Genomic DNA, 44,138 nt, shown 5'->3' with positions numbered 1-44,138 from the left:
GGATGTAGGTAAGGGGCGTGAGCAGGACGCGGAAGCTTTGCTCGGTTTTTACTTAGCCCACTAGGTTACAAATCTCGCGCCGCGATTAAATAGCCCCTAGTTTGAACAAATTTTAATCCGCAAAGTTCAACAGACCCTAATAATATGAGTAATTTATTGAAACGTCATCACATTGGTCGTTTGTGGGTAGTACCCATCTGCCATAACAATGTACGGTAGTAAATTACTTAACCATTTTTGCTGCACGCTTTCGCTATAGTTTAAGTAAAGCTTACCTTCGTGAATGTAAAATGCTTCTGGGTCTATACCTACAGCGTTACCTTCATCAGCCATTGCATAAGCACACCAACCACCGTATTGCGGTGCATAACGCTTTGGGTTTTCTGCAAATGCCGTTTTGTTTTCTTCACTCGAAAAATACCAGTCGGTACCTAAATAACTAAACGTATATTTGTCATTGCCTTTAATGGCTTTATTTTGGGTAAAATAAGCAACACTGTCGTACCCTTTAATAGCCGTGTTATTAAACCAACCCGTATTTACAGCATCATCCTTTGCGTTTGCCGCACCGCTTATTAACAGTGTGCTAAGCATTATTAAAGCAACTATGTACTTAATCATATTTTACCCTTTTATTTACTCAAAGTTTTATGCCAATTAAATATGGCAGGCTTAGTGAGTAAGAAAGGCAAAGCGCAAAAATGATTTCAGTTAATGCTTAATTATTTAACGTTTAGTAATTAAGTAAGTAGTAAAACTTACTCTACTCTTAGCCAATATTGGTTTCGGTAAAAAAAGCCAATGTAACCGCGCACTTCGAGCTTTTTACCTTCATCTTGTGGGGTTAATTGTAAGGTGTAGGTTTTACCATTTGTTGGGTCGAGTATTTCACCGTCTCCCCAGATGCCATCATCTTGTGCTTTTACATCAGTGATTATAGTCATTCCTAAAATAGGCTGATCTTTTAGCTCATCATCACACTTACTGCATATATCATTTTGTTTTGCAGGGTTAAGAATGGTTTCAACTTTGCCGCTTAATACACCGTTGGTTTGGGTAATACGTACATACGACTTAGCTTGGTTTGTATCCTCATCAATCGTTTTCCAAAGGCCTACTGGCGTAATAGCAGCAAGCACACTTTGGCTTGCAAAAATGGTGGCTGCTAACGTGCTAAGTAATGCTATTTTATTTAACTTTTTCATTGTGTTGTCTTTAAATCAAGTGACTAATGACTTAATCATAACAGGTGATTTATAAACACACTATTAAAGCGCTGTACTTAAAATAATAAACCTGAACTCTGGATAATAAATCTATCTCGAGCAGCTATTTTCAGCGCTAACTGCGTTAAATTTACTTGCAATAGGCCAGCTATTGACGCGTAAATTCGCCTTGTTTTCACTGAAAATCTCTGGCTAGAGAAAATAAATTTAAATATCATCATGATTCAATATGTTAGTAAATCTCTTAACCAGAGTTCAGATTAAAAAGCAAAAAGCCTAAACTAATAACCATTAGCTTAGGCTTAGGTTCAAATATAGGCTTTTTATTTATTTTTTAAAAACTACGAATTACTACACTTGAATTATTAAACTCAAATTTATTAACTTTTCCGCATTGCGCCATATGATTAGTGCTTGTATAAGGTGTATTGTTTTGAGCAATAGCAGTCTCCCATCCTTGGCCATTTTTAATGAATGCTTTTAGCTCAAACCACCCATTAACCGCTTTACTGCAATCCATATCCACATCAAGCATCCAATAGTGTTCGCCCCATATATTTAATGGTGTTACACCAAAACCATCGGTGTTTAGCGTTTTTTCAGCGCCCCAACCTGCAGGCCAAACATTCGTTGTCCAGTCGGTCGCAGAACCTTCTGCTTCGCTACTTTGCCCATTTTCTATACCATACCAATCAAGGTAGTTATCATTTGCTTTCCAAGGGCTTGTTGTCACGTTTTTTAAATTATTATGACGAATAGGCATTGCACACTCAAAATTACTTGTTTGGCAATTTCGGCCCAGATTTGCGTTTGCATAAGCGTGGTCAATTCCACCGCGCAAAAACATATCTTGTCCACTTTGTGTTTGTGCATTAATAAAAATAACCGTTCGCTGCCAGTCACTTTCAGTGCTTGAGGCAGAACTTGTATTTAACTTGGCATTTTTATGAATTGCCATCGCATCCCAAGCGCCAATATTAAGATTAATAGTACCGTCGGAATTAACCGTTATAACCTCACCACTACAACTTTTAGCATCAGCTGACAACTCGCCTTTTAACACATTACAGTATTGCCCTGGCGCCATATCGGTTTGCACAGTTGCTCTAAGTGTTGAGTCTTCTTTATTAATAGCCATATGACCCGAGCTACCTCGGCCAAATGAAATTTGATTATTTGTGTTATCCCACCAGTTTGTTACTGCCCAATTGTCGGCGGTGTTATTTCTAAAATCGACCCCGCCTGCAATATATGACCAGCGATGTTCACACCTCCAATTACTAGCAAAACACTCTAAGTTACCATTATTATGTACAGGTACATTTGGCCCACCAGCATCTGTATCACCATGAAAATCATAACTCGACATTACTTTTGGATAACCGTACGGATAAGCCAACATAAATACATTGGCTAAGTCATATAAGCGGCCATCTTCAAAGGTAATAACATTACCAGCGCCGCCATGCCCGCGCTGATTGTCGTGATTATCTACAAAGACTACCGCAGAAGAGTTTGGCATAAAGCCCCACCCTTCGCCAAAATTACTCAGCCATGCAAGCGAGCCGTTCCTAAAAGTGTTACCAAGCTCAGTGCTATATTTAAATTCAGTTACTAAACCTGTGCTTAAATATTCAGAGGCACCAACAGCCTCCCCACCTTGATCAATCACTTCTTGAAAAACCACTGGCGAGCCATTTACTTTGGCCATTAAACTTTGGATATCGCTTGCTGCAACATGTTTAGAAGCATCAAACCGAAAGCCTTTTACGCCAATAGCTTGTAAGTCGTTAATATATGCTGCAATGGTATTTTGCACATAGTTTGAAGCGGTATCTAAATCGGCAAGTCCAACGAGTTCACAATTTTGTACTCGGTAGCGATCGTTGCCATAGTCAGAACTATTAATGGTACAACTTTCATGAAAATCTTGTGGGCTATAAATAGGAAAGCTTTTATTACCAAAGCTATTTCCCGCTGTGCCAGTGCCACTTCCTGCTGCCATATGATTAATAAGCGTATCAACGTAAATATCAACCCCAGCTGCACTACAGCGATTTACCATATCGATAAACTGCGCACGGTTTCCGCCACGACTTTGCAATTCATAACTTACTGGCTGATAACGTGTCCACCATTGGCTTCCTGTAATGTGCTCATTAGGCGGCGAGACCTGTACTGCAGCGTAGCCTTTTGGTCCTAGGTATTGCTCACATTCTTGCGCTACATCTTGCCAATTCCATTCAAACAAATGCACAAATGTGGTGGGCGTAGCTGTGGCAATACTAGGTAAGAGCAACCCTAGGCTTAAACCTGCGGTGGTAATTATTTTATTGAGTTTCATAGTGTGTGATCCAACTGTTGAGCGAGCAAAACAACTACTCGACATTGTTTACAAGTGGTTAACACTAGATTGGGAATTGATTAAATAAAAACTGAATACGTATGCATAATAGGTAAATTATCCTTTATTACTAGATAACCTACATAACTTGGCAATTTACATTTTCAAATAAAATGCTTTGCACAGGGCTATATAATCAGCGGTGTAGGTATTATCTAAGTTTCTAATGCACAGAATTGATGTTTCTATATCGCTTTTTACGTAGCTAAATGCCATTAAACTGCGGCTAATATCTTTATTAGGCGTGGCTTTTACTTGGCAATAAGTATTTAAATAAAGCCCATTTTGAGTAGCAAGCTCAATAAATAATGCACCTTCAACGCTTGGGAGTATTAAGCTAAAGCGAGAGCGGCTATGGCTTAAGCGTTTAAAGGCATTAATTAACTCTTCAAAACTTAAGCCGTCGGTATGGCGCGCGGTATTACGCGCAGCATTATCGCCTTTTAAACTGTGATTAAAATACGGTGGATTAGAGATAACAACATCAAACTTAACTTCGCTACTAAAGCTTTGAATAGTTTGGTGCTTAATACTTATTGTTGGCCACGGACTATTAGCTACATTTTGCAATGCTTGGGTATAGGCGCTTTCGTCAATTTCTACCGCAGTTATATCAAGCTCATTACTGCGCTGCTTACACATTAATGCTAGTAAGCCGGTGCCTGTGCCTATATCAAGTAATGACTTTGCACCGCTTAAATAAGCCCATGCGCCAAGCAAAATGCCATCGGTAGAAACTTTCATTGCACAGTGGTCGTGTTCAACTTTAAATTGTTTAAATACAAAACCAGACATTTTTTCACCTTTTCATTCACCAAGCGCAGCATAGCGCGTATAATCAGGGTAATTGTCCCTTATTTTAGACACTCTATGCAATTTTCTGAATTTGATCTTGATAACAAGCTACTCGATGCCATTAATAAAATGGGCTACGAGACGCCAACCAGCATTCAACAACAAGCTATTCCTGAAGCACTACAGGGGCGCGATATTTTAGCATCTGCGCCTACTGGTACAGGTAAAACAGCGGCATTTTTAATTCCGGCTATTCAGTACTTACTGGATTTCCCACGTCGTGATCCTGGTTTTGCGCGCGTCCTCGTTATGACCCCGACTCGTGAGTTGGCTTATCAAATTCATGAACAATGTGAACTGCTAGCTAAACGCACACACCTAAAAATTGGTGTAGTAACAGGCGGTATTAACTACGGCACGCATAAAGAAATTTTTGAAAAAAATAACGATATTTTAATCGCCACACCAGGTCGATTAATGGAATACCTAGAAACCGAAAACTTTCATGCTGAACACGTAGAAATGCTTATTATCGATGAAGCAGATCGCATGTTAGATATGGGTTTCAAAAAAGAAATGAGCCGTATTTGTGACGAAGCTAAAAATCGTCGCCAATGTTTTTTATTCTCAGCAACACTCGAAGGTGACAGCGTAGAAAGGTTTGCTGAAAAAACATTAAACGACCCTGCTCTATTAGAAGCTGAATCGTCACGTAAAGAAAAAGCTAAAATTCACCAGTGGGTACATTTAGCCGATGACTATCATCACAAACTAGAGCTTTTAGTAAATACCTTAAATGGTCCAGATGTGACTAAAGCAATTGTGTTTGTTAAAACCCGTGAGCGTTTAGAAACACTGATTGGCGAGCTAACCAATAATGGCGTTAAAGCAGCTTGGTTACGCGGCGAAATGCCACAAGACAAACGTATGAAAGCCATGGAAAACTTCCACAGTGGCAAAACACGTATCTTAATTGCTACCGACGTAGCTGCACGTGGTATTGACGTATCTGACATTAGCCACGTTATTAACTTTGATATGCCGCGCACTGCCGACGTATACGTACACCGTATTGGTCGTACTGGCCGTGCTGGTAAAAAAGGGATTGCAATATCTTTAGTTGAAGCACACGACATTGGTATTTTGTATAAAGTAGAGCGCTACGTTGAACAAAAACTAAAACGCCGTGTAATTAAAGGTGTTGAGCCACAGCATAAAGAAGCTAAGCCGCCGGCTAAAAAGCGTAAAGATCCAGTAAAAATGAAAGCCAAGAAAAAGGCCAAGGTTAAAAAGAAAAAGTAACCTAACATATTTTTATTCTAAGCCGACTTTTGTCGGCTTTTTTAATGCAAGCCTTACAGGCTCTGGTGTTTGTACCTGTTACATATGTAACCCAAGCATGTAACTCATACTCATTTAAATGTAATTTTTGCCCACCTTAATTCCCACTTAATAAAATCACCTTATATTTCATAGCGTTAATATTGGCACTGAAATTGTAACTACAAAGATAACCTAGCCGATGGAATTTCCATTTTGTGGCTGCACTATTCACCGTAATGTAAGGATTAAGTTATGAACCGCTTCAAGTTAACTATCGCTTTAGTATCATTTTGTTGTTTATTTTTATTAGCTTGCGCTACAAAGGTAAGTGCAGCAACCAACATGGCCGTAGTAAGCAGTGTAGCCACTCAACCTAACCTACAACAAACTATCACCAACACCCTACGAACTAACCCTAACCTGGCGTTAAGTGATATTCGTGTGCAGGTAAAAAATGGTGAAGTAGATTTATACGGTGAAGCACAAACTGGTTTTCAGCGCGCACTAGCTCAAAAATTTCTAGAAAATATAGATGGGGTTAAAATCATTCGTAACAAAATTAGCGTTATTTAATACGCACCACAAAACCTATTTGTATAACTAATTCATAAGCGCGGCTTGTTACTCCAACACAAGCTGCGCTTTTTTATATTCTGTTTTAAGGCAAATTTTGCAGCTGTGAAGAAGATAAAATAAAGCCTAAGCAATACGATTATTCCTCCCCCTAAAACGATAGCTCACACTTATACTTAAGAAGATAGATTTAGAATTGACGCTAGCGTGTTTGTCTTTGCTCTTTTAACCCTTAAGTTAACCCAATTGATACTGAAAAAGCTTACACAGATTCTTTAGCCGACCTAACGGGCTTAAAAAGGATGATTTATTTAGTTATTGAAATAGATGAGAGCGTTTTTTCAGAGTGTGCGGCAAGGCAGTAAAAAAATCGTTGGGTAAACACTAATCTTACTTGTTAATACTCCCATGGCCAAACGCAACTAATCTGAATTGATATTCAATAAACACAAAACTAGGTATTTAAACTTTTAGCTAATAATCCATTTATAAAAAAGCGCAATTTTACTCTGTAAAATTGCGCTGTTGGTAAGTAACTATTTCCCAATGCTTTTGCCTAATGAGTTTTAACTAAATTACTCACTTTGGCTAGAGTCAGCACCGTCGCTACTGTCTTTATTGGATGACTGCTGGCTTATTTTATCGCTTATCATGGCATCGAGTTTCTCACCGCCTTTAATACCAAAATCTAAAGTACGAATTGGGAAAGGAATACTAATATCAGCTTCGTCTAATGCTTGCTTAACGGCAACAACACCTTTGTGGCGTACCGTCATAAAGTCAGGCTCGCCTGGGTATTTAATCCAAAACCACACCAGTAAGTTAATGCTGCTGTCGCCAAAACCTTCAGCGTATACAGCGGTTTCGTCTTTACGTATTACAAAGTCAAATTCGTTAATTTTATCGACTATAACGTCTTTTGCTTTTTCTATGTCGTCGCCATACGAAATACCTACGGGTACTTCTATACGTCTTATACCTAGCGTGGTGTAATTTTTTAGTACATTTCTAAATAAGACTTTGTTTGGTACAAGTATTAGTTGCCCGTAAAAGCTCTCTATTAGCGTGTTACGTAGGTTTATAGAATGCACCGAACCAAACACATCATCGGTTTCTATTACATCACCTGTTTTAAATGGCTTACGTACACCCATTGCTATACCTGCAATTAGGTTTTCGGTCATGTCTTGAAACGCAAAACCAATGGCTAAACCCACAATACCCGCACCAGCAAGTAGCGAAGTAACAGTGCCTTTTAAGCCAACAAAATCGAGCGCTATAAATAAACCTATGCACAACACAATAACTTTAAATATTGACGCCATTAAGTCGGCAATTTGCGTTGAATCGAGAGAGCGGCGCAACACGTTTTTCATCAGCTTGCCAGCAAAGCGCGCCAATATTGAAAATACTATGGCAATTACAATTGCCACTATAAAATTAGGGATATGGCTGATAACAACATCAAACCACCCTCCGAGCTTTTCCTCTATTAGTTTTTCGGCTTCGCCAACTGACGGAATACTGATCATTTTGTTTGCACCTATTTAATTAATAATCTCATTAATATTAGATATAGTTGCAAATATAACGCCAGTATCAAAAAAGCCATGCAATGCATGGCTTTTCAATTGTTTATTTAAGCTTATGACCTAATTTTGTTCGTCACGCATAAATACCGGCTCAAGCTCTTTAACTGTTGCCTCAGGGCTAAAGTAATAACCCGCCACAGTAAACTCTTTAAGTTGGCTTAATTGCGTTACTTTATTTTCGATAATGTAGCGCGCCATCATGCCGCGTGCTTTTTTAGCGTAAAAGCTAATTACCTTGTATTGACCGTTTTTACAGTCTTTAAAGTGTGGGGTAATAATTTGTGCATTTAATGCTTTTTTATCTACCGCTTTAAAGTATTCGTTTGAAGCAAGGTTAACTAAGTATTGCGCGTCTTGTGCTTTTAATACGTCGTTTAGTTTGTTCGCTATTACGCAGCCCCAAAACTCGTATAAGTTTTTGCCACGCGAGTTTTCAAGCTTGGTGCCCATTTCAAGACGGTAAGCTTGCATTAAATCAAGTGGTTTTAATAAGCCGTATAAGCCAGAAAGGATACGTAAATGGTTTTGTGCGTAATCAAGCTCGCTAGCTTTAAGCGTGCTTGCATCTAAACCGCCGTATACATCGCCATTAAAGGCAAGCACTGCTTGTTTAGCATTACTTTGTGTAAACGGCTGTGCCCACTCACTAAAGCGTGCTGCGTTAAGCCCAGATAGCTTATCGCTAATTTTCATTAAACTGCCAATTTGCGCTGGTGTTAGTTCACGGCATACTTTCATGAGCTCTTCGCTGTGCTCTAGTAATTCAGGCTGAGTGAACTTGTCTGTTGCGGGTGGCGTTTCGTAATCAAGATTTTTTGCAGGTGAAATAACAGTGATCATAGTTAGCTATTGACTTGTAATTTATTTAGTGTCAATTTCAACATTAAATGAAACGAAAAGCACGTTTTGTTTAAATAAATCCTCTCTTAATAACCCATGCATTGCCGTTTTTCTATTGATAAGGACATAAGACCTATCAAGCATTGTCACACTGTTGCAGTATGGATTGTATATATTAAGAGTGATTAGATTTTTCTTTTAACTTGCTTGGAATGAGGAAAGCAAATGACTTCAGCTCTACAAAGGCTAAAACAACATTCATCTATCGTAGCCGACACTGGTGATATTGAAGCTATTAAAAAGCATCAACCAGAAGATGCAACTACAAACCCGTCGCTTTTATTAAAAGCGAGCGAGATTGAAGCATATAAGCCTTACCTAGATAAAGCTTGGAGCTATGCAAAAGAAACCGAGCAAGAGCCAGCTAAACAACTTGAACTAGCATGTGATTACTTTGCCGTGTTACTTGGTAAAGAAATTAGTGAGATTGTTCCTGGTTATATTTCTACTGAAGTAGATGCACGCCTTTCGTTTAATACGCAAGCGACTATTGATAAAGCACATACCCTACTTAGCCTTTACGAAAAAGAAGGTGTAAGCAAAGATAAAATTTTAATCAAAGTAGCGTCTACGTGGGAAGGCATTAAAGCCGCTGAGCAGCTAGAAAAAGAAGGTACTAAATGTAACCTTACTTTATTATTTAGCGATGCCCAAGCTCGCGCATGTGCCGATGCAAACGTATTTCTAATTTCGCCATTTGTTGGTCGTATTTTAGATTGGCATGTTGCTAACGGTATGGAAAAACCAACCGATCCGCTACAAGATCCAGGTGTTCAGTCTGTACGCAGCATTTTTGAATTTTACAAACGCCATGACTACAAAACAGTTGTGATGGGTGCAAGTTTCCGTAATACAGGCGAAATTATTGCACTTACAGGTTGTGACAAGCTAACTATTAGCCCTAATCTTTTAGAAGATTTAGGTAACCTTGAAGGCGCACAGGAATACTTGCTAGAAACAGATATTCCTAAAGAGCCAAAACCAGAACCACTTACAGAAGCGCAGTTCCGTTGGTTACATAACCAAGATGCTATGGCTACTGAAAAACTGGCTGAAGGTATTCGCTCTTTTGCTGATGCACAAGAACAACTAGAAGCGCGTTTTAAAGCAATGTAATTTGCTATAATCGTGTTTTAGAAAACGTCGCAATAGCGGCGTTTTTTTATGCCTAAAATTGGCTACTTCTCTATTTAACCTTCATATAATCTTCGTATAATCTTCGTATAAACCTTCATCAATTAATCACACTTATGTAACATAACTGTCACTTTTTTATTCTATTTTAACTAGGCCTGTGGTATAGGTATTCTTGAGGTCAATAAAATCAATAGGAGAAGTTCATGGATAGCCTAAACGATATATTAGAGATATTAGAAGGACCAGATACAACAAGAAAAACCTCTCAGAAAAATAAAAAAAGAAAATGGCGTGAAATAGAAGCAATAAAAGACAAACAGCGCCTACGTAAAGAACTACAAGAACTAGACTACTTTACAGACAGTATTGCAATTGATGAGCTCGATTTTTAATTCAATACGCCCCAACTAAACAAAAAGGCTTCCACTATATGGAAGCCTTTTTAATGCGCTGAAGATAGCTGCATGAGATAAATTTATTATTAAGAGCTCAGGTTATTTACACCTGCCAGTTAATCGGTTTTTCATCTTGGGCTTGTAATAGCTCATTCGTTTGTGAGAAATGCTGACAACCAAAAAAGCCTCTATGCGCCGAAAGCGGCGATGGGTGCGGCCCTTTTAAAACATGATGACGTGCGCTATCTATGCCTTTACCTTTTTTTTGTGCATGTGCACCCCATAAAATAAATACCACACCTTCGCAGTGCTTATTAATATGGGCAATTACATTATCGGTGAATTGCTCCCATCCTAAATGCTTATGTGAATGCGCTTGCCCTTGCTCCACGGTCAATACTGTATTGAGTAAAAACACGCCCTGATCTGCCCAGCTTTGCAGGTAACCATGCTCAGGAATAATAAACCCGCTGATATCGACAGCTAACTCTTTGTACATATTTTTAAGCGACGGTGGCAGCTTTTTTACATCAGGCAATACCGAAAAACACAAGCCATGCGCTTGCCCTTCCCCGTGGTATGGGTCTTGTCCTAAAATTACAACGCGGATGTCATTAAGTGCGGTGGCATCAAAAGCACTAAATACTTGAGCTTCAGGCGGGTAAACAGCAACACCTTCATTGCGACGATTAGCCACATACTCTAACGTTTGCTGCATGTAAGGTTGCTGTAATTCACTTTCTAAAAATGTAGCCCAATTGCTCATTGTGTACTCTTAATCTGTTTACGTGATGCGTCTATTTTAACACACATATCCGCGAGTCCATCTAGCATGCGCGGAGTAAAACGATGTAATAAATCGGCATTTACGCTAATAAATTGATCATTTTTAACTGCTGGTACTTCTGGCCACTTTTGCCAATTAACAACCGGCTGTGGTGTTTTTGATTTTTCATCAGGGATAATAATAACTTGCGGCTTAGTAACAATAACATTTTCGATACTAATTTGCGGATAATCTGTAACGCTATCGGCAAATACATTACTTACATGGCATGTTTCAATCAGCTGATTTATCCATGTGTTTTTACTTACTGTCATCATGGGCTCAGCCCATAACTGATAAAATCCGGTAATATCTTTTTTATCTTGCTGGCTTTTAACAATCGCGTTTAGCTTTTGTGTAAATGCATTTGCCGCTTGTTGGCTTTGCTCAATATTCCCTGTAAATTCACCAAAAGTAAGTAACTCGTGGGCTACACCCGCGATTGTGGTGGGATTACTCAAATACACTTTTATACCTAAACGCTCTATTTGGGCTAAATCTTCGCTTTGATTTCCGCTTTTCCACGCAATAACTAAGTCGGGTTTAAGCGCCAATACTTTTTCAAGCGAGATACCGTAATAACCCCCTATGCGCTCAATACTTTGGGCTTCACTTGGGTAGTCGGCGTAATCAACTGTGCCCACAATATTATCGCCCGCCCCTATGGCAAATAGGTTTTCGACAATGTGCGGTGCAAGCGCGATTATTCGCAGTTTTTTAGAATCATTAGCCAGCTCTGCAAGTGCACTGCCCGATACACAAAAAAGCAGCACCCCAATAAAAAACGCTTTAAACATTAGTAATCAAACCCTTCGAGCGCTTTTATGCCTGAGTCGAATGCATGTTTTACATTACGCACTTCACTTACTGTGTCGGCAAGGTCGGTTAAAGTACGATGTGCTGCACGCCCTGTAATAATAACTGACTGCATGGGTGGGCGGTTATTAAGGGCTGTTACTACTTCATCTAAATCAACGTAGCCGTAAGTCACCATATACGTAAGCTCATCAAGTAATACTAAATCAATACTGCTATCAGCAAGCATACGTTTTGACTCTTGCCATGTTGCCTGCGCGGCTGCAGTATCGGCTTCTTTATTTTGTGTATCCCAAGTAAAACCGGTGTTCATTACAACAAACTCAACACCTGCACCTTGTAATAAATTACGCTCGCCACATTCCCACGTACCTTTAATATATTGGCAAACGGCTGCTTTTTTACCATGTCCAACGCAGCGTGCTACAACGCCAAAGCCTGAGGTTGATTTACCTTTACCATTACCGGTAATTACCTGAAAAATACCTTTTACATCTTGTGCGGCGGCAACACGTGCATCCACTTGTTCTTTTACTTTTTGTTGGCGCTGCTTATGCTTATCGTTGTTTTGTTCAGTCATTATTGTGCCCTTCATAAATCGAGATAATTTGCTGTATGTTTAAATGCGTTTCGCACATGGTTGCTAATCGTTCTAACTGCTGCTCGCGGTGAGCGGCAATACTAATTGGGTTAATTGAGGCGCTTGGTTTTACCCATTTTAAAATTTGCGATGTAGCATCGGCTTCATCAAATAAGCCATGTAAATAAGTGCCCGCAATGGCGTTATCATCGCTAATAAAGCCATCAAACGTAAAGCCATGTGGGTGGCTTTCATCAAAGGTTAAAAATGGCTTATTAAGCGCTGCACCTTGGCTAATCCCTACATGTATTTCGTAACCACTACAGGGTGTTGATTGGTTATTTAAAAGCAGTGTAGCGGTTATTTTAGTTAATACTTTTTGTGTTGTTAGCGTGGTTTCAAAATCGCACAGAGCAAGCCCATTTACTTGCTTTAATGATGACTCAATACCCTCGGGATCGTTGAGCGTATTGCCCAGCATTTGCATGCCGCCACAAATACCAAGTACTTTACCACCATAGCGTAAGTGGCGCTTAATTTGAGTGTCCCAGCCTTCATTTTTCAAAAAACTTAAATCACCCAGCACATTTTTACTGCCTGGGAGAATTATCAGATCAACGTCTGGGATCGTTTGCGTATGGCGCACATAATTTATATTAATGTTTGGGTGCAAACGCAGTGCATCAAAATCGGTGTGGTTACTAATGTGGGGTACAAGCAGCACTGCAATATTAATTGTGGCGTTAGTTACGTTATTATCAATTGCGACGGCGTCTTCAGCATCAAGCGCAAGGTCGTGTAAATAAGGTAATACGCCAAGTACGGGTTTGTTTGTGTATTCTTCAAGCCAATCAAGCCCGCCTTGCAGCAAACCTATATCGCCTCTAAAGCGGTTTATAACAAAACCCTTTACGCGCGCTTGTTCTGACTCGCTTAACAACGCAAGCGTACCTACCAAGTGTGCAAATACGCCGCCTTTATCAATATCAGCAATTATAATTACTGGGCAATCTACCTCTTCGGCGTAGCCCATGTTAGCAATATCGTTTTCACGCAGATTTATTTCAGCAGGGCTCCCAGCCCCTTCAACAAGGAGTAATTCAAAGCGTTTAGCTAAGCGGTTATGTGAAGTAATTACTGCATCCATCGCCACTTTTTTATAGTCGTGATATTTGCCCGCTTCCATATTACTAACGGCTTTTCCGTGAATAATCACTTGTGCGCCCGTGTCGCTATTAGGCTTAAGTAATATAGGGTTAAAGTCTATTTCTGGCTCTACTTTAGCTGCTATTGCTTGCAAAGCTTGCGCACGACCAATTTCGCCGCCATCTTTTGTTACTGCGCTATTAAGTGCCATATTTTGTGGTTTAAAAGGCGCAACCTTTACCCCTCGCTTAGCAAACACCCTGCAAAGGGCAGCAACTAAAGTGCTTTTACCAGCATCTGATGTAGTGCCTTGCACCATTAAGGTTTTCATGGAATTACACCCTTCGCTTTCTAAAAAACAATAAACTCAAAAAGAACACGCTACCAATAGCTGCAGTAATAACACCTACGGGCAGTTCTTGGTTTTTCAGCAATGAGCGCGAAAGTACATCAACCCACACCATAAATGTACCGCCCACCAAGCTGGTTACCAGTAAGCCAGCGATGGTGCCTTGGGATATAAAAAAGCGCACAATATGCGGCACCATTAATCCTACAAACCCAATACCACCACACATAGCCACCAGCACAGCGGTAATTAATGAGCTCAACACCAGCATAAGTATTCTAAAGCGCTGAACCCTAACACCTAATGTAATTGCGCTTTCATCGCCAAGTAACATAGCATTTAGCTGCCTTCTAAAGCTCAGCATTACAAACGTACACAATGTGATTACCAATAAAGGCAAACTAAGCGTAGCCCACTGTGCACGAGCAAAGCTGCCCAGTGTCCAAAATAAAATAGCGGCTACCGCCTGAGGATCGCTCCAATAAAGTAACAAGCTGGTAAATGCACTAAATAAAAACGACAGCGCAACACCAGCTAATAGCATTGATTCTACCTGTGCACTTTGCTGCCTACCTGCAATAAGTATTAATAAACTCATGGCAAGTAAGCTACCTAATAACGCTGCTGCCGATAACATAAAACCTGCGCTAATACCTGCTAATGCCATAAGTAACACCACGCCAAATGAGGCACCCGACGATATACCAAATAAGTAAGGATCGGCTAAAGGGTTACGCGTTACCGTTTGTAAAATAAGCCCCGCAATTGCTAAGCCAGAGCCGGCTAAAAAGGCGAGTAATGTGCGTGGCATTCTTAGTTCAAAAATAATACGCGAATTAAAAGACGCATCATTTGAGAGTAAAAAGCTATTAAATACATCTTGAAGTGAGGTCTCTGCTGCGCCAAAACTAAGTGCTGCAAATAAGCTAAATAAAGCAGCTGCAGCACTGATAAATAGCGCAAGTGATTGGCGAGTATTAACTGCGCTCATATTATTCGTAACCATAAAAGTAAGTGATATGAGGGATGCTATTTCCCGACTCCGATATTTGCGGGTGGTTATTTACTTGAGCGCAGACACCAAAAACGTCGCCTAGCATGTTTTCGGTTAATACCTCACTTGGCGTGCCTGTATGTGTAATTTCACCATTTTTAATAATCACTAGTTCATCGCACATTGCAGAAGCTAAGTTTAAATCGTGAAACGATGCAAACACCGTTACACCCAACGATTTAGCAAGCTCCATTACCTGTATTTGGTATTTAACATCTAAATGGCTAGTTGGTTCGTCCATTATTAACAACTGAGGTTGCTGAACTATGGCACGGGCTATCAAGGCACGTTGCTTTTCACCACCCGAAAGTGACTCAAAGCTTTGATCGATATGATCTGCCAACCCTACAGTGTTGATAGCTTGGGTAATTTTTTGTTTATCAATGTTAGTTACTGAGCTAAATAGCGATTTATGAGGCGTTAGCCCAAGTGCAATAACATCAAATACGCTTAAGTTAAATTGCGACGGGGTTTCTTGTAAAACAACCGCTACTTTTTTTGCGTACTCATCGCTTTTTAGCTGCCAAATATCGGTGTTGTTAAACTCTACAACGCCATCACTGGGTTTATTAAAACGATATAAACAACGCAATAAGCTCGATTTACCTGCGCCATTAGGTCCAATTAAACCAACAAATTTACCTGTGGTTATTTTAAGGTTTATTTTTTTGAGGATCGTTTTATTGCCAATACCCCACGATACGTTTTTAACGTTTAGTAATGGTATATTTAATGGCGTTTGAGTGTGCAATAGTCAGTCCTAGACGGGATTAAACTCACTAAAATGCGATAAAAATACTAATGCACTACAAGAAAAAATGAGTAAACCCGCTCGTTAAAAGAATTTATACCAATTGCACTAAATTAGTGATTTATTATAGCGACAAAGAAATAGCTTAATAACAAAGCGGAAATTATGACATATACTTGTTTTATATGAATAATTTTTAACGAAGTTAGTAAGTTATTTAATTCGCTAGAAAGATCATGTTTTTAATAAAATTGGTATTATACCATTTGTATCTGACTTAAAGCTTTGCGCTAATTACAGTTGCGGGAACAGTCGAGGACTCGCACCTCATTCCAAATGAAGCTCTATTATGGGCGGCTAAGTAAATAATTTAAAGCAAAAAAAAACCGCACTCAAAAGAGCGCGGTTAAAAAGGGAGTGTTTTAACTAATTTAGCGAATAGTTAAAACTTGTATTCCATACCTAAGCCTACGTAGTCTTGGTCAACGTTGTTGTCCATGTCGAAGCTTGAGTAAAAGCCAAATACTTTAATGTTTTTATTTAATTTGTGATCAAGACCAACTGATATTGCTGACTTATCGTCGCTGTCGTCAAAGTCCATGTCTTGGTATTGCAATTTAAATGTGTTGTTACCCATGCTGTAAGCTGCATTTAATAGATAACCATCCGCTTCTGCGCTGCCGTCAACTTTTTCTTGTGTTTGGTACATTGCACCTAACTTAAAGTTTTCAACTTTACCTTGGATTGACGCGCGTACTACATCGTAGCCATTTACTTCACTATCGGCTGCGATAGAGGCATATACTGCGCTCTTTTTAAGTGCCACGTCACCGTAAGTAACCGCCATTGAGTAACCGTTATCAGCGTCTACATCATCTTCAGCTACAAAAGTAGCAAGTACTTTAAAACCTTCGTATGAGTTTGATGAATAACTAACAGTATTCCCTAAACGGTTTTCACCTTTAAATACATTTTTAATATCGCCTTCAAGGTCGTTAAACAAGTCTAACTTACCTTGAGATTGTTTAAGCGCAGTATCGTTACGACCAATAACCACTTGGCCAAACGCACCTTTTAAACCAACGTATTGGTTACGCGCAGAAATATTGTCGTCGTTATCGCCTTTTGAATCAGCATCAGACACATCAACTTGAAACTCAAACTTATATACCGCTTCTAAACTATCATTTATTTTTTCAGAACCTTTAACACCAAGACGAGATGCATTACTTTTTATCTCAGTAAAAGATCCTTCGCCGTCATCAGATGATTGCACTGTTACATTCGCTTTACCGTAAATGTCTACATCGGCAAGTGCATTAAAAGATAAACCACTTAATAGTGCTAAGCATAAGCTCGATTTTACAAATTTCATGTTATTTCCTTGGATAATCACAAAAGACTAATTTTTTAAAACTGCTGCATTTTGTCACCGCTAAATGACAGTAATATTACAATGGAAATATTAATGTCTTTTTTTATTAATAAAAATGCATTAAATTTGAAATCAAAATAACATGAAAGCCTAATAAACGGCCGAACTTACTTACTTTTCTTTAATGACAAGCTTGGGGTCATTTGCGATAGTAAATTAACTAAGGTTTCTATTAACTCTTTTTGCTCGTTGTCTCTGTGATACGCTATAAACACGTCTCGCGAGGTATTTTCTACATCTTTAACATGAAACAGTTCACCTTTTTCTAAATGCCCTTCTACCAATACTTGAGGTATAAATGCACTGCCGCCACATTGCAGTATTAAATCAAGTGCAATACGTCCTGTGCTGGTTCTAAAATAAGGCGGTGTTTTACCGGTAAACTGACGCGCATGCCAAAGTGAGAAAGTAGTTCCCCAATCAACATATACATACTGATTATCAAAAAAGTTTTCGTTCGTTGCAGTGTCGTATCCGCTTACGGGAATGATTGGCAACTCACAGATTCGCTCTACCACTAGCTCGTCTACTTTTGGTGGATCAAACAATATTGCCAAATCAAGCGTGCGTTCTAATAACAGCCGAGTGCTTTCTTGTTGTGCTTTAACTTCTGCGACTAATGACACGCCCGGCATCGCTGATACAATATTTGTTATACCAAACTGTAAAAAAGCATCCCAAATATTGGGCGTTCCTGCTAAGCTAATTTGCTTATGCATATTATCGGCAAGCGCAACATCCACTTTGGCGCGTTGCATGCCCGTAATAATCATTTGTGCATGGGGTAATAAACGCTCGCCAGGTGCTGTAAGTTGAATGTTATTACGCTGGCGAATAAACAAATTAACACCAAGTCCTTGCTCTAATTGGCGAATTCTAAAGCTCACTGCAGACTGCGTAATATAAAGGTTTTCGGCCGCTTTACCAAAGTGACGCGTACGCACTACCTCAACAAATGTTTTTAATAAATCGATATCCAATTTTTTATCCTCACGATAAAAATAATTTGTTTAATAAATTGCCAAACTTGCATCATACTCCAGCTAATTACTAAGGTATGAGGATAAAGCTATGAGCAATAACATTTCATTACTACGCCAAGCATTTGTTAGCCAACGTCAATTTTATGATGATCAAAACTTTCCACGAGGCTTTAGCCGCAGCGGAAACTTCACCTTATTAGAAGCCAGCATACTTGAACAACACGGAGTTGTTTTAAAAGGCTTATACAGTAAAACAATTGAGCCGCAAAACGAACACCAAGAACAGTTTGTAGCAGTCGTAACTGGCTCACAAGAACCTACCAACCCAATCGAACGAGCTTGGGTAAAATACTTAAAACTAACGACCTGCAAAACTAAGTTTCATACTTTATTTGGCCGTTCAAAAATGTCGAGCCCGGCGCCGATTAGCCAAGAGTATTATTCAGAAGCGGATAATCTGTAAGTATTTAAGTTATTTGCTTTTTTGCGTTTTAACAGTTACAACTTGTATAAGCAAATATTTTTGCAAAATATATATAGGGTTGTTCCGTGACGCGAAAAATACTAATAGTTGAAGATACACCTGCCATGGCGCGAGTGCAAAAGCACATCGCGCTTAAGGCTGGTTATGAAGTTGATATAGCTGAGTCATTAGCGCAAACAAAAGAGCTTATAAGTAAAAATAGCTATTTTTGCGCTGTAGTTGACTTCATATTACCTGATGCCCCATTAGGTGAGGCAATACCTTGTACTATTAATGCAGACATTCCAACTATTGTAATGACGGGCAATATTGATAAAAAAACTCGCGACACTGTAGAAAAATACCCAATCATCGATTACATCATTAAAGAAAATAAACAAGCTTATCAGTACCTCGAAAAACAGTTACAGCGCCTGCCTCGCAACGAAAATGTAAAAGTACTCGTTGTTGACGACTCTAAATCGACCCGACGATACATTTGTAGTTTATTAGTGCGCCATAAGTATCAAATTATTGAAGCACAAGACGGACAAGAAGCGTTAAACCTGCTTGAAGCTTCACCTGATATTTCAGTTATTATTACTGATAATGAAATGCCCAATATGAATGGCGATGAACTATGTAGCGAGATTCGCCGCTTATACAGCAATGATGAAAAAGCTATTATTGGTATTTCGGGTTCTGACTCTGTAGGGCTTTCTAGTTTATTTTTAAAAAATGGCGCAAACGATTATTTGCACAAACCTTTTAATAGCGAAGAGTTTTACTGCAGGCTTAGTCAAAACGTCGATATGTTAGACCTTATAGCCACCATAAGGCGACAAGCCAACACGGATTATTTAACTAATTTACCAAATCGTCGTTACTTTTTTGAAGAAGCTGAAAAATCATTAAAGCAAATAAAACATACTAAAGGTGACGGTGCTTTAGCTATGCTTGATATTGATCACTTTAAATCAATTAACGATACATACGGACACGATGTTGGCGACGAAGTATTAAAAGGGCTCTCTATTTGCTTCAGTAAATACTTTAAAAAGCACTTAGTAGCGCGCTTAGGTGGTGAAGAGTTTGCAGTTTATTTTATAGATGCAGATAAACAAGAAGCCCTTAAACGCCTTGAAGGCTTTAGGTATTTTATAGAAATGAATAGCCAAGAGTTTAGTAAAGCTAAAATAAAATTCACCATTTCTATTGGCTTTGCAAACGGGCCTGTTTATCAAATTGATGAACTTTTAAAACAGGCCGACTTAAAGCTTTACGACGCTAAAGAATCTGGTCGTAATAAAGTAGTTAGTTAACCATTTTATTAGTTAATTATACTTCTGCGGCTGTAATAGCCGCTTTTTTACGTTTGCGTGATTGATGGTAAGAGTCCCAACTAAAAATAGCCAGTGCACTCCAAATACATGCAAATGTTACTACACGCTCTGCATCAAACACTTCACCATAAAACACCACAGCTAGTATAAACATTAAGCTTGGCCCAATGTATTGAAAAAAGCCAAGTGTAGTATATTGCAAACGCTTAGCTGCACCGGTAAAACACAGCAGGGGTAATGTAGTTACAATACCTGCACTAATCAGTAGTACATTAGTATGCCAATCATTAGCTGGCAGGCTTGATGTTGCTGTAGGCACCATTAACCACCAATAAATAAGTGCGACAGGCAGTAATATAAGTGCTTCGAGTAAAATGCCAGGCAAGGCTTCAACCGGTAACTTTTTACGTAATAAACCATAAAGTGCAAATGATATAGCCAGTGAAAAGGCAACTACCGGAAACGAGCCAAAACTAATTAGCTGCAGCACTACACCGCTAAAGGCAAGGGCTACTGCTACGCCTTGGAACTTACGCAGGCGTTCGCCTAAAAAAAGCATACCCAGTAATACATTTAAAAGAGGATTTATGTAATAGCCCAAGCTTGCATCAAGCATGTGGTTATTATTTATAGCCCATATAAATAAACCCCAATTAAACCCAAGCAGTGCAGAGGTTATAACAAGCATAAGCAAAAGCTTAGGTTGAACGATAATGCGTTTAATTTTACCCCAATACCGTAAAACACTTACTACCAATACTAAAAACACAACCGACCAAATAACCCGATGCATTAAAATTTCAAAAGCAGAAACATGCTGAATCAACTTAAAGTATATTGGCGCAAGGCCCCACATTAAAAAAGCAAGACAAGCAAAAATAGCACCTTTACGCTGCTCAGTATCAATCGACATAATACACACTTAGTGATTTAAAAGGCCGCTAGTTTACTTGCCATACGCGTTTTATCCAACTAAATACGTGCCGGTTCCAAAAGCAATTTGAACAGACTGTTCGTTATGTAATTCCATTCTGCATACACATACTTTATTACCTGAACGAATAAGTGTTGCGCTGGCAGTAAAGCTCTCTCCTTTACCAGGGCGCAAATAATCAGTACGTAAGTCGATAGTCCCAAGCGTGGCTAATTTTGTTTGCACGCTTGTAATATCTAAATCGGTAAGTTTATCAATTACACTTGCTGCAGCGAGCATACCGCCTACATTATCAAGTACGGCTGAAATAACACCACCATGGAGTATTTTTTGCGCAGGATTACCAATGAGTACATCCTGCCAAGGGAACGTAATTTTGGCCTGTTCAGGGCTTAACGACTCAACCGATATTTTTAAAAACTGGTTAAACGGCATGCCATTTACAAATAACGCGCCCACTTGTTCAATTAACATTTCTTTATTCATTATTATTCTCTATGTCAAAACAGGTAAGATGAGTAAAACATACATAGTGTAAAACTACGAGACTCCACTTAAATAATTTATCAAGTAACTCAGCTAAAGACATCTCACTAAAAAACCACTAAAATACCCGCCAATGAATACATCAACTCCACCTTCTAGCACCCTTGTGCGTAAACCCGAAACTGTCCTCAAACAAGTGTTTGGCTACAGTGAATTTCGCGACGGTCAAAAAGCAGTTATTGATGCCGCTATTAACGGTCAAGACTCGCTTGTATTGCTTCCTACTGGCGGCGGAAAATCGGTGTGCTACCAAATCCCTGCTTTAGTACTCGAAGGCGTAACCATTGTTATATCTCCGCTTATATCGCTAATGCAAGATCAGGTAACGCAACTGCAAGCTCTTGGGGTAAAAGCCGCTTACGTTAATAACAGCTTAGCACGAGAAGAACAGCAATTGGTGTATCAACAGCTTCATCAGGGGCAAATTAAGCTCTTATATGTGGCGCCTGAAAAAGTATTACAACACGAATTTTTAGAGCGTTTATCGCATTTAAATGTGAGTTTATTTGCTATTGACGAAGCGCACTGTGTGTCGCATTGGGGTCATGACTTTAGACCTCATTACTTTCGCTTAAACGAATTAAAGCAACGTTTTGCACATGTCCCAATGATGGCATTAACCGCCACCGCCGATAAAGCCACACGGTTTGATATAGTTGAGCAATTAAAACTACAACAGCCTTATATTCATACTGGCAGCTTTGATCGCCCCAATATTCGTTACACCATAGAAGAAAAATTTAAACCTATGGTGCAATTGCTTCGCTACCTAAAGGAGCAAAAAAGCCAAAGCGGTATTATTTATTGCACCAGCCGTAAACGCGTAGACGACATTGCTGAAAAGCTTGCAGATGCAGGACTAAACGCTGCCGCTTATCATGCTGGTATGAGTAACGAGCAACGACAATTTGTACAAACCGGGTTTGCCCGTGACGATATACAGATAGTGGTCGCAACCGTTGCTTTTGGTATGGGCATAAACAAGCCTAATGTGCGTTTTGTACTGCATTACGATATTCCAAAAAGTATAGAGTCGTACTATCAAGAAACTGGTCGAGCTGGGCGAGATGGACTTGCCGCAGAAGCTATAATGTATTTTGACCCAGCTGATATAGGTCGCGTAAGGCGCTTTTTTGAAGACATAGACGACGAACAACGCCGCCGCGTAGAAGAACAACGCTTTAACGCAATGGCAAGCTTTGCCGAAGCGCAAACATGTCGTCGTCAAATATTACTTAACTACTTTAGTGAATATCAACGCGAACCTTGTGGCAACTGCGATATTTGCTTAAATCCGCCAAAAAGCTTTGATGGTACGTTAGTCGCTCAGCAAGCACTTTCGTGTGTGTACAGAGCGGGACAACGTTTTGGACTTGGTTATATTGTTGAGTTACTTCGCGGTGCAAACACGAGCCGCATCCGCGATAATAATCATCATGAATTAAGTACCTACGGCATAGGTAAAGATAAAAGCAGTGAGTTTTGGCTCAGTATTTTACGCCAACTTATTCATCAAGGCTTACTTAGCCAAGATATAACACAAGGTGCGTCACTTAGATTAACAGAAGCCGCGCGTGTAATTTTAAAAGGTGAATACGCACTGCAATTAGCCGAGCCACGCCTGCAAGCCAAACACGTTTATCAAGATAAGTTAGCGCAATTTAATTACGACAAAAAACTCTTTGCTCGCCTGCGCGCACTTCGTAAAGAACTTGCTGATGCCGACGATGTGCCACCTTATGTAGTATTTAATGATAAAACGTTAGCCGAAATGGCGCAGCTTATGCCAACAAACGACAGTGAATTTTTAAAGGTCTCAGGTGTTGGTTTTACTAAGTTAAATAAGTACGGCGGCGAATTTTTAACGGCAATTCGACATTACCTAGCTACTAATTAAGAGCATTATGACCCAAATAGAATATGACCATACACACAAATGTATTTTGATTAATCCCATTGAGCTACCAAACGATGAAGACTTTGAGCTGTGGAGTACATTATTTTTACACTCAGACGAAGTAACACTCAACGAATATTCTGCAGGCGCCGATCGCCATCAAGTTCGCTTTACCTATAATCATCAAACCTTTAATTTAAACTATGAGCATTACAGCCAAAGCATCTGGATTAATGCCGAAGGTCATGAAGCTGAACACTTACTCGCCGCTTTAGCATTTTATTTAAGCTAGCTTTTAATGCTTAGCGCATAGGTCGCTGCAAACCAGCTGGCTATTAACAAAAGTGAATATGGGTAACAATTAATTAATTTCAAAATCCATACCTTTTACTTACATTATAATAACAATGATGTAAGCTGATATTACGATAGTCATTTGCTACGTAGCAGTAAGAGGTTTAATGGTGAGCAAGAAATGGATAGCACAATGTTGTATTAGTTTAACGGTTTTAAGCTTTTATGTGCCTAATACGTTCGCACAACAATCTTCAATGAAAACTGATAACTGCCTTGTAGAACAGACAGATTTAAGCACAAATAAAAACCTACGCCGAGAAGTTCAAGACAAAACAACCCTCACGCACAGTAATAGTAACGCTAAAATAGCCTCAATAAAGCTCAAGCAACTTAATGTATTTAATACTGAGCTTGAAGAGGAAAATATTGCCCTATTCCGTTTTGCTAATCGCGCTCACATTCAAACAGAGCCCGATGTCATTAATAACCTTTTATTATTCTCCCCAGGTGACAAGTACGACGCTAAAAAGCTCGCAGAATCAGAGCGTTTACTTCGCAAAGAAAGCTACTTATATGATGCACAAATTAGTGCTACCGAAAACTGCGACGGCGACGTTAATGTAGAAGTGGTTACCCGTGATTTATGGACACTTTTACCTGAAGTGAACTTTAGTCGGAGCGGTGGAGAAAACAAATCGAGTATAGGTTTTAGAGAATCTAACCTGCTTGGGTGGGGTAAGCGCCTTTCTTTTTCGCGTACCACTGACAGCGATCGCAGCGGTTACTTATTTGTTTACGACGATCCTAATATTTTATCTACTCGCTACCGAGGCCGTTTAGAGTACGCCGATAACAGCGACGGCAAGCGCCATTTGCTTGAGCTAACCTATCCATTTTACGCAATTGACACCCCCTTTAGTTACGGTATTTTAAGCTATTCTGAGCAGCGCGAAGAGTCACTATATAAACGCGGCGAAGAGTTTAGCGAATTTGATCAAACTACCGATTTAAACCGTGTATTTATAGGACACTCTAAAGCGCTTAATAATAATTGGACCCAGCGTCTAACGTTAGGCTATACCGACGAGCAGCATACCTTTGAAGCTATAGACACTACATTTGCACCACTTGCCGATGACAGAAGTTTAAGTTACCCCTTTATAAGCGGCCATTGGTTTGAAGATAACTACATAAAGGTACGCAATTTTGACAGTATATCTCGCACTGAGGATTTAAATTTAGGTTGGAATATTAAAAGCTTAATTGGCTATTCAGATGAGTCATTAAGTAATGACGACAGCCGCGCGGTGTATTCTTTTAACTTTAAAAAAGCCCACTTTACTAACGATAATACTTTATGGCGTTTTAGTGCTGATATTGATGGCTATTGGAATAAAGAACAGAAAAAACTCGAAAACTTTATGGCCACCAGCCAAGTACAATATTATTTAAATACCAGTGAAGACCAATCTTGGTATGTTAAAGCCCGCGTGCAATACGCCAAAAACCTGACTGCTGATCAACAGCTTACTTTAGGTGGCGAAACAGGCCTGCGTGGTTACCCTATGGATTATCAACATGGCGACCGCAGCTTTTTAGTTAATTTAGAAAAGCGCTATTACTGGGAGTACGATTTACTGCAACTATTTAAAGTGGGTGGCGCAGCTTTTGTAGATGTAGGCAGAGCATGGTTTAACGATGAAGATAACGGTGAAAATGCACATGTATTGAAAAATGTAGGCGTTGGTCTGCGTTTGGCACCGAGTCGCGCAAACTCAGGAACCATGATCCACATTGATATTGCCGCCCCTGTTGATAGCTACGACGATGTAGACTCAGTCCAGTGGCTAGTAAGCGTTAAAAACACTTTTTAAATAATACAAACACGTTAAACTAATACCAATTGCATTAAATTGTTATGAAAGTTCAGGACCTAATGTGGAAATAATAGAAGTTTTAGAATTGTTTGCATCACAATATAAGTTAGTTGTAACTATAATCGCTATTTTGGTTTTCCCTCTTCTATTAAAAATAACCAAAAAACTACTCGAAAAAGCGATTAAAGGCAAAGTAGATTTACACCGAAAATACCGTGCAGAGCTTTTACTAAAAATTATACTCGCCTTTGTAGTACTGTGTTTGGTTTTAGTATTTTGGGGTATAGAGCTGCGTGGTTTATTGGTTTTAGGCTCTTCTTTATTTGCCATGTTAGGGGTAGCGCTTTTTGCCGCTTGGTCATTATTGAGTAATCTCACCGCATTTTTACTGATGTTTATTCAAAACGATTGCCGCGTTGGTTATTGGGTACGAATTATTGATGGTGCGAATCATGTTGAAGGGCGCATTGTTGAAATGGGCTTAATGAATGTAGTACTTGAACATATTGATGGGCACCGTGTAATTTACCCTAACAATTTATTTGTGACCCGTCCTGTCATGGTTTTAAATAAAGAACCAAAGCCAACTAAAACCCCTGTTATAAAGCGTATTATTGGTCCTAAAAAAACATAGTTTAAAAAGCATCGTTGATAAAGCAATGTCCACAAAAAAGCCGCAGTAAGTAATTACCTACTGCGGCTTTTTAATGCTTAGCTAAACAGAATTTAGTTTAGCTATTAGTTATTTAGTTCAGCTGTTTTAAGCTCGTCATCTAAATCATTTATCTCATCAATAAAGTTCTCTAGTTGCTGCTCTACTAAACTATTGTCGTTTGCAAAGTAAGCAAGGTGGAATACCGCATCACCTTCATTTACCAATGGCATCGTTTGCTGACCAATAACAATACCGCCTTTAGGCGCTAAAAGCTCAAGCTCAGAATCCCCTAGAGGGCTACTTATATATGCAAGCACTTGCCCTTTAGTTACATGCTCCCCTAGTGATACTTGTGCACGCACAATGCCATCAACCTCTGCACGTATCCAACTAGTCGAACCTGCAATAATAGGATCTGGTAACTTTTTAGGGCGCTTGCCACGGATCATTTTTAAATGGCGCATAACATAATCAACGCCCTGCACACCTGCCGCAATAGCGATAGGATCAAAGCGTAGCGCTTCGCCTGCTTCATAAGTAATAACAGGTATACCTAAATTTGCGGCTTCACTGCGTAATGAACCATTACGAAGGGATGCATTTATAACCGCCGGCGTACCAAATGCTTTAGCCATTTCAGCGGTTGCTTCATCTTCTAAATTAGCGCGAATTTGCGGCAAATTAGTACGATGAATAGCGCCAGTATGCAAATCAATAATGTGAGTACAATGTACTGCCACTTGATTAAAAAACATATAAGCCATACGCCCAGCTAATGAACCACGTTCAGAACCTGGGAAGCTGCGATTCATATCGCGTCTATCTGGTAAATAACGCGATTTGTGAATAAAGCCAAACACATTCACAATAGGCACAGCGATTATTGTTCCGCGCAATTGGCTTGGATCTATTTTAGCAAGTAACTGACGCACAACTTCTACACCATTTAGCTCATCACCATGAATAGCCGCACACACCATAAGCACAGGGCCTTCCATTACACCATTAACCACTTCAATAGGAATATTAAGTGGTGAATGGGTGTAAAGCTTAGCTGCTTCTAAGGCAAGCGTTTTACGCTCGCCTACGCCTACATTTTCTCCTAATAAGGAAAAAGGACGGTTAATTTTAACCTTTGCCACGTGTTGCTGTTCCTTTACTTGAGGCATTTTTTTCGATGAAATCAATTACCATACCTGCAATATCTTTACCTGTTGCTATTTCAATGCCCTCTAAACCCGGTGATGAGTTAACTTCCATCACAAGTGGCCCACGAGATGAGCGAAGTAAATCAACTCCCGCTACATTTAAGCCCATTGATTTAGCCGCTGCTACTGCCGTTTTACGTTCCTCTGGAGTAATGCGAACTAATGTAGCGCTACCACCACGGTGAAGGTTAGAGCGGAACTCACCTTCTTGTGCTTGGCGCTTCATTGCTGCGATTACTTTGTCGCCTAGTACAAAACAACGTATGTCTGCACCACCCGCTTCTTTAATATATTCTTGAACCATAATATTGGCTTTTAAGCCCATAAACGCTTCAATAACACTTTCAGCTGCTTTGCGTGTTTCAGCAAGTACAACACCAATGCCTTGTGTGCCTTCAAGTAATTTAATTACAACAGGTGCACCGCCTACCATTTCTAGTAAGTCTTTTACGTCATCGGGTTTGCTGGCAAAACCTGTTACTGGCATACCAACGCCTTTGCGCGAAAGTAACTGAAGTGAACGTAATTTATCGCGCGAACGAGAAATAGCGACTGATTCGTTTACAGGATAAACACCCATCATTTCAAACTGACGAAGTACCGAACAGCCATAAAATGTAACCGATGCACCAATACGCGGGACAATTGCGTCAAATTCTTTTAAGTTTTCACCGCGATAGTGAATTTCTGGTTGCTCAGAGTTGATATTCATATAACAACGCAATGCATCAATCACTTTAACTTCGTGGCCGCGTGCTTCTGCTGCCTCAATTAAGCGACGTGTTGAATATAGCTTTCTGTTACGAGATAAAATACCGATTTTCATAGTTAAACCTTACGACCTAATAGTTGAGATAAAGCCGGGTCAACGACTATACGATTTTCCATGGCTGTACGCCCTAATAACATTCTAAACTTCATTGTTGCACGGCTTGTTAAAGTAAGCTCGATAGGCCAGCTATGCTCGCCTGCATGTAATGTAGTTTCTATAAAGTAGCGTAGCTCTTTTTGCCCACTTGAGCTGGTTACGTACTTCATTTTTTTAACTTTTGCATTGCAAGTGACTTGCGTTTGCTCATCATCTTGCAGTGGTTGGGCCGTAAATTTAACCCATTTTTCTGAGTCAACTTCGTATTCTTCAATGTTAATTGCATGAATACATGAAGTGCGAGCGCCAGTATCAATTTTTGCTTTTATCTCGTTAATACCAAGCTCAGGTAAACTTAACCACTCACGCCAACCAACTGTGATCTTTGCTGTCATAAATGTGCCCTTAATAAAAAAGTGACTTATACGCTACAGACCAAAAAACACCAACGAAATAAATTTATCTAGTCGATTAGTAAATTAAATTGATCTTTTTAAGCAACTGGTCACACAATGCACGCCTTGCTAAGCCGTACTTTAATGCCACTTTGCTCAACACAGAGGCTCTGCATATATTTTGCTATTTAAGCTTAACTTATTAAAAGTAAAGGTAAGCCTGTAAGCAACTAAGTAGATACACTATAGTTAACAGTATTAAAAATACACTATTATGAGAACTAATTATGATTAATGGTTTACTACATGCACTTGTACTTGATGGACAAGGCGGCGCTCGTCCTATTGGAAGCACTAATGAGCTAAATAGCTGGCAACCAAGCCAAGGTAAACTTTGGGTGCACATGGATTATAGCCAAAGTGAGGCAGTTGAATGGCTCAAGGCACAGCCTCATTTAAACGATTACGAACTAGAGTCTTTAATTGCTGACGAAACACGCCCACGTATTACGGCTACAACTAACGGGCACATGTTATTTTTACGTGGTGTAAATTTAAATCCAGCACAAAGCCCTGAAGACATGGTATCAATTCGTTTATTTATTAGCGAAGACATTCTTATTACTACCCGTAAGCGCCGTTTATTATCGGTGCAAGATACGCTCGCCTGTTTAAATGAAAATAAAGGCCCATGCAATATTTCTGAATTAGTGTGCTCTATTACACAAAAATTAACCTCACGTATGCAAAGCGTTATTGACTCACTAGATGAAACACTCGACGAGTTTGAAGAAGAAATAGATGAACCAAGTAAAAAGTTTGACAACCAAGGCTTATCACAATTGCGACGCCAAACTATTGCCTTAAAACGTTATTTAAAACCGCAAAAAGAAGCCCTTAGCTCAATGGTAAATAACCACTACCTATGGTTATTAGATGACGATAAAGCAAAACTTAATGAAACCACTAACTTATTAATTCGTTATCTTGAAGAGCTAGATAGTTCGATTGAGCGTGCGCAAATTATTCAGCAAACAATCACTAACCAAGTTTCTGAGCAGTTAAACCAGCGAATGTATGTTATGTCTGTAGTGGCAGCACTTTTTTTACCACTGGGCTTTTTAACGGGGCTTTTAGGTGTAAACGTAGGAGGTATTCCTGGTACAGAGAGCCCTTATGCGTTTAGTGCTTTTGTCATATTTTTAATTGTGCTCACTGGCGGTATTGGTGTGTATTTTAAAAATAAAAAATGGCTGTAAATTAAAACGCATATTTAATATGGCCACTCAATTGAGTGGCCATAATTAAGTGGCTACTTAGTTTGTTTGACGGGTATAAGTAACATTAGTCATTGTTACTTTTGATTGGGTAATGCCTAAATCTTCAAAGCAATTTTTGAATGAATTAGAGTTACCTGCTTCACCGCATTTATCTAGAGTATTTGGATCTTGAGACTGTAAGTAGTTACCAAACTTAAAGTAAGATTCAGAATCATCTTCTACAGGAATACCAAACGAATTACCTAGTGCACTTACATCTACATCGCCGTAATTATTTACCACTCGCAAGTTAAATGACTCACCGCTTGTAATAGTACCTAGCGCAAATTTTTCTTCATTGCCACTGGTATTACGCAAACGAACATAGACATCAAAAATGCCATTACCCGCTACGCTGTCGTTAAAACCTGATTCATCAGTATCTGAAACATACACTTTAGAAATAGTCCCAGTATCGCTGGCGTGGTGCTGTGAAATAATTGTTTTACCGCCATCAGACATTTCAACTTTTACAGTTGCTTCAAATACTTCGTAAGACTGTGTCATGGCAACACGCAAGCTTTCTTTTACCTTGTACTCATGACGCCAGCCATTCCCGTTAGGCGTAATATGCTGTGCCTCCAAAGGTACAAACACTAACGTACTATCGTTTACTAACGGGTTAGGGCTATCCCCTTCTAAATCAAAAACACTACCACTTGTAATGCTGCTTGGAATCGTTGTACCGTCTCCAGATCCTGCACCATCATCAGTGCCACCGCCATTATTACTGCCCTCAACTAATGTAAAATTATCAAAGCGTACATCACTTGAGCTATTGTAATGCTTAGCAAATACTTGCAGTGAATTGGTATTCGCTGAAGTAAACGTTTTAGTTACCTTAGTCCAAGACGATACATCAAAGGTTTTGTTTTTAAATAAACCGTTTAAGTCGTTAACCCCAATCTGCCCTTTACCAAGTACATAAGCACTTAACGTATATTCAGTGTTTGGCTGAATATTTACTAATTGATAAACACGTGCAGGACTACCCTGAATTTTTAACGATTTAGATCCGCTATATGCATCAGATGAAATAGCCGCTGGCTCAGTTTCGTTCCAACTACTAAAACCGCTTTCAAAGCCAGGGTTATTAATAGTTGCAGCGTGAGATAACGCTGAGGTTGCAGTAATTGCAGTGCAAATAAACAATTTCTTGTGGTTAATCATTATCTTTATTCCTTTAAACCTGAACATAAAAACAACCTAACTACTTAGGTTAGTGAAATTCACTAACACTTAGATCTTACCGCTATACAGGTTTTTAATTGTGTATGAATAGTAATGGTAATTTAAATGGCAAATAAAACTTACCAATTAACATTACCAAAAGTATACCCGAAGGCGGGGTAAAGGTTATATTTATTGTTACCAATATGTCAACACAGTGTGGTACAGCAAATAAGTATTACTTACATCTTTATTACCACTTAAAAACAAATTTAATTTTCAATTTAATCAACACATTAGATTTTATTAAGTAACGAATTAATTTTTAAAAATAAATTTTAATTTCAGACATAAGTACTAAAAAATAAATAACACTGCTTACCAATAATTATGGACAATATTAATTTAGTATGAATAAAAAATAAAAATAGAGATAAATTAAAGACTAATTTCAAATTGGTAATAACCAGATTTAAATTGGTAATGTGCATTTTTGATTTATATAGAGGCTAATGAGTGTATTTAAAGCTTAAACAGGGAGTAAAACTAAAAAAAGGCGAGCATTGTTAAATGCTCGCCTTTACTATTTTTCTAATGCTGGGTAATTAATTACTCTTGAAAGTAAGTGCCCCAACCGTCGTATTCAACATCGCACTCAACGGCTAGTTGCGCTAGCTTATCAACGTCTTCCATAATAACGTCTACGTCTAGCTCAGCTTCAACTACAATGTCAAAGCTCCAAATTTTACTGCCATCTTCAAGCTCAAGCTCTGCTGGCTCTTCAACATCGTAGCCTAATTTAAAAGCAGCCAATGCAGCTTGCTCTAGTTTAGGGAAGTCTTCACACACAAAATGGTGTTCTACTTCATAAAGTATTTCAGGATCTGATCCATCTTCTAGTAGTGAACTTACGATGTCTTCACTTATTTCACGCCAGTTTTCCATTATTTTTCTCTCACTTGAGCATCTAATTCAGTTATTTTAGCAGCCATAATGCTATGCACGCTTTTAGCATGCTCACGCGCGCTAATTTCTTTATCAAGCGGTATAGGCGCTAACATTTCGATGTAAATTGTACCATTATCCCAACGATTTAGCTTAATGGTTTTATGTGTTGTATTCATACATACCGGAATTATGGGTACATCTGCGCTCATTGCGGTGTGAAAAGCACCTGTTTTGAACGGTAGCAACCCTCTTCCATAGCTTCGTGTGCCTTCTGGAAACATCCATACAGATAAGCCATTATTTTTAATTTTTTCGGCTGCTTTGGAGATAGTTCCCGCTGCTTTGGAGCGATTCGATCTGTCTATTAATATATTACCCGACAACCAATAAAGCTGACCGAAAAATGGGATCCACTTTAAGCTCTTTTTCCCCAAACTTACGCAGTTTTTAGGCACCATTGCAGGCACTGTAAATAAGTCGTAGCTATTTTGATGATTAGCAACATAAACTGCAGGGCCTGCATCAATTGCATCTTTATGACGTGTTAAAACTAATTTAACGCCAATCATTTTAGCCATTGAGCCAAACCAGCCCGCTATAATATGTACATTATTGGGATGAAATGGTCTTACAATCGAAAGTAATAAACCAAAAATACAACTGAATAATATAAACATCAGCATAATAAAAACGCGTATAACAGCTAGCAAATGAGTTTCTCCAAAGATCAATTATGATTATTATAGCGTTATTTTGTGACACAGACGAGTCAATAGCGCACAAGTGTACGCTGAAATATGCAAGCTCTTTACTTTAAAACAAAAACGGCCTGCAAATGCAGACCGTTTTTATTTATACAAAAAAGTAATTGGTTACTCTTCGTTAATGGCTTCTATTGGTACATCATCTTGTGGGGTTAGCTCAACAACGGCTTCGTCAACACGCTGTAAGCCGCGCGGTAGTTTATTACCCCTACGCCCTCGCTCACCATGATAATGCTCTAAATCAGATGGTTTAAGCGTTAGTTTACGCTTACCAGCATGAAGCGTAACACTGCTTCCTTGTGGCACAACAGCAAGCACTTTTACAAACTCTTCACGGGCTTGTACTTTAGCTCCAGGAATAGAAATAATCTTATTCCCTTTACCTTTGCTAAGTTTTGGTAAGTCACGTAGCGGGAATAAAAGCATGCGGCCTTCGTTAGAAATAGCCATACAGTAATCACTAGCAACATCGTTCACCCTAATAGGAGAAAGTAATATTCCACCCTTAGGGACACTTACCAGCGCTTTACCATTTTTATTTTTACTCACTAAGTCTTTAAAGTCGGTAATAAAGCCGTAACCTGCATCTGACGCCATAAGCAATACTTGCTCGTCTTCACTCATTACCACGTGCTCAAAATTAGCACCTGGTGTTAAGTTAAAACGACCTGTCATTGGCTCCCCTTGGCTACGCGCCGAAGGTAGACTGTGCGCATCAGTTGCAAACGCCCGCCCTGCTGAATCTAAAAATACCGCAGGTTGATTACTCTTACCACGAGCAGAGGCTCTAAAGCCGTCACCTGAGCGATAATTTAAGCCTTGTACATCTAAGTCATGACCTTTACCAACGCGTGCCCAGCCTTTGTCTGATAGCACAACAGTAACTGACTCTGACGGAATTAAATCTTTTTCGTTAAGTGCTTTCGCTTCTGAGCGCTCAATCACTGGCGAGCGACGATCGTCACCGTACATTTCAGCGGCTTCTTGAATTTCTTTTTTAAGCAGTGTCGACATACGACGTTCTGAGCCCAAAATTTGCGCTAATTTATCACGCTCTTTGGCTAGTTCATCTTGCTCACCGCGAATTTTAAACTCTTCAAGTTTTGCTAAATGACGAAGTTTTAATTCTAAAATAGCTTCTGCTTGCGTATCAGTTAAATCAAAGCGATCCATTAATACAGGCTTTGGTTTGTCTTCGCTGCGGATGATTTCAATCACTTCATCGATATTTAAAAAGGCTGCTAATAAACCTTCTAAAATATGCAAACGTGCTAATACTTTATCTAAACGATACTGCAAACGACGACGCACTGTTTCGCGTCTAAATGTTAGCCACTCACTTAAAATACAGCGCAAGTCTTTAACTTGCGGGCGACCATCTAGGCCTAGCATGTTTAAGTTTACGCGGTAATTTTTTTCAAGATCGGTGGTTGCAAATAAGTGCGCCATTAATGGCTCAGCTTTAATGCGGTTTGAGCGCGGAATAATTACAATACGCGTTGGATTTTCGTGATCTGACTCGTCACGTAAATCAGCAATCATAGGTAATTTTTTAGCGTTCATTTGCGCTGCAATTTGCTCAAGTACTTTACCACCTGAACATTGATGCGGCAGCGCTGTAATAACAATATCGCCATGCTCTTCGGTGTAAACCGCACGCATTTTGATAGACCCACGACCGGTTTTATATATTTTATGAATATCGGCTTTTGGGGTAATTATTTCAGCATCTGTTGGGTAATCTGGTGCATGTACAAGCTCAAGTAATTCTTCAAGCTCTGTTTTTGGTTTATCAAGTAATAAACAACATGCGCTAGCCACTTCACGTACGTTATGTGGCGGAATATCTGTTGCCATACCTACGGCGATACCCGTTATACCATTGAGTAAAATATGCGGTAAACGAGAAGGCAATACTACAGGTTCATCCATGGTGCCATCAAAGTTTGGTGTCCAATCGACGGTGCCTTGGCCAAGCTCTTTAAGCAGAACTTCAGAAAACTTAGATAAACGCGCTTCGGTATAACGCATTGCTGCAAACGATTTAGGGTCATCTGCCGCACCCCAGTTTCCTTGTCCATCTACCAAAGGATAGCGATAAGAAAACGGCTGCGCCATTAATACCATAGCTTCGTAACAGGCACTGTCGCCGTGTGGATGGTACTTACCAAGTACGTCACCCACTGTACGGGCTGATTTTTTGTACTTAGCGTTAGCTGACAAGCCCAGTTCGCTCATCGCATAAATAATACGACGCTGTACTGGTTTTAAACCATCACCTACATGCGGTAGGGCACGATCCATGATTACGTACATGGAATAATTTAAATAGGCGTCTTCGGTAAAACGCCCCATTGTTTGTTGCTCAATTCCTTGCATTAGCAAGGTATCTGTATCACTCATTAAAGCTTACCTAGTTTTTCTTATAGCTTACACGGTAGATTACATTGGCGTAATCATCGCTTACTAACAGACTGCCGTCACCTAATTCTGCAAATGCAACAGGGCGTCCAAATGTTGTTTCGTCTTTCATAAAGCCAGTAATAAATGGCGTATATTTAGTTACGCGACCTACTTCGATTGTTGCTAGCCCTACTTTATAGCCAGACTTTTTAGAACGGTTCCATGAGCCATGTTCAGCAACAAATAATTGTTGCTTATAACTTGCTGGAAATTGCTTACCGTTATAAAAATGAATACCTAGTGGCGCTACATGCGCTGGAAGTGCAAGTGCTGGCGATGTGTAATCGGCAATGTTTTTACCTTCACCAAACTCAGGGTCAATAATTGCACCGGCATGAACATACGGAAAGCCAAAATGCTCACCTTCTTGCGTTGCACGGTTTAACTCATCAGGCGGAATATCATCGCCCATCATGTCGCGACCATTATCGCTAAACCATAAGGCTTGAGTAGCAGGATGAAAATCAAAACCCACTGTGTTTCTAACGCCTTTAGCTATTGTTTTTATTTGTTTTGTTTCTACATTAAGGGCAAAAATACGACCAAAACGCTCATCCTCAGCACAAATATTACACGGTACACCCACCGGAATGATTAATTCTCCCGTTGGTGCAAAACGTAAAAATTTCCAACCATGATGACGCTCACTCGGTAGTTTGTTATAGACCACATCAAACTTTGGATCTTTTAATTGGGTATCAATATTTTTAAAGCGAATAATACGATGCACTTCGCCTACATATAAATCGCCATCTTTAATTGCTATGCCAGAGGGCATGTTTAAGCCTTTAGCCACAACAATTTTTTTATCTGCTACGCCGTCGCTATTGTGATCAATAAGCGCATATACGTTGCCTGCTTTACGAGAGCCAACATACACAATACCTTTTTTTGAAACGGCTATTTGACGTGCATTTTCTACATCATTTGCAAATAAACTAATTTCAAACCCAGGTGCTACGGTGAGCTTATCAAGTATATTTTTAGCCATTGCAGGAGCGCTAGTCAGCCCAAGTAACAGCAAACTTCCTAGTAATTTTTTCATTCGTCTCTCCTAGTGTTAGGCACAAGCAATTAAACGAGCGCCTTGTTACCATGATCTTCTAACCATTGACGACGATCAGGCGATCGTTTTTTAGCAAGTAGCATATCCATCATTTCCATGGTTTCTACTTCTTCATCAAGCGTAAGCTGCACTAAGCGTCGTGTATTAGGATCCATAGTGGTTTCACGAAGCTGTAACGGATTCATTTCACCCAGACCTTTGAATCGTTGTACGTTTACTTTTCCGCGTTTTTTCTCGGCTTCTATGCGCGCCAAAATAGCGGTTTTCTCTTCTTCATCTAGGGCGTAATAAACTTCTTTGCCAATATCTATTCTAAATAATGGCGGCATTGCAACATACACATGCCCTGTTTTTACTAACTCTGGAAAATGACGAACAAACAGTGCACATAACAATGTTGCAATGTGTAGTCCATCCGAGTCAGCATCGGCCAGTATACAAATCTTATTGTAACGCAGTCCCGACATATCTGTTGATTCTGGGTCAATACCCAGTGCCACTGAAATATCATGTACTTCTTGTGATGCTAGTATTTGCCCCGACTCTACTTCCCAAGTATTTAAAATTTTACCACGTAGCGGCATAATTGCCTGAAATTCACGGTCTCGCGCTTGTTTAGCAGAACCACCAGCAGAATCACCTTCCACTAAAAACAGCTCGGTTCGGTCATTATCGGCAGCACTACAATCGGTCAATTTACCTGGTAATGCAGGCCCTGCAGTAACTCGTTTACGTACAACTTTTTTAGCTGCACGCAAACGGCTTTGCGCGTTTGAAATACATAACTCAGCTAATAATTCTGCGGTATCGGTATGTTCATTTAGCCATAAACTAAACGAATCTTTTACAACACCCGATACAAATGCGGCACATGAACGTGATGAAAGTTTTTCTTTGGTTTGCCCTGCAAATTGTGGATCTTGCATTTTAACCGACAATACGTAACTACAACGCTCCCAAATATCATCCGGTGTTAGCTTTACGCCACGAGGTAGTAAATTTCTAAACTCACAAAACTCTCGCATTGCTTCAAGCAAGCCTTGGCGCAGACCATTTACATGTGTACCACCTTGCGCAGTAGGAATTAAGTTTACGTAGCTTTCCGCTATTGATTCGCCACCTTCAGGTAGCCATACAACAGCCCAATCAGCGCCTTCAATTGAGCTTTTAAATTCACCTACAAATGGGTCTTGCGGTAATGTTTCAAACCCTTTAACGGCTTCAATTAGGTAATCTTTTAAGCCAGTTTCGTAAAACCATTCTTTGGTTTCTTTTGTTTGCTTATTAACAAACTTAATACGCAGTCCTGGGCATAAAACCGCTTTGGCTTTTAATAAATGATTAAGCTTGGTAATTGAGTAGTTTGGTGAATCAAAGTAGCTAACATCAGCCCAAAAACGAACGGTGGTACCTGTATTGCGCTTACCAACAGTACCAATTACGCTCAAATCTTCTACTTTATCGCCATTTTCAAATGCCATTCTGTATTGTTGAGCGTCGCGCCTTACGGTTACTTCTACACGTGTAGATAAGGCATTTACTACAGAAATACCTACACCGTGTAAACCACCCGAAAATTGGTAGTTTTTATTAGAAAACTTACCACCGGCGTGTAACTTAGTGAAGATTAGTTCAACCCCAGGGATACCTTCCTCAGGGTGAATATCAATAGGCATACCACGTCCGTCATCGCTCACTTCGAGCGAGTTATCTTCGTGGAGAATTACGTCGATACGAGTAGCGTGGCCCGCCATAGCTTCATCGACACTGTTATCGATAACCTCTTGGCCTAAATGGTTTGGGCGTACGGTATCGGTGTACATCCCTGGGCGTCGTTTTACCGGATCTAATCCATTAAGTACTTCAATGGCTTCGGCGTTATAATTTTGATCACTCATAGTTTTTGTCTTTATATCCGCTAAGGCTCTAATACGTTTACTAGTTTTATTGTTATATGCGCTAAAGCGTTAATATAGTAACTAACCTCAGTTCAGGCTAACTAGTTTTACGTGATTTTAAGAAAATCTACAATACTTGCAAAGGTGCGTTCAAATTCAACGTAGCTATGATCGCCACCAAACTCTATCAATTGCTTGCATTGCGAATAATATTTTACTGCGTGTTGAAAGTTCAACACTTCATCGCCTGTTTGCTGTAATAAATACAGTAACTCAGGATGTGCTAATTTATCTACAGCGAGTAATTTCAGCGCCTCAATATGACTGTTATTTAAATCGTAATGATAATCTTGATACGGATTATAATTAGGCCCAAGTAACGACTGTAATAAATTATAAGGTGCGACCGCGGGATTAATGACCACTGCAGGAATTTGATAACGCTGCGATAAATACGTGGCAAAAAAACCACCTAACGAGCTACCTAATAAAACGGTATCTGGCGTTAGTAATTGTTCAAGCTCAATTATAGCTTGTAGGGGCTCGTGGTTTAAGTTCGGTACACAATAATCAACGTCATAGTTTGCCATAAGCTCACCAAAGCGCACAGCTTTATATGATTTTTGTGAACTATTAAAGCCATGAATATAAATTACGCGCTTAGCCATACCACTTCCGTTTTTACTTCAACTTTATCTTTTTTACTCTTTATATTTAGCATTCTGTAAGCAGGCCCTGCATTTTTTTGCTCCCACTTTGGAGTGTATTTTACAAACTGCACTGAACTGGCAGGACTTGCATATATAGGCAAGCCTCTAAAGTTTTGTTCATAATCGTTGTGTACATGACCATGAAAAAGCGCAGATACATTATTACTATTAACTAAAATATTTAAAAGCTGTGGACCATTTTCTAATAAGTGCTTATCAAGATAGCCATTTATTGGCAGCGGATTATGATGACAAAAGATAACTTTACTATTATTCGAGTTGACTAAAGTATCAGTTATTTCATCTAAATGCGCGCCAGTAACCCATCCTGCGGGCGTGGGCCCTTTAGAATTAATAAGAAGCAGCTCAACCCCGTTAGCAATAATATGTTTAGCCGAATTTATTTTTCCGCCACTTATGCGATTAAGCATTACTAGTTCATCATGATTACCTGGTACCCAAAATACAGGGCAAGTGATGTCACTGGCATTTATAAGTTCACTAAATAATAAGTACGATTCGAAACTATGGTCTTGTGTTAAATCACCACCAAAAATTACGCAATCTACTGGCTGCTCAGCGATGTGTGCCAAAGCTTGTTCAAAATGAGCTGCAGTATTTGCATTAAAATATTCACCATTTTTATCTGCAAATAAATGGCTGTCGGTAATATGCGCAATGCACAATGATGATTTATCAAATGTATATGTATCATCAAACCAAGCCATTATTTACATCCCAATTTAATGTTGCTTGCCCGTGCTCTACACAGGCCACTAACCAGTCGTATAAAAAAGCATTAAGTTGATACTTTTCATCTTTTTGATGCATTTTAGGGTTGGGGTATCCGTACGATGGTTTTATGCGTTGATGGTAATCGTGATGAATAATTTCAGCTACTTTCGCATCATGATACAAGCGAGCCGTTAAATACAGCGGCGCTATCCCTTTAACCATTCCTGTTAGCTGCTTAATTGAAATATCCATAGTGTATTTTGCGCTGCCATCAATTTTTGTAGCAAATTCACTGTTGCCAAGTTTTACTTCACGAATGCTTCCTATATTGCGCTCGCTCGGTAACAACTTTAATAGTCGCACATAGTTATGCTCACAAAGTGTTAAATACTTTGGGAGGCTTTGAATATATCGATTTGTTGCTAATTGTGCTGTCAAAGTTCCGCCATAATATTAGTAAGAGTTTATGCCCATTTGCTTGCCATTTTTTCGCGATTTAGCGCAAGCCACTGCATACAAATAACCGTTGCCGCATTATCCATTTCACCGTTATTGAGGCGCATTAGCGCATCATCAACCGATAAAATATGAGTTTTTATATCCTCGCCTTCAGTTTCAAGACCATATACACCTGATTTCACTTGGCTTAAATCAGCACGCGCTAAATATAAATGTAAGCGCTCAGTTGTACCACCAGGGCTTGATAGGTATGAAAGCATAAATTCAAGTTCAGTTAATTCAAGCCCTGCTTCTTCATACGCTTCTTTTTTTACAACTGATTCGTAATCCGTACTGCCGTCAGTCATTCCGGCTATACATTCTAGTAGCCACGGCGAATGCTTACTTTTAATAGCGCCAATACGTATTTGCTCAATTAAAAGAACAGTATCTGATATTGGGTCGTAAGGAAGTACTGCAATTGCATCGCCACGTTCTAATATTTCTCGGCTAATTAGCTCTGATTTTCCACCCGCAAAAAGAGCATGTTCAAACTGGTATAAATCAACCTGAAAAAAACCTTTATAAAGGTTTTTTATTGGCTTTAAATTTACATCTTTATGTGTAAATTGAACGAGCTTTTTATCAACCACGTGCCTACCTCCTACTTATCTAAAGCTTTAAAATGCGTTAATATATTCTGTTACACTTGAACATACTGTTTTACTAATTATTTTTTTTGTTATGCAGTAAAACAGGTTAACATGCTTTTAGTACAAAAATTGTCTAAGGACCGAACCCCACATGAAAAAGAACATTCTTGCGGCGCTAGTTAGTTTATCATGCGCACTAGGTGCTACAGCAGTGAAAGCTGAAGATTTACTACAAGTTTTTGAAATAGCAACAGCTAACGATCCTACTGTTTTAAAAGCAAAAGCCCAAGCCGATGCGCAGTCTTACCAAAGCGATTTGGCGATGAGTGCACTATTACCTCAAATTGGTTTAACTATGGGTTATACGAAAAGCGATGCAACGTCGTACCAAAGCGTTGGCGACTTATCTAACCAAGTTAAAGTTGAAAGTGACACAGACCAATTCTCTCGTGGTGTAAGTTTAAGCCAAACATTATTTGATTTAGGTGCTTGGAACACTTTAGATATTGCCGATAAGCAAGCTCTACAAGCAAGCGGCCTATATGATGCAGCTAAACAAAATTTAATTGTACGCGTTGCTGAAGGTTATTTTAACGTATTAAGTGCCAGTGATAACCTTGAATTTGTCGAAGCTGAAAAACGTGCCATTGCACGTCAACTTGAGCAAACAAAACAACGTTATGCAGTAGGTTTAACAGCTATAACAGACGTACACGAAGCACAAGCTCAGTTTGATAACTCAGTAGCCCAAGAAATTATTGCCAGTAATGCTGTAGAAACTGCACGCGAGCAACTTCGTGAGATAACTGGTAAATATCACGAAAAATTAGACTTTTTAAATACAGATACTTTCTCAACAACTAAACCAACTAAGCGCTCAAGCGACTTTGTTAAAGTAGCTGAAGATAAAAATATCAACTTACAAGTCTCTAAAGTAACGGTTGATATTGCAAAAGATCAAATTGAATTAGCAAAAGCAGGTCATTATCCAAAACTAACTCTAAGTGCAAGTTATGGTGACTCTCTTACAGACACTCAAATAAATGGCGCTAATTTTGATGACCAACCGCGTTCAGACTCAAGTTCTGTTGGGCTTAACTTTAGCGTACCTTTATATTCAGGTGGCGCAACGGTTGCTGCAACAAACCAAGCGCGTGCGTTTTACGTATCAGCGAGCCAAGATTATGAAACAAATTACCGCGCAGTCACTCGCACAGTAATTACATCTTATAATCAAGTTGTTTCAGATATTGCGACTTACAAAGCGCTAGAGCAAGCGGTTGTTTCAGCTCAAAGTGCCCTTAAAGCAACTGAAGCCGGTTTTGAAGTAGGTACTCGTACCATTGTTGACGTACTAGTGAGTACGCAAAATTTATACGATGCAAAACGTAACCTTGCTGATGTGCGTTACCGTTATGTGTTATCTACCCTTCGCTTAAAACAAGCTGCGGGTACACTAACAAGTGAAGATTTGGTTGCTATAAACCAAGGTTTAAAATCAGCTTAACTTTTACAGCTAAACATAATATAGATTTATTCGAAGCCAGCATGTAGCTGGCTTTTTGTATTTTATAGCGCTTAGCGTTAAACTATCGTTTTTATTCTCAGAGAGATTTTTGTGGTCACCTCATCTCCTTTTAAAGCATCTTTTTTAGGCCCTCGATACTGGCTAACGTGGGTTGGCGTTTTATTTTTATACTTAATTTCTTGGCTACCACAAAAGCTACAGCTGGCAATGGGTAAGCAACTTGGCCGCTTAGTCCATAAATTTATGAAGCGCCGTCGCCATATTGCAGAAGTAAATATTAAGCTGTGTTTTCCTGATATGAGCGAAGCAGATCAAAAAGACCTTGTACTCAAAAATATGGAAAACACCGGCATTGCAATGGTTGAAACCGGCATGGCTTGGTGGTGGCCGCAGTGGCGAGTAAAAAGTGTATATGGCTCAATCAAAGGTTTGGAACACTTTGAGCGCGTACAGGCATCTGGTAAAGGTGTTTTATTACTTGTACCTCATATTCTGCATCTTGAAATGGCGAGTCGTGTAATGGGATTAAAATGCCAAGGTTTAGGCTTTTACCGCCCTCACAACAACGCTCTAATGGAATACTTTACAACTAATGGCCGCCTTCGTTCTAACGAATACCTAATTGGCCGAAAAGATGTAAAAGGTTTACTAAAATCATTAAAAAACAAAAAAGTATGCTATTACTTACCTGACCAAGATTACGGCCGTAACCGCTGTGAGTTTGTGCCATTTTACGCCGTCCCTGACACAGCAACGACAACAGGTACTCTTATGTTTGCTGGCAGTAAAAACTGCGAAACTATGAGCTTAATCTCGCGTCGTGACGAAAATGGAAAGTATCATTTAGAGGTAGTACCTGAGCTTGAAAACTTCCCAAGTGGTGATGATAAGGCTGATGTAACACGTGTAAATCAACGCATGGAACAATCTGTTAATGCAGCACCAGAGCAATACATGTGGCTACACCGTCGCTTTAAAACTCGACCGGATAAAAATACCCCTTCTTTTTACAAAAAGTAATGGTATAACAATAATAGGAACAAATAAGGTGGGTAATAATCATGTGGTTTTGGATTAGACATTTATCATTTGCAGCCGTGCTAATAGCACTCGCCGTATACTTCTTAGTGGGTGATGGTTCTGTATTTGATATTAAAAAATCTAAAAATGCAGCCGCCGAAGGATTATCACGCTTTTACTCCTCCATTCGTAACCAAGTAAAAAGTAATAAAGAACGAGATCAATTTGTTTTAAAACTTAAAACACCAGAACAAACCTTGGATAGAGTATTGGCTGAACGTGCGCGAACAGTAGATCCAATGCCTACAAATTGGACTGGAGAAGTTGAACCTAGGCGCTTTGAAAATGGCACAACTCTTAAAGATGTACTTAATCAATATGCTAAAAACGAGGGGATTGAGCTCTACTGGTACTTAAGTAAAGATTACGTAGTTAAAGATCATTTTAGAGTAGACAGTAACTTTACTTCAGCACTGTACCAAATTGGACGCGCTATAAATGATGATTTTGAGCATGAGGTTTATACTTACTTTTGCCATAAACAAAGAGCAGCGGTTATTACCGAGTTACCATCAGAATTTGTACGTACAAACTGTTTAAAACTAAAGGTTTAAGGGGTTACACGTACAAAAACCCAAGCAAGCGCTTGGGTTTTTCA

The 44,138-nt window shown here is 39.4% G+C and carries 43 protein-coding genes and 1 riboswitch; of the genes, 14 read left to right on the top strand and 29 right to left on the bottom strand.

The genetic code is table 11. The features are described 5' to 3' along the window. Positions 1 to 153: 153 nt before the first annotated feature. The 4 genes from H5160_RS18850 to H5160_RS18835 form a co-directional block, all read right to left on the bottom strand. Complete coding sequence (locus tag H5160_RS18850; protein WP_182738342.1) at positions 154 to 621, bottom strand: YHS domain-containing (seleno)protein; 468 nt, start codon at positions 619 to 621, stop codon at positions 154 to 156. Positions 622 to 758: 137 nt separating this feature from the next. After that, positions 759 to 1,205, bottom strand: coding sequence for a DUF2147 domain-containing protein (locus H5160_RS18845; protein WP_182738341.1), 447 nt, complete (start codon positions 1,203 to 1,205; stop codon positions 759 to 761). 355 nt (positions 1,206 to 1,560) lie between these two features. Then, positions 1,561 to 3,570, bottom strand: coding sequence for an alpha-amylase family protein (locus tag H5160_RS18840; protein WP_182738340.1), 2,010 nt, complete (start codon positions 3,568 to 3,570; stop codon positions 1,561 to 1,563). A 156-nt stretch (positions 3,571 to 3,726) separates the two neighbouring features. Further along, positions 3,727 to 4,425, bottom strand: a complete 699-nt coding sequence (locus tag H5160_RS18835) for a tRNA1(Val) (adenine(37)-N6)-methyltransferase (protein ID WP_182738339.1) — start codon at positions 4,423 to 4,425, stop codon at positions 3,727 to 3,729. Positions 4,426 to 4,500: 75 nt separating this feature from the next. On the opposite strand from H5160_RS18835, the gene srmB reads away from it, so the two are divergent. Together srmB and H5160_RS18825 are read left to right on the top strand one after the other, a co-directional pair. Beyond that, positions 4,501 to 5,727 carry an ATP-dependent RNA helicase SrmB gene (srmB, locus tag H5160_RS18830; RefSeq protein ID WP_002961405.1) on the top strand — a complete coding sequence of 409 codons (1,227 nt, stop codon included), beginning with the start codon at positions 4,501 to 4,503 and terminating at the stop codon, positions 5,725 to 5,727. 273 nt (positions 5,728 to 6,000) lie between these two features. Continuing rightward, positions 6,001 to 6,321, top strand: a complete 321-nt coding sequence (locus H5160_RS18825; protein WP_002961403.1) for a BON domain-containing protein — start codon at positions 6,001 to 6,003, stop codon at positions 6,319 to 6,321. Positions 6,322 to 6,896: 575 nt separating this feature from the next. On the opposite strand, the gene H5160_RS18820 is transcribed toward H5160_RS18825, so the two are convergent. Both H5160_RS18820 and yaaA read right to left on the bottom strand, forming a co-directional pair. Next, positions 6,897 to 7,853: a mechanosensitive ion channel family protein gene (locus tag H5160_RS18820; RefSeq protein ID WP_024596180.1), complete on the bottom strand. Its 957-nt coding sequence runs from the start codon at positions 7,851 to 7,853 to the stop codon at positions 6,897 to 6,899. A 120-nt stretch (positions 7,854 to 7,973) separates the two neighbouring features. After that, on the bottom strand, positions 7,974 to 8,753 hold the full coding sequence (yaaA, locus tag H5160_RS18815; protein WP_182738338.1) for a peroxide stress protein YaaA: 780 nt from the start codon (positions 8,751 to 8,753) through the stop codon (positions 7,974 to 7,976). A gap of 225 nt (positions 8,754 to 8,978) precedes the next feature. On the opposite strand from yaaA, the gene tal reads away from it, so the two are divergent. Further along, on the top strand, positions 8,979 to 9,929 hold the full coding sequence (tal, locus tag H5160_RS18810) for a transaldolase (RefSeq protein ID WP_002961397.1): 951 nt from the start codon (positions 8,979 to 8,981) through the stop codon (positions 9,927 to 9,929). 224 nt (positions 9,930 to 10,153) lie between these two features. Then, positions 10,154 to 10,342 carry a DUF3545 family protein gene (locus H5160_RS18805; protein ID WP_002961395.1) on the top strand — a complete coding sequence of 63 codons (189 nt, stop codon included), beginning with the start codon at positions 10,154 to 10,156 and terminating at the stop codon, positions 10,340 to 10,342. 106 nt (positions 10,343 to 10,448) lie between these two features. On the opposite strand, the gene ung is transcribed toward H5160_RS18805, so the two are convergent. From ung to H5160_RS18765, 8 genes are all read right to left on the bottom strand, one after another. Continuing rightward, complete coding sequence (gene ung / locus H5160_RS18800) at positions 10,449 to 11,111, bottom strand: uracil-DNA glycosylase (protein WP_182738337.1); 663 nt, start codon at positions 11,109 to 11,111, stop codon at positions 10,449 to 10,451. After that, a complete protein-coding gene (locus tag H5160_RS18795; protein ID WP_182716809.1) occupies positions 11,108 to 11,968 on the bottom strand; it encodes a cobalamin-binding protein in 861 nt (286 codons plus the stop codon). Before H5160_RS18795 ends, ung begins: the two co-directional genes overlap by 4 nt. Continuing rightward, positions 11,968 to 12,567 (bottom strand): cob(I)yrinic acid a,c-diamide adenosyltransferase, encoded by a 600-nt coding sequence (gene cobO / locus H5160_RS18790; protein ID WP_007376484.1) that lies wholly within the window; start codon positions 12,565 to 12,567, stop codon positions 11,968 to 11,970. Before cobO ends, H5160_RS18795 begins: the two co-directional genes overlap by 1 nt. Further along, positions 12,560 to 14,044, bottom strand: coding sequence for a cobyric acid synthase (locus tag H5160_RS18785; protein WP_182738336.1), 1,485 nt, complete (start codon positions 14,042 to 14,044; stop codon positions 12,560 to 12,562). Before H5160_RS18785 ends, cobO begins: the two co-directional genes overlap by 8 nt. Before the next feature lie 4 nt (positions 14,045 to 14,048). Further along, the gene (locus tag H5160_RS18780; RefSeq protein ID WP_182711809.1) at positions 14,049 to 15,053 is read right to left on the bottom strand and encodes an iron ABC transporter permease; all 1,005 of its coding nucleotides are present in this window, start codon (positions 15,051 to 15,053) and stop codon (positions 14,049 to 14,051) included. 1 nt (position 15,054) lies between these two features. Further along, on the bottom strand, positions 15,055 to 15,867 hold the full coding sequence (locus H5160_RS18775) for an ABC transporter ATP-binding protein (RefSeq protein WP_182738334.1): 813 nt from the start codon (positions 15,865 to 15,867) through the stop codon (positions 15,055 to 15,057). Between the two features lie 245 nt (positions 15,868 to 16,112). Next, positions 16,113 to 16,247: riboswitch (cobalamin riboswitch) on the bottom strand. Between the two features lie 62 nt (positions 16,248 to 16,309). Continuing rightward, positions 16,310 to 17,242, bottom strand: a complete 933-nt coding sequence (locus tag H5160_RS18770) for a porin (protein WP_182738332.1) — start codon at positions 17,240 to 17,242, stop codon at positions 16,310 to 16,312. Positions 17,243 to 17,409: 167 nt separating this feature from the next. Next, positions 17,410 to 18,282, bottom strand: coding sequence for a LysR family transcriptional regulator (locus H5160_RS18765; RefSeq protein ID WP_024596245.1), 873 nt, complete (start codon positions 18,280 to 18,282; stop codon positions 17,410 to 17,412). 91 nt (positions 18,283 to 18,373) lie between these two features. Between H5160_RS18765 and H5160_RS18760 the strand changes: the two genes are divergently transcribed. Together H5160_RS18760 and H5160_RS18755 are read left to right on the top strand one after the other, a co-directional pair. Continuing rightward, positions 18,374 to 18,748 carry a DUF413 domain-containing protein gene (locus H5160_RS18760; RefSeq protein WP_024596244.1) on the top strand — a complete coding sequence of 125 codons (375 nt, stop codon included), beginning with the start codon at positions 18,374 to 18,376 and terminating at the stop codon, positions 18,746 to 18,748. An 86-nt stretch (positions 18,749 to 18,834) separates the two neighbouring features. Beyond that, the gene (locus H5160_RS18755; RefSeq protein WP_024605056.1) at positions 18,835 to 20,070 is read left to right on the top strand and encodes a response regulator; all 1,236 of its coding nucleotides are present in this window, start codon (positions 18,835 to 18,837) and stop codon (positions 20,068 to 20,070) included. 16 nt (positions 20,071 to 20,086) lie between these two features. On the opposite strand, the gene rarD is transcribed toward H5160_RS18755, so the two are convergent. Both rarD and H5160_RS18745 read right to left on the bottom strand, forming a co-directional pair. Further along, entirely contained in the window at positions 20,087 to 21,004 is a 918-nt protein-coding gene (gene rarD, locus H5160_RS18750) for an EamA family transporter RarD (protein WP_039488332.1), read from the bottom strand. A gap of 51 nt (positions 21,005 to 21,055) precedes the next feature. Then, entirely contained in the window at positions 21,056 to 21,511 is a 456-nt protein-coding gene (locus tag H5160_RS18745; RefSeq protein ID WP_002961375.1) for a thioesterase family protein, read from the bottom strand. 133 nt (positions 21,512 to 21,644) lie between these two features. On the opposite strand from H5160_RS18745, the gene recQ reads away from it, so the two are divergent. From recQ to H5160_RS18725, 4 genes are all read left to right on the top strand, one after another. After that, positions 21,645 to 23,468 (top strand): DNA helicase RecQ, encoded by a 1,824-nt coding sequence (gene recQ, locus H5160_RS18740; protein ID WP_024605058.1) that lies wholly within the window; start codon positions 21,645 to 21,647, stop codon positions 23,466 to 23,468. Positions 23,469 to 23,475: 7 nt separating this feature from the next. Further along, complete coding sequence (locus tag H5160_RS18735) at positions 23,476 to 23,760, top strand: DUF3630 family protein (RefSeq protein ID WP_002961372.1); 285 nt, start codon at positions 23,476 to 23,478, stop codon at positions 23,758 to 23,760. A 169-nt stretch (positions 23,761 to 23,929) separates the two neighbouring features. After that, positions 23,930 to 25,639, top strand: a complete 1,710-nt coding sequence (locus tag H5160_RS18730; protein WP_033021578.1) for a BamA/TamA family outer membrane protein — start codon at positions 23,930 to 23,932, stop codon at positions 25,637 to 25,639. A 64-nt stretch (positions 25,640 to 25,703) separates the two neighbouring features. After that, positions 25,704 to 26,276 (top strand): mechanosensitive ion channel domain-containing protein, encoded by a 573-nt coding sequence (locus H5160_RS18725; protein WP_138489650.1) that lies wholly within the window; start codon positions 25,704 to 25,706, stop codon positions 26,274 to 26,276. A gap of 104 nt (positions 26,277 to 26,380) precedes the next feature. Here H5160_RS18725 and H5160_RS18720 read toward each other — a convergent pair whose 3' ends face one another. From H5160_RS18720 to H5160_RS18710, 3 genes are read right to left on the bottom strand one after another with little or no spacing between them, the layout of a single operon-like run. Then, on the bottom strand, positions 26,381 to 27,439 hold the full coding sequence (locus H5160_RS18720) for a succinylglutamate desuccinylase/aspartoacylase family protein (protein ID WP_002961978.1): 1,059 nt from the start codon (positions 27,437 to 27,439) through the stop codon (positions 26,381 to 26,383). Beyond that, complete coding sequence (rimK, locus tag H5160_RS18715) at positions 27,426 to 28,331, bottom strand: 30S ribosomal protein S6--L-glutamate ligase (RefSeq protein WP_002961977.1); 906 nt, start codon at positions 28,329 to 28,331, stop codon at positions 27,426 to 27,428. The genes H5160_RS18720 and rimK overlap by 14 nt, the downstream gene beginning before the upstream one ends. A gap of 2 nt (positions 28,332 to 28,333) precedes the next feature. Continuing rightward, positions 28,334 to 28,768 carry an ATP-dependent zinc protease gene (locus H5160_RS18710; RefSeq protein WP_002961974.1) on the bottom strand — a complete coding sequence of 145 codons (435 nt, stop codon included), beginning with the start codon at positions 28,766 to 28,768 and terminating at the stop codon, positions 28,334 to 28,336. A gap of 287 nt (positions 28,769 to 29,055) precedes the next feature. Here H5160_RS18710 and H5160_RS18705 point away from each other — a divergent pair, with 287 nt between their 5' ends. Further along, positions 29,056 to 30,027 (top strand): zinc transporter ZntB, encoded by a 972-nt coding sequence (locus H5160_RS18705; protein WP_024605062.1) that lies wholly within the window; start codon positions 29,056 to 29,058, stop codon positions 30,025 to 30,027. Between the two features lie 57 nt (positions 30,028 to 30,084). Here H5160_RS18705 and H5160_RS18700 read toward each other — a convergent pair whose 3' ends face one another. The 10 genes from H5160_RS18700 to H5160_RS18655 all read right to left on the bottom strand — a co-directional run bounded on the left by H5160_RS18700 (position 30,085) and on the right by H5160_RS18655 (position 40,932). Continuing rightward, complete coding sequence (locus H5160_RS18700; protein WP_024605063.1) at positions 30,085 to 31,257, bottom strand: polysaccharide lyase family 7 protein; 1,173 nt, start codon at positions 31,255 to 31,257, stop codon at positions 30,085 to 30,087. A 609-nt stretch (positions 31,258 to 31,866) separates the two neighbouring features. After that, on the bottom strand, positions 31,867 to 32,202 hold the full coding sequence (gene rraB, locus H5160_RS18695; RefSeq protein ID WP_002961968.1) for a ribonuclease E inhibitor RraB: 336 nt from the start codon (positions 32,200 to 32,202) through the stop codon (positions 31,867 to 31,869). Beyond that, positions 32,202 to 32,915, bottom strand: a complete 714-nt coding sequence (locus H5160_RS18690) for a 1-acylglycerol-3-phosphate O-acyltransferase (protein WP_149603218.1) — start codon at positions 32,913 to 32,915, stop codon at positions 32,202 to 32,204. The genes rraB and H5160_RS18690 overlap by 1 nt, the downstream gene beginning before the upstream one ends. A 162-nt stretch (positions 32,916 to 33,077) precedes the next feature. Then, complete coding sequence (gene parC / locus H5160_RS18685) at positions 33,078 to 35,372, bottom strand: DNA topoisomerase IV subunit A (protein ID WP_182738330.1); 2,295 nt, start codon at positions 35,370 to 35,372, stop codon at positions 33,078 to 33,080. A 10-nt stretch (positions 35,373 to 35,382) separates the two neighbouring features. Further along, entirely contained in the window at positions 35,383 to 36,477 is a 1,095-nt protein-coding gene (locus H5160_RS18680; RefSeq protein WP_024605067.1) for a sorbosone dehydrogenase family protein, read from the bottom strand. Between the two features lie 29 nt (positions 36,478 to 36,506). Next, positions 36,507 to 38,396, bottom strand: coding sequence for a DNA topoisomerase IV subunit B (gene parE, locus H5160_RS18675; protein ID WP_002961961.1), 1,890 nt, complete (start codon positions 38,394 to 38,396; stop codon positions 36,507 to 36,509). Between the two features lie 107 nt (positions 38,397 to 38,503). Next, entirely contained in the window at positions 38,504 to 39,064 is a 561-nt protein-coding gene (locus H5160_RS18670) for a YqiA/YcfP family alpha/beta fold hydrolase (RefSeq protein WP_002961960.1), read from the bottom strand. Beyond that, complete coding sequence (locus H5160_RS18665; RefSeq protein WP_002961959.1) at positions 39,049 to 39,834, bottom strand: metallophosphoesterase; 786 nt, start codon at positions 39,832 to 39,834, stop codon at positions 39,049 to 39,051. The genes H5160_RS18670 and H5160_RS18665 overlap by 16 nt, the downstream gene beginning before the upstream one ends. Then, on the bottom strand, positions 39,821 to 40,279 hold the full coding sequence (locus H5160_RS18660) for a DUF1249 domain-containing protein (protein ID WP_002961958.1): 459 nt from the start codon (positions 40,277 to 40,279) through the stop codon (positions 39,821 to 39,823). The genes H5160_RS18665 and H5160_RS18660 overlap by 14 nt, the downstream gene beginning before the upstream one ends. A 26-nt stretch (positions 40,280 to 40,305) precedes the next feature. Continuing rightward, the gene (locus tag H5160_RS18655; protein ID WP_002961957.1) at positions 40,306 to 40,932 is read right to left on the bottom strand and encodes an NUDIX domain-containing protein; all 627 of its coding nucleotides are present in this window, start codon (positions 40,930 to 40,932) and stop codon (positions 40,306 to 40,308) included. Between the two features lie 151 nt (positions 40,933 to 41,083). Between H5160_RS18655 and tolC the strand changes: the two genes are divergently transcribed. The 3 genes from tolC to H5160_RS18640 all read left to right on the top strand — a co-directional run bounded on the left by tolC (position 41,084) and on the right by H5160_RS18640 (position 44,094). Beyond that, positions 41,084 to 42,439 (top strand): outer membrane channel protein TolC, encoded by a 1,356-nt coding sequence (gene tolC, locus H5160_RS18650; protein ID WP_002961956.1) that lies wholly within the window; start codon positions 41,084 to 41,086, stop codon positions 42,437 to 42,439. 111 nt (positions 42,440 to 42,550) lie between these two features. After that, complete coding sequence (gene lpxL, locus H5160_RS18645; RefSeq protein ID WP_002961955.1) at positions 42,551 to 43,480, top strand: LpxL/LpxP family Kdo(2)-lipid IV(A) lauroyl/palmitoleoyl acyltransferase; 930 nt, start codon at positions 42,551 to 42,553, stop codon at positions 43,478 to 43,480. A 41-nt stretch (positions 43,481 to 43,521) separates the two neighbouring features. Beyond that, on the top strand, positions 43,522 to 44,094 hold the full coding sequence (locus H5160_RS18640; protein WP_002961954.1) for a toxin co-regulated pilus biosynthesis Q family protein: 573 nt from the start codon (positions 43,522 to 43,524) through the stop codon (positions 44,092 to 44,094). The last annotated feature ends 44 nt before the right edge of the window (positions 44,095 to 44,138 follow it).

It is taken from the genome of Pseudoalteromonas sp. SG43-4 (genome assembly GCF_014164325.1).
Lineage (GTDB): Bacteria > Pseudomonadota > Gammaproteobacteria > Enterobacterales > Alteromonadaceae > Pseudoalteromonas > Pseudoalteromonas distincta.
Note: the sequence above shows the minus strand (reverse complement) of the source record. Positions and strands in the feature narration are given on the sequence as shown.

What these genes read in the sequence shown, in the direction of transcription:
- H5160_RS18850 (WP_182738342.1), bottom strand. Translation starts at nt 621, where the DNA reads ATGATTAAGTACATAGTTGCTTTAATAATGCTTAGCACACTGTTAATA.
- H5160_RS18845 (WP_182738341.1), bottom strand. Translation starts at nt 1,205, where the DNA reads ATGAAAAAGTTAAATAAAATAGCATTACTTAGCACGTTAGCAGCCACC.
- H5160_RS18840 (WP_182738340.1), bottom strand. Translation starts at nt 3,570, where the DNA reads ATGAAACTCAATAAAATAATTACCACCGCAGGTTTAAGCCTAGGGTTG.
- H5160_RS18835 (WP_182738339.1), bottom strand. Translation starts at nt 4,425, where the DNA reads ATGTCTGGTTTTGTATTTAAACAATTTAAAGTTGAACACGACCACTGT.
- srmB (WP_002961405.1), top strand. Translation starts at nt 4,501, where the DNA reads ATGCAATTTTCTGAATTTGATCTTGATAACAAGCTACTCGATGCCATT.
- H5160_RS18825 (WP_002961403.1), top strand. Translation starts at nt 6,001, where the DNA reads ATGAACCGCTTCAAGTTAACTATCGCTTTAGTATCATTTTGTTGTTTA.
- H5160_RS18820 (WP_024596180.1), bottom strand. Translation starts at nt 7,853, where the DNA reads ATGATCAGTATTCCGTCAGTTGGCGAAGCCGAAAAACTAATAGAGGAA.
- yaaA (WP_182738338.1), bottom strand. Translation starts at nt 8,753, where the DNA reads ATGATCACTGTTATTTCACCTGCAAAAAATCTTGATTACGAAACGCCA.
- tal (WP_002961397.1), top strand. Translation starts at nt 8,979, where the DNA reads ATGACTTCAGCTCTACAAAGGCTAAAACAACATTCATCTATCGTAGCC.
- H5160_RS18805 (WP_002961395.1), top strand. Translation starts at nt 10,154, where the DNA reads ATGGATAGCCTAAACGATATATTAGAGATATTAGAAGGACCAGATACA.
- ung (WP_182738337.1), bottom strand. Translation starts at nt 11,111, where the DNA reads ATGAGCAATTGGGCTACATTTTTAGAAAGTGAATTACAGCAACCTTAC.
- H5160_RS18795 (WP_182716809.1), bottom strand. Translation starts at nt 11,968, where the DNA reads ATGTTTAAAGCGTTTTTTATTGGGGTGCTGCTTTTTTGTGTATCGGGC.
- cobO (WP_007376484.1), bottom strand. Translation starts at nt 12,567, where the DNA reads ATGACTGAACAAAACAACGATAAGCATAAGCAGCGCCAACAAAAAGTA.
- H5160_RS18785 (WP_182738336.1), bottom strand. Translation starts at nt 14,044, where the DNA reads ATGAAAACCTTAATGGTGCAAGGCACTACATCAGATGCTGGTAAAAGC.
- H5160_RS18780 (WP_182711809.1), bottom strand. Translation starts at nt 15,053, where the DNA reads ATGAGCGCAGTTAATACTCGCCAATCACTTGCGCTATTTATCAGTGCT.
- H5160_RS18770 (WP_182738332.1), bottom strand. Translation starts at nt 17,242, where the DNA reads ATGAAATTTGTAAAATCGAGCTTATGCTTAGCACTATTAAGTGGTTTA.
- H5160_RS18760 (WP_024596244.1), top strand. Translation starts at nt 18,374, where the DNA reads ATGAGCAATAACATTTCATTACTACGCCAAGCATTTGTTAGCCAACGT.
- rarD (WP_039488332.1), bottom strand. Translation starts at nt 21,004, where the DNA reads ATGTCGATTGATACTGAGCAGCGTAAAGGTGCTATTTTTGCTTGTCTT.
- H5160_RS18745 (WP_002961375.1), bottom strand. Translation starts at nt 21,511, where the DNA reads ATGAATAAAGAAATGTTAATTGAACAAGTGGGCGCGTTATTTGTAAAT.
- recQ (WP_024605058.1), top strand. Translation starts at nt 21,645, where the DNA reads ATGAATACATCAACTCCACCTTCTAGCACCCTTGTGCGTAAACCCGAA.
- H5160_RS18735 (WP_002961372.1), top strand. Translation starts at nt 23,476, where the DNA reads ATGACCCAAATAGAATATGACCATACACACAAATGTATTTTGATTAAT.
- H5160_RS18730 (WP_033021578.1), top strand. Translation starts at nt 23,930, where the DNA reads ATGGTGAGCAAGAAATGGATAGCACAATGTTGTATTAGTTTAACGGTT.
- rimK (WP_002961977.1), bottom strand. Translation starts at nt 28,331, where the DNA reads ATGAAAATCGGTATTTTATCTCGTAACAGAAAGCTATATTCAACACGT.
- H5160_RS18710 (WP_002961974.1), bottom strand. Translation starts at nt 28,768, where the DNA reads ATGACAGCAAAGATCACAGTTGGTTGGCGTGAGTGGTTAAGTTTACCT.
- H5160_RS18705 (WP_024605062.1), top strand. Translation starts at nt 29,056, where the DNA reads ATGATTAATGGTTTACTACATGCACTTGTACTTGATGGACAAGGCGGC.
- H5160_RS18700 (WP_024605063.1), bottom strand. Translation starts at nt 31,257, where the DNA reads ATGATTAACCACAAGAAATTGTTTATTTGCACTGCAATTACTGCAACC.
- rraB (WP_002961968.1), bottom strand. Translation starts at nt 32,202, where the DNA reads ATGGAAAACTGGCGTGAAATAAGTGAAGACATCGTAAGTTCACTACTA.
- parC (WP_182738330.1), bottom strand. Translation starts at nt 35,372, where the DNA reads ATGAGTGATACAGATACCTTGCTAATGCAAGGAATTGAGCAACAAACA.
- H5160_RS18680 (WP_024605067.1), bottom strand. Translation starts at nt 36,477, where the DNA reads ATGAAAAAATTACTAGGAAGTTTGCTGTTACTTGGGCTGACTAGCGCT.
- parE (WP_002961961.1), bottom strand. Translation starts at nt 38,396, where the DNA reads ATGAGTGATCAAAATTATAACGCCGAAGCCATTGAAGTACTTAATGGA.
- H5160_RS18670 (WP_002961960.1), bottom strand. Translation starts at nt 39,064, where the DNA reads ATGGCTAAGCGCGTAATTTATATTCATGGCTTTAATAGTTCACAAAAA.
- H5160_RS18665 (WP_002961959.1), bottom strand. Translation starts at nt 39,834, where the DNA reads ATGGCTTGGTTTGATGATACATATACATTTGATAAATCATCATTGTGC.
- tolC (WP_002961956.1), top strand. Translation starts at nt 41,084, where the DNA reads ATGAAAAAGAACATTCTTGCGGCGCTAGTTAGTTTATCATGCGCACTA.
- H5160_RS18640 (WP_002961954.1), top strand. Translation starts at nt 43,522, where the DNA reads ATGTGGTTTTGGATTAGACATTTATCATTTGCAGCCGTGCTAATAGCA.